Origin of the sequence: Anoxybacillus sp. P3H1B (assembly GCF_001560855.1) — a bacterium.
Lineage (GTDB): Bacteria > Bacillota > Bacilli > Bacillales > Anoxybacillaceae > Anoxybacteroides > Anoxybacteroides rupiense.
This window is the reverse complement of the sequence record NZ_LPUG01000011.1, coordinates 115344-173014: the sequence shown is the minus strand read 5'-3', so window position 1 is coordinate 173014 and position 57671 is coordinate 115344. Positions and strand designations below refer to the sequence as shown.

At 41.8% G+C, this 57671-nt stretch carries 61 protein-coding genes (2 of these 61 cut by a window edge); 16 read left to right on the top strand and 45 right to left on the bottom strand.

Annotated elements, in window-relative coordinates; all coding sequences use genetic code 11:
- Positions 1–756, bottom strand: partial view of a heme o synthase gene (cyoE, locus tag AT864_RS04985; RefSeq protein ID WP_066147080.1) — the 5' portion only. The gene continues 162 nt to the left of window position 1, outside the view; only the first 756 of its 918 coding nucleotides appear in the window; its start codon is at positions 754–756; the stop codon falls past the left edge of the window.
- Positions 757–1192: 436 nt separating this feature from the next.
- Here cyoE and AT864_RS04980 point away from each other — a divergent pair, with 436 nt between their 5' ends.
- On the top strand, positions 1193–2158 hold the full coding sequence (locus tag AT864_RS04980; RefSeq protein ID WP_156450496.1) for a heme A synthase: 966 nt from the start codon (positions 1193–1195) through the stop codon (positions 2156–2158).
- An 11-nt stretch (positions 2159–2169) separates the two neighbouring features.
- On the opposite strand, the gene pyc is transcribed toward AT864_RS04980, so the two are convergent.
- The 3 genes from pyc to AT864_RS04965 all read right to left on the bottom strand — a co-directional run bounded on the left by pyc (position 2170) and on the right by AT864_RS04965 (position 7319).
- On the bottom strand, positions 2170–5613 hold the full coding sequence (gene pyc, locus AT864_RS04975; RefSeq protein ID WP_066147078.1) for a pyruvate carboxylase: 3444 nt from the start codon (positions 5611–5613) through the stop codon (positions 2170–2172).
- 65 nt (positions 5614–5678) lie between these two features.
- Positions 5679–6899, bottom strand: a complete 1221-nt coding sequence (locus tag AT864_RS04970) for an FtsW/RodA/SpoVE family cell cycle protein (RefSeq protein ID WP_066147076.1) — start codon at positions 6897–6899, stop codon at positions 5679–5681.
- Between the two features lie 132 nt (positions 6900–7031).
- Positions 7032–7319 carry a YlaN family protein gene (locus AT864_RS04965; protein ID WP_044746631.1) on the bottom strand — a complete coding sequence of 96 codons (288 nt, stop codon included), beginning with the start codon at positions 7317–7319 and terminating at the stop codon, positions 7032–7034.
- Between the two features lie 157 nt (positions 7320–7476).
- Here AT864_RS04965 and AT864_RS04960 point away from each other — a divergent pair, with 157 nt between their 5' ends.
- Positions 7477–7971 (top strand): hypothetical protein, encoded by a 495-nt coding sequence (locus tag AT864_RS04960; protein WP_066147074.1) that lies wholly within the window; start codon positions 7477–7479, stop codon positions 7969–7971.
- Between the two features lie 351 nt (positions 7972–8322).
- Here AT864_RS04960 and AT864_RS04955 read toward each other — a convergent pair whose 3' ends face one another.
- Entirely contained in the window at positions 8323–9654 is a 1332-nt protein-coding gene (locus AT864_RS04955) for a PhoH family protein (RefSeq protein ID WP_139788082.1), read from the bottom strand.
- 133 nt (positions 9655–9787) lie between these two features.
- On the opposite strand from AT864_RS04955, the gene AT864_RS04950 reads away from it, so the two are divergent.
- Positions 9788–10384, top strand: a complete 597-nt coding sequence (locus AT864_RS04950; protein ID WP_066147702.1) for a YhcN/YlaJ family sporulation lipoprotein — start codon at positions 9788–9790, stop codon at positions 10382–10384.
- A gap of 29 nt (positions 10385–10413) precedes the next feature.
- Here AT864_RS04950 and AT864_RS04945 read toward each other — a convergent pair whose 3' ends face one another.
- On the bottom strand, positions 10414–10869 hold the full coding sequence (locus AT864_RS04945) for a pyridoxamine 5'-phosphate oxidase family protein (protein WP_044746633.1): 456 nt from the start codon (positions 10867–10869) through the stop codon (positions 10414–10416).
- A 200-nt stretch (positions 10870–11069) separates the two neighbouring features.
- Between AT864_RS04945 and AT864_RS17480 the strand changes: the two genes are divergently transcribed.
- Positions 11070–11270: a YlaI family protein gene (locus AT864_RS17480; RefSeq protein ID WP_066401576.1), complete on the top strand. Its 201-nt coding sequence runs from the start codon at positions 11070–11072 to the stop codon at positions 11268–11270.
- A gap of 243 nt (positions 11271–11513) precedes the next feature.
- Here the strand turns inward: AT864_RS17480 and AT864_RS04935 are convergent, their stop codons facing one another.
- Genes AT864_RS04935 through typA form a run of 3 tightly spaced genes read right to left on the bottom strand, consistent with a single transcriptional unit; the run spans position 11514 to position 13999 of the window.
- Positions 11514–11807 carry a hypothetical protein gene (locus AT864_RS04935; protein WP_066147070.1) on the bottom strand — a complete coding sequence of 98 codons (294 nt, stop codon included), beginning with the start codon at positions 11805–11807 and terminating at the stop codon, positions 11514–11516.
- A gap of 13 nt (positions 11808–11820) precedes the next feature.
- On the bottom strand, positions 11821–12138 hold the full coding sequence (locus AT864_RS04930) for a YlaH-like family protein (RefSeq protein ID WP_066147068.1): 318 nt from the start codon (positions 12136–12138) through the stop codon (positions 11821–11823).
- Between the two features lie 19 nt (positions 12139–12157).
- Positions 12158–13999 carry a translational GTPase TypA gene (typA, locus tag AT864_RS04925; RefSeq protein ID WP_066147066.1) on the bottom strand — a complete coding sequence of 614 codons (1842 nt, stop codon included), beginning with the start codon at positions 13997–13999 and terminating at the stop codon, positions 12158–12160.
- Between the two features lie 119 nt (positions 14000–14118).
- Between typA and AT864_RS04920 the strand changes: the two genes are divergently transcribed.
- Positions 14119–14304, top strand: coding sequence for a DUF5325 family protein (locus tag AT864_RS04920; protein ID WP_066147064.1), 186 nt, complete (start codon positions 14119–14121; stop codon positions 14302–14304).
- A 29-nt stretch (positions 14305–14333) separates the two neighbouring features.
- Here the strand turns inward: AT864_RS04920 and AT864_RS04915 are convergent, their stop codons facing one another.
- From AT864_RS04915 to AT864_RS04900, 4 genes are all read right to left on the bottom strand, one after another.
- Positions 14334–15128 (bottom strand): inositol monophosphatase family protein, encoded by a 795-nt coding sequence (locus tag AT864_RS04915; protein WP_066147062.1) that lies wholly within the window; start codon positions 15126–15128, stop codon positions 14334–14336.
- A 130-nt stretch (positions 15129–15258) separates the two neighbouring features.
- Positions 15259–15447 carry a hypothetical protein gene (locus tag AT864_RS04910; protein ID WP_044746640.1) on the bottom strand — a complete coding sequence of 63 codons (189 nt, stop codon included), beginning with the start codon at positions 15445–15447 and terminating at the stop codon, positions 15259–15261.
- A gap of 124 nt (positions 15448–15571) precedes the next feature.
- Positions 15572–15850: a UPF0223 family protein gene (locus AT864_RS04905; RefSeq protein WP_044746768.1), complete on the bottom strand. Its 279-nt coding sequence runs from the start codon at positions 15848–15850 to the stop codon at positions 15572–15574.
- A 20-nt stretch (positions 15851–15870) separates the two neighbouring features.
- On the bottom strand, positions 15871–16830 hold the full coding sequence (locus tag AT864_RS04900) for a nitronate monooxygenase family protein (RefSeq protein ID WP_066147061.1): 960 nt from the start codon (positions 16828–16830) through the stop codon (positions 15871–15873).
- A gap of 475 nt (positions 16831–17305) precedes the next feature.
- Between AT864_RS04900 and AT864_RS04895 the strand changes: the two genes are divergently transcribed.
- A complete protein-coding gene (locus AT864_RS04895; protein ID WP_066147699.1) occupies positions 17306–18775 on the top strand; it encodes an aminotransferase class I/II-fold pyridoxal phosphate-dependent enzyme in 1470 nt (489 codons plus the stop codon).
- Between the two features lie 259 nt (positions 18776–19034).
- Here the strand turns inward: AT864_RS04895 and AT864_RS04890 are convergent, their stop codons facing one another.
- Together AT864_RS04890 and AT864_RS04885 are read right to left on the bottom strand one after the other, a co-directional pair.
- Complete coding sequence (locus AT864_RS04890) at positions 19035–19157, bottom strand: GapA-binding peptide SR1P (protein WP_044746642.1); 123 nt, start codon at positions 19155–19157, stop codon at positions 19035–19037.
- 150 nt (positions 19158–19307) lie between these two features.
- Positions 19308–19610 carry a DUF3055 domain-containing protein gene (locus tag AT864_RS04885; protein WP_044746643.1) on the bottom strand — a complete coding sequence of 101 codons (303 nt, stop codon included), beginning with the start codon at positions 19608–19610 and terminating at the stop codon, positions 19308–19310.
- Positions 19611–19722: 112 nt separating this feature from the next.
- Between AT864_RS04885 and AT864_RS04880 the strand changes: the two genes are divergently transcribed.
- On the top strand, positions 19723–20142 hold the full coding sequence (locus AT864_RS04880) for a DUF1885 family protein (protein ID WP_066147059.1): 420 nt from the start codon (positions 19723–19725) through the stop codon (positions 20140–20142).
- A 594-nt stretch (positions 20143–20736) separates the two neighbouring features.
- Here AT864_RS04880 and AT864_RS04875 read toward each other — a convergent pair.
- The 6 genes from AT864_RS04875 to AT864_RS04850 all read right to left on the bottom strand — a co-directional run bounded on the left by AT864_RS04875 (position 20737) and on the right by AT864_RS04850 (position 26900).
- Positions 20737–20973 carry a hypothetical protein gene (locus AT864_RS04875; RefSeq protein ID WP_066147058.1) on the bottom strand — a complete coding sequence of 79 codons (237 nt, stop codon included), beginning with the start codon at positions 20971–20973 and terminating at the stop codon, positions 20737–20739.
- Between the two features lie 114 nt (positions 20974–21087).
- Positions 21088–22497, bottom strand: a complete 1410-nt coding sequence (gene lpdA / locus AT864_RS04870; RefSeq protein ID WP_066147056.1) for a dihydrolipoyl dehydrogenase — start codon at positions 22495–22497, stop codon at positions 21088–21090.
- 4 nt (positions 22498–22501) lie between these two features.
- Positions 22502–23800, bottom strand: coding sequence for a dihydrolipoamide acetyltransferase family protein (locus AT864_RS04865; RefSeq protein WP_066147054.1), 1299 nt, complete (start codon positions 23798–23800; stop codon positions 22502–22504).
- A gap of 61 nt (positions 23801–23861) precedes the next feature.
- Entirely contained in the window at positions 23862–24839 is a 978-nt protein-coding gene (locus AT864_RS04860; protein ID WP_066147049.1) for an alpha-ketoacid dehydrogenase subunit beta, read from the bottom strand.
- Positions 24840–24842: 3 nt separating this feature from the next.
- Positions 24843–25952 (bottom strand): pyruvate dehydrogenase (acetyl-transferring) E1 component subunit alpha, encoded by a 1110-nt coding sequence (gene pdhA, locus AT864_RS04855; RefSeq protein WP_044746649.1) that lies wholly within the window; start codon positions 25950–25952, stop codon positions 24843–24845.
- A gap of 375 nt (positions 25953–26327) precedes the next feature.
- Positions 26328–26900, bottom strand: coding sequence for a YkyA family protein (locus AT864_RS04850; RefSeq protein ID WP_197430997.1), 573 nt, complete (start codon positions 26898–26900; stop codon positions 26328–26330).
- Positions 26901–27410: 510 nt separating this feature from the next.
- On the opposite strand from AT864_RS04850, the gene def reads away from it, so the two are divergent.
- Complete coding sequence (gene def, locus AT864_RS04840) at positions 27411–27965, top strand: peptide deformylase (RefSeq protein ID WP_044746651.1); 555 nt, start codon at positions 27411–27413, stop codon at positions 27963–27965.
- Positions 27966–27997: 32 nt separating this feature from the next.
- On the opposite strand, the gene AT864_RS04835 is transcribed toward def, so the two are convergent.
- Positions 27998–28771 (bottom strand): Cof-type HAD-IIB family hydrolase, encoded by a 774-nt coding sequence (locus tag AT864_RS04835; protein WP_044746770.1) that lies wholly within the window; start codon positions 28769–28771, stop codon positions 27998–28000.
- A gap of 478 nt (positions 28772–29249) precedes the next feature.
- On the opposite strand from AT864_RS04835, the gene AT864_RS18105 reads away from it, so the two are divergent.
- Both AT864_RS18105 and rnjA read left to right on the top strand, forming a co-directional pair.
- The gene (locus AT864_RS18105; protein ID WP_044746652.1) at positions 29250–29459 is read left to right on the top strand and encodes a DNA-dependent RNA polymerase subunit epsilon; all 210 of its coding nucleotides are present in this window, start codon (positions 29250–29252) and stop codon (positions 29457–29459) included.
- 3 nt (positions 29460–29462) lie between these two features.
- The gene (rnjA, locus tag AT864_RS04825; protein ID WP_044746771.1) at positions 29463–31130 is read left to right on the top strand and encodes a ribonuclease J1; all 1668 of its coding nucleotides are present in this window, start codon (positions 29463–29465) and stop codon (positions 31128–31130) included.
- 242 nt (positions 31131–31372) lie between these two features.
- On the opposite strand, the gene AT864_RS04820 is transcribed toward rnjA, so the two are convergent.
- From AT864_RS04820 to AT864_RS04790, 7 genes are all read right to left on the bottom strand, one after another.
- A complete protein-coding gene (locus AT864_RS04820) occupies positions 31373–32038 on the bottom strand; it encodes a TrkA family potassium uptake protein (RefSeq protein ID WP_236631808.1) in 666 nt (221 codons plus the stop codon).
- 111 nt (positions 32039–32149) lie between these two features.
- Positions 32150–32605: a TlpA disulfide reductase family protein gene (locus tag AT864_RS04815; protein ID WP_066147044.1), complete on the bottom strand. Its 456-nt coding sequence runs from the start codon at positions 32603–32605 to the stop codon at positions 32150–32152.
- Between the two features lie 54 nt (positions 32606–32659).
- Positions 32660–33202: a peroxiredoxin gene (locus AT864_RS04810; RefSeq protein WP_044746654.1), complete on the bottom strand. Its 543-nt coding sequence runs from the start codon at positions 33200–33202 to the stop codon at positions 32660–32662.
- Positions 33203–33800: 598 nt separating this feature from the next.
- Positions 33801–34043 (bottom strand): YkuS family protein, encoded by a 243-nt coding sequence (locus AT864_RS04805; RefSeq protein ID WP_044746772.1) that lies wholly within the window; start codon positions 34041–34043, stop codon positions 33801–33803.
- Positions 34044–34101: 58 nt separating this feature from the next.
- Positions 34102–35226, bottom strand: a complete 1125-nt coding sequence (locus AT864_RS04800; RefSeq protein ID WP_066147041.1) for an N-acetyldiaminopimelate deacetylase — start codon at positions 35224–35226, stop codon at positions 34102–34104.
- Between the two features lie 110 nt (positions 35227–35336).
- Complete coding sequence (dapD, locus tag AT864_RS04795) at positions 35337–36047, bottom strand: 2,3,4,5-tetrahydropyridine-2,6-dicarboxylate N-acetyltransferase (protein ID WP_044746656.1); 711 nt, start codon at positions 36045–36047, stop codon at positions 35337–35339.
- Between the two features lie 71 nt (positions 36048–36118).
- Entirely contained in the window at positions 36119–36982 is an 864-nt protein-coding gene (locus AT864_RS04790) for a LysR family transcriptional regulator (RefSeq protein WP_066147037.1), read from the bottom strand.
- A gap of 127 nt (positions 36983–37109) precedes the next feature.
- On the opposite strand from AT864_RS04790, the gene AT864_RS04785 reads away from it, so the two are divergent.
- Positions 37110–37841, top strand: a complete 732-nt coding sequence (locus AT864_RS04785; protein WP_066147035.1) for a sulfite exporter TauE/SafE family protein — start codon at positions 37110–37112, stop codon at positions 37839–37841.
- A 14-nt stretch (positions 37842–37855) separates the two neighbouring features.
- Here the strand turns inward: AT864_RS04785 and cbpB are convergent, their stop codons facing one another.
- The 6 genes from cbpB to AT864_RS04760 form a co-directional block, all read right to left on the bottom strand.
- Entirely contained in the window at positions 37856–38308 is a 453-nt protein-coding gene (cbpB, locus tag AT864_RS04780) for a cyclic-di-AMP-binding protein CbpB (protein ID WP_066147697.1), read from the bottom strand.
- Between the two features lie 84 nt (positions 38309–38392).
- A complete protein-coding gene (abbA, locus tag AT864_RS04775) occupies positions 38393–38593 on the bottom strand; it encodes an antirepressor AbbA (protein ID WP_044746659.1) in 201 nt (66 codons plus the stop codon).
- A 96-nt stretch (positions 38594–38689) separates the two neighbouring features.
- Positions 38690–38839: a hypothetical protein gene (locus AT864_RS18100; protein ID WP_183186303.1), complete on the bottom strand. Its 150-nt coding sequence runs from the start codon at positions 38837–38839 to the stop codon at positions 38690–38692.
- Positions 38840–38848: 9 nt separating this feature from the next.
- Complete coding sequence (locus AT864_RS04770; protein ID WP_044746660.1) at positions 38849–39097, bottom strand: YkuJ family protein; 249 nt, start codon at positions 39095–39097, stop codon at positions 38849–38851.
- Positions 39098–39281: 184 nt separating this feature from the next.
- A complete protein-coding gene (locus AT864_RS04765) occupies positions 39282–39515 on the bottom strand; it encodes a hypothetical protein (protein WP_066147033.1) in 234 nt (77 codons plus the stop codon).
- A 54-nt stretch (positions 39516–39569) separates the two neighbouring features.
- Entirely contained in the window at positions 39570–40787 is a 1218-nt protein-coding gene (locus AT864_RS04760) for an EAL-associated domain-containing protein (protein WP_066147030.1), read from the bottom strand.
- A 500-nt stretch (positions 40788–41287) separates the two neighbouring features.
- Between AT864_RS04760 and AT864_RS04755 the strand changes: the two genes are divergently transcribed.
- Positions 41288–42028 (top strand): C39 family peptidase, encoded by a 741-nt coding sequence (locus tag AT864_RS04755; protein WP_066147028.1) that lies wholly within the window; start codon positions 41288–41290, stop codon positions 42026–42028.
- A 19-nt stretch (positions 42029–42047) separates the two neighbouring features.
- On the opposite strand, the gene fadH is transcribed toward AT864_RS04755, so the two are convergent.
- On the bottom strand, positions 42048–42812 hold the full coding sequence (fadH, locus tag AT864_RS04750; RefSeq protein ID WP_066147026.1) for a 2,4-dienoyl-CoA reductase: 765 nt from the start codon (positions 42810–42812) through the stop codon (positions 42048–42050).
- 262 nt (positions 42813–43074) lie between these two features.
- Between fadH and AT864_RS04745 the strand changes: the two genes are divergently transcribed.
- Positions 43075–43962: a metallophosphoesterase gene (locus AT864_RS04745; RefSeq protein ID WP_066147025.1), complete on the top strand. Its 888-nt coding sequence runs from the start codon at positions 43075–43077 to the stop codon at positions 43960–43962.
- A gap of 93 nt (positions 43963–44055) precedes the next feature.
- Here the strand turns inward: AT864_RS04745 and AT864_RS04740 are convergent, their stop codons facing one another.
- On the bottom strand, positions 44056–46137 hold the full coding sequence (locus AT864_RS04740) for an RNA degradosome polyphosphate kinase (RefSeq protein WP_066147023.1): 2082 nt from the start codon (positions 46135–46137) through the stop codon (positions 44056–44058).
- 14 nt (positions 46138–46151) lie between these two features.
- Positions 46152–47681: a Ppx/GppA family phosphatase gene (locus tag AT864_RS04735; RefSeq protein ID WP_066147021.1), complete on the bottom strand. Its 1530-nt coding sequence runs from the start codon at positions 47679–47681 to the stop codon at positions 46152–46154.
- Between the two features lie 110 nt (positions 47682–47791).
- Between AT864_RS04735 and AT864_RS04730 the strand changes: the two genes are divergently transcribed.
- Positions 47792–48229 carry a YkyB family protein gene (locus AT864_RS04730; protein ID WP_066147019.1) on the top strand — a complete coding sequence of 146 codons (438 nt, stop codon included), beginning with the start codon at positions 47792–47794 and terminating at the stop codon, positions 48227–48229.
- A gap of 541 nt (positions 48230–48770) precedes the next feature.
- Here the strand turns inward: AT864_RS04730 and AT864_RS04725 are convergent.
- The 6 genes from AT864_RS04725 to corA form a co-directional block, all read right to left on the bottom strand.
- Positions 48771–49676: a chemotaxis protein gene (locus AT864_RS04725; RefSeq protein WP_044746669.1), complete on the bottom strand. Its 906-nt coding sequence runs from the start codon at positions 49674–49676 to the stop codon at positions 48771–48773.
- Between the two features lie 126 nt (positions 49677–49802).
- Positions 49803–50453 carry a glycoside hydrolase domain-containing protein gene (locus AT864_RS04720; protein ID WP_044746670.1) on the bottom strand — a complete coding sequence of 217 codons (651 nt, stop codon included), beginning with the start codon at positions 50451–50453 and terminating at the stop codon, positions 49803–49805.
- Between the two features lie 264 nt (positions 50454–50717).
- Entirely contained in the window at positions 50718–51968 is a 1251-nt protein-coding gene (locus tag AT864_RS04715; protein ID WP_066147017.1) for an ATP-binding protein, read from the bottom strand.
- Positions 51969–52093: 125 nt separating this feature from the next.
- Positions 52094–53320, bottom strand: coding sequence for a DUF346 domain-containing protein (locus tag AT864_RS04710; protein ID WP_066147014.1), 1227 nt, complete (start codon positions 53318–53320; stop codon positions 52094–52096).
- A gap of 240 nt (positions 53321–53560) precedes the next feature.
- Positions 53561–54115, bottom strand: coding sequence for a TIGR00725 family protein (locus AT864_RS04705; RefSeq protein WP_066147012.1), 555 nt, complete (start codon positions 54113–54115; stop codon positions 53561–53563).
- Positions 54116–54132: 17 nt separating this feature from the next.
- Positions 54133–55098, bottom strand: coding sequence for a magnesium/cobalt transporter CorA (gene corA / locus AT864_RS04700; protein WP_044746674.1), 966 nt, complete (start codon positions 55096–55098; stop codon positions 54133–54135).
- A gap of 687 nt (positions 55099–55785) precedes the next feature.
- Between corA and AT864_RS04695 the strand changes: the two genes are divergently transcribed.
- Positions 55786–56013: an IDEAL domain-containing protein gene (locus tag AT864_RS04695; protein ID WP_044746675.1), complete on the top strand. Its 228-nt coding sequence runs from the start codon at positions 55786–55788 to the stop codon at positions 56011–56013.
- A 168-nt stretch (positions 56014–56181) separates the two neighbouring features.
- Complete coding sequence (locus AT864_RS04690; protein ID WP_066147010.1) at positions 56182–57333, top strand: aminotransferase A; 1152 nt, start codon at positions 56182–56184, stop codon at positions 57331–57333.
- A gap of 153 nt (positions 57334–57486) precedes the next feature.
- Here the strand turns inward: AT864_RS04690 and AT864_RS04685 are convergent, their stop codons facing one another.
- Positions 57487–57671: the final stretch of an NAD(P)-dependent oxidoreductase gene (locus AT864_RS04685; RefSeq protein ID WP_066147007.1), read on the bottom strand. It continues 682 nt past the right edge of the window; the window shows 185 of its 867 coding nt (coding positions 683–867); the start codon falls outside the window, past its right edge; the stop codon is at positions 57487–57489.

The following is a 57671-nucleotide window of genomic DNA, read 5'->3' as shown; positions in this document are numbered from 1 at the left end:
TGGAATTCCTAATGAAAACAAATAAAATGGAAGCGGCAGCAAGCAAGCAACCCAAATCACAATTTGGCGCTTGGTCATCGCAAAGCCATGAACAACAGGTAGCATGGGAATGCCTGCTGCGCGATATTCCTCGCAGCGCTTCATCGCTAAAGCTAAAAAATGTGGCGGTTGCCATAAAAACATCAATAAGAACAGCACAAATGGAACAACATGAAAGTGCGGATCGACAGCTGTCCAGCCAATTAAAGGCGGCACAGCGCCAGAAAAGCTTCCAATCACTGTATTTAAGGTGTTGTTCCTTTTTGACCACATTGTATATAGAAATACATAAGTAGCTACACCAATTAAACCAATTACGGCCGCTGCCAATGTCGTCATTAGCAAACTAAGCATTCCCACAGATGTCAACAAAACGCCTAGCCATAAAACCCGTTTGGGCTCCATTGTGCCTTTGACAGTCGGTCTTGTCTTTGTCCGCTCCATCAAATGATCGATATCGCGATCAATAAAGTTATTTAAACTGCAAGCTCCTGCAATGACAAGAGCTGAACCAAATAAAGTAAAAAAGACCGTTTGAAGATTTTCTAAAAAACCTTCTCCTGTAAAATAAAACGCTAACCACAGTCCAGTAAATGCTGTAATTAAATTGGAATTCACGATGCCAATTTTGATAACCGAAAGGAAATCCTTCCAAACAGTAGTGACCTTTATCTCCTCTACCTCTTCACGAACTTGAGTGGCCGCTTCATTTGCCATTATTAATTCCTCCTTACGTTCCCCGTTCCAACTTTAGAAGCGCAGGCAACATGAATACGTTTTCAAGCATTATGCAATATCTTAAATATCTTAACGTATTTTAACACATTTTTCACTGTTAATCATTTCTTTATATATTAAATCACATTTTTTTAGCGAATTGTGAATTTTTTTTGAATAATTTGTGTCAAATTTTTGAATGTCATGTCACTTTTTACATCCATCCATTATTATTTCTAACAGACTCACGATGAACATTCAATATTTTTTGCATTCGCTGTTCAATAAGCATTCATTTGTGTTTCGATGCGGCTATGGTGTACAATAGTGTTGCCTGTCGAGATTGCTCTTACTTATCTGCTTTGTGTAGATAAGCATATGCTTTACTAGATTATTGACAAAATCAATATTTTCTAATACAAGTGGGTGAAGAATTTTGCAACGCACTTTAAAATGGTTTGCTACAACAACAACGATTGCCATGCTATTTGTATTAATCGGGGGGGCATTAGTTACAAAAACAGAATCCGGAATGGGCTGCGGGCGTTCCTGGCCCCTTTGCAACGGCCAACTCATTCCATCGACGATTACCCCAGAACTGGTAATTGAGCTCAGTCACCGACTAGTATCTGGCCTTGCCGGGGTGATGGTGCTCGTTCTCTCGGTTTGGACTTGGCGAACAATCGGCCACATTCGTGAAACAAAATTTTTGGCGAGCGTTTCTTTTATCTTTCTTGTTCTTCAAGGACTCATCGGCGCAGCGGCGGTCGTATGGGGACAATCCGCTGCTGTCCTTGCCCTTCATTTCGGCATCTCGCTTATTTCGTTCGCCTCTGTTTTTCTACTTACGCTGCTTATTTTTGAGGTCGATAAGAAGTTTGACGCCGATTCCTTGATCATTGATCGCAAAATGAAGGTTCATATTTATGGCATTATCGCTTACTGCTATATTGTGGTTTATACAGGAGCGCTTGTACGTCATAAACAAGCAAGTTTAGCTTGTCCCAGCTGGCCGCTTTGCGCCAAAACGCGTCCGTTTCCTGTCCAGCTTCACGAATGGATTCAAATGGGACACCGTCTTGCCGCTGGCTTGATTATTATTTGGATTTTGTTCGCTACGATTCGTGCGATTAGATACCACAAACATCAACGTGTGATTTACTGGGGATGGATCGCATCTCTCGTTCTTGTCCTGTTGCAAATGATCACCGGTGCACTGATTATTTTTACACAATTAAATTTATACATTGCGCTCGCTCACGGATTTTTCATTTCCTGCTTATTCGGTGTCCTTAGCTATTTATTGCTTCTGGCAACAAGAAGCAAACGAAACGAACAACAGCTATCCTTGCATAAGCAATCTGTCATTGGCATAAAAAAAACAGGCGCTAGAACCTCCTAGCGCCTGTTTTTTTATTTAGTTAATTCAATTAATAAATCTCCTGCCTGAATCGCATCTCCATTTTTTACATAAATATCTTTCACTGTTCCTGAGAATGGTGCTTGTACAGTTGTTTCCATTTTCATTGCCTCTGTTATCATTAAATGATCGCCTTTATTCACCTTTTCTCCTTGCTCCACAAGCACTTTTACAACCGTACCAGGCATTGTCGCTGCAATATGGTTTGGATTGCTTTTATCTGCTTTAATCCGTTCCGCAACGGCAGCTTTAATACTCTCATCGCGTATGACAACCTCGCGCGGCTGACCGTTTAATTCGAAATAAACGATGCGTGTTCCATCCGCCTGCGGCTGTCCGATCGATACAAGCTTCACAATGAGCGTTTTCCCTTTCTCAATTTCTACTTCAATTTCTTCGCCAAGTCTCATCCCGTAAAGGAAGGTTGGCGTATCAAGAACGGAAATATCGCCAAATTTATCAACCGTCTGTGTATACTCTACGAACACTTTTGGATAAAGTGCATAAGCAATCGCATCAAAATCAGTCACTTGTCTTCCTAACATATGGAATAGCTCTTGCTTCATTTTTTCAAAATCCACTGGTTCAAGCAATTCGCCCGGTCTGACAGTAATCGGTTCGTGCCCTTTTAAAATAATGCGTTGTAGCTCCTTTGGAAAGCCGCCTGGCATTTGTCCCAAATATCCTTCAAATAGTTCAACGACAGAATCAGGAAAATCGAGCACTTCTCCGCGCTCGTAAATATCTTTTTCCGTCAAATGGTTTTGCACCATATAAAGCGCCATATCTCCTACCACTTTAGAAGAAGGAGTCACTTTCACGATATCGCCAAACAGGTCGTTTACACGACGGTACATCTCTTTTACTTCATCCCAACGATCACCAAGTCCCACCGCTTTCGCTTGCTGCTGCAGATTGCTATATTGACCGCCAGGCATTTCATGTCTGTATACTTCTGTATGTGGAGCGTTCATGCCGCTTTCAAACTCTTGATAAAAGCTGCGCACATCCTCCCAGTAGCGGGATAAGTGCTCCAAGCCTTCAATGTTAACCTCTGGAGCGCGCTCTGTTCCTTCTAGCGCATAATATAGCGTATTCGCGCTCGGCTGCGATGTTAATCCTGCCATTGAGCTAACGGCTACATCGACGATATCAACTCCTGCCTCGATGGCTCTCGCATACATATAAATGCCATTGCCGCTCGTATCATGTGTATGAAGATGGATCGGAATATGAACCGTTTCTTTTAAAGCGGAAATGAGGGCATAAGCAGCTTGCGGTTTTAAAAGCCCCGCCATATCTTTAATCGCCAAAATATGAGCTCCTGCCTGTTCAAGTTCTTTTGCTAGCTCTTTATAATACCCAAGACTATATTTTGGTCGATTCGGATCAAAAATATCTCCGGTATAACAAATGGCAGCCTCAGCGATTTTCCCTGTTTGTCTAACGGCATCAATCGCCACAGTCATTCCTTTGACCCAGTTTAAGCTGTCGAAAATGCGAAAAACATCAATTCCTGCTTGTGCTGATTTTTCAACAAACTCGCGAATGACATTATCCGGATAGTTTTTATAGCCAACTGCATTCGCTGAGCGCAACAGCATTTGAAACAATATGTTCGGAATTCGCTCGCGCAGCTTTAATAGGCGATCCCAAGGATCCTCTTTTAAGAAGCGGTAGGCAACATCAAACGTTGCTCCTCCCCACATTTCAAGCGAAAATAAATTAGGCAATAGATGCGCAGTCGGTTCAGCAATATGGAGTAAATCCGTAGTCCGCACGCGCGTAGCAAGCAACGATTGATGAGCATCACGGAATGTCGTATCTGTGAGCAGCACTTGATTTTGCTCTTTAATCCAACTGACAAGTCCCTCTGCGCCTCTCTCATCTAAAATTTGCTTTGTGCCATGAGCAAGCGGCTGTAACGGATCAATTTTTGGAATTCGTGGCTTTTCAAAAACCGGTTTCTTTTTCTTTCCAATTCCAGGAAAACCATTCACCGTTACATTTCCGATATAGGTGAGCATTTTGGTTCCCCTGTCTTTTCTTTTCGGGAAGACAAAAAGCTCTGGCGTCGTATCAATAAACGATGTATCGTACTCTCCAGATAAAAACTTTGGATGTTGTACAACGTTTTCCAAGAAAGGGATATTGGTTTTTATTCCGCGAATGCGGAATTCGCGCAAGTTGCGCAACATCTTTCTGGCTGCTTGCTCGAAAGTCAGCGCCCATGTTGATAATTTCACAAGCAAAGAGTCATAATACGGCGTAATGACTGCGCCTTGGAATCCGTTTCCGGCATCCAACCGCACGCCAAAGCCACCGCCTGAACGGTAGGCCATAATTTTTCCCGTATCAGGCATGAAGTTGTTTAGTGGATCCTCCGTCGTCACCCGTGATTGAATCGCATAGCCGTTAATTTGAATATCCTCTTGCTGAGGGATACCGATTTGTTCACTGTGCAATGAATGGCCTTCCGCAATTAAAATTTGCGACTGGACAATATCGACTCCCGTAATCATCTCCGTAATCGTGTGCTCTACCTGAACACGCGGATTTACTTCGATAAAATAAAATTGGTCTCCTGCAACAAGAAATTCGACTGTTCCCGCATTGACATACGCAACATTTTTCATTAGTTTGACCGCCGCTTCACAAATACGTTGGCGAAGCTCGGCCGATAACGAGACGCTCGGAGCGATTTCAACAACCTTTTGATGACGGCGCTGTACCGAACAATCCCTGTCATACAGATGCACAATATTTCCATCGTAGTCCCCTAAAATTTGGACTTCGATATGCTTCGGATTTTCAATTAGCTTCTCAACATATACCTCATCGCTACCAAATGCTGCTTTTGCTTCTGATTTTGCACGTTCATAAGCTTCTTTCACCTCTGCTTTTGAACGCACAATCCGCATGCCGCGGCCGCCTCCGCCCAAAGCAGCTTTAATAATGATTGGGTAGCCATGCTGCTCGCCAAAGCGAACCACTTCTTCCAAGCTATGTACGGGACCATCGCTTCCAGGAATGACCGGAATACCGGCTAATTCTGCTTGACGGCGGGCTTTTACTTTATCACCGAACATATCTAAATGTTCTTCATTCGGTCCAATAAAAACGATTCCTTCCTCTTTGCATCGTTTGGCAAACTGAATGTTTTCCGAAAGGAATCCGTATCCCGGATGAATCGCATCGACATTATGTGCCTTCGCAATTTCAATAATTCCTTCGATATCCAAATAGGCTTCGATCGGCTTTTTGCCTTCTCCAACTAAATAGGCCTCATCTGCTTTATAGCGGTGATAAGAGCCGGCATCCTCTTTTGAGTAAATCGCAACGGTTCGAATGCCTAGCTCATTGCAGGCGCGAAAAACACGAATCGCGATTTCGCCGCGGTTTGCTACTAATACTTTCTGAATTCGACGTGTACTCATTTTTTTGTTCCTCTCCTCCTTTCTAATAAAACTATAACGGTTTTGCAAATTTGTAAATATGCTTTCTAAAAAGTCAGACCTCTTTTTAACGGTTTTTTTGCATGATCAACGTGTTGTTCTTTATGTTTATACTTCGCTTCATATTTAACAAACATCGAAATATTGACCATAATCCCAAGCGATGTCATAAAAAGAATGAGCGCAGACCCTCCGTAGCTTACTAAAGGCAAAGGGACACCTGTGATCGGAATCAAACCTGTTACACCTCCAACATTGATGAACGTTTGAATTCCAATCATCGAAGAAATACCAATAGCAAGCAAGCTGCCAAACGCATCATTGCATTTTCTGGCAATCATGAATCCCTTTAGAACAATAAAAGCTAGCAGCAGCAAAACAAAAGCCACCCCAAATAAACCTAATTCCTCCGCGATCACTGCGATAATAAAATCGGTATGCGACTCAGGCAAATACCCATACTTCTGAATACTTTGCCCTAATCCCAGCCCTTTTAATCCGCCAAGGCCAATCGCCAAATATGAATTCACCAATTGAAATCCCTCATCGTCTGCATACTTAAATGGATTAACAAAGCTATAAAACCGCGACAACCGTTCTGGAGAAAAAATTTCATCCCAAATAAACGGAAGCGAAACAGGAGCGACCACCGCTGCCACCATCATAAAAAACAGCAGCTGCTTCCACAGCAAACGAAAGCTTAAACCCGACGATAAAATCACACAAGAAGCAATCAGCAACACAATCATGGCTGTTCCAAAATCGGGCTGAATGGCAATAAGAAAGCAGATCCATAGTGTATAATAAATTGGAAATAACTGTCCTTTAACCGGTTCCGCCAGCTTTTTTTGCTTATTGGCAAATACTGCTGCCAAATAAATAAGCAAGCTTAACTTGACAAGCTCAGCAGGCTGAATGCTAAAGAATCCGAGTTTAAACCAGCTTGTGGCATTATTGGCAGTATGGCCGAGAAATGCCACAGCAATTAAAAGGATCGGAGAAGCAAAAAAGATCCCTTGAATGACTTTTTTCCCCATCCATACCTTATAAGGAACAAGCATCGTGATTAAAAAACAAATTCCTGAGGCAGCCAACCACATTTTTTGTTTTTGAAAAAAGTAATCGCTTGCCACTCCATAACGTGTAACCGCTGCGACCATACTTGAGCTGTATACCATAACCAATCCAAATATCGCCAGCATCCAAACGGCAATGATCAGCGGATAATCATATGATTTAACAATATTCTTAAAGAGTTGTTTATTCATCTTTCCTCTTCCCTACCAAATGTTATACTATAGTTACTAAGAAACATTCGTAATAAGATTGCGTTTTCCTTCCAAAAACGCAAAAACTCAAACGATTGCCGCAAATTCAACCGTTTGAGTTCATGTTTATCATTATCGTACGCGTTTTTTTGTAGAAGCTTCATGAAGCATTGAAAGCTCCCGTTCCAATGTATCAAGAATCGCTTTTCCATCCTTTGCATCGACCAGCCCCAACCGAATCGCAAAATCAATTTCACGCGATAAACCAAACATTTGCGTGTCAAGTACTTCTTCGTAAAGAGGGCACTGGGGCATTGTCAAGTTATCCATTTGCACTTGAATGAGCTTAACAATCTTATCCGCGTCTGTTTTAAGAAGCGCGTACGCTTTTTCACGATAATTAATCGTATCGTCCGTCACATCGATCCCTCCGTTCTCCCCTAATCCTTCTATAAATCTTAACGTGAATCGAAAAATTTTGCAAGATGAAAGACTTGTCACAAATGATCGGACATGACAAAATATTCATTTATCATTATACTAAAAACAGTACAAGATGAAAGAGGAGAGAGCAGCTATGGATCGTATTATTCCAATTAAAGGTAAGGTTAAGTTTTCCATAACCTTGGATCCCGGTGTATGGATTTTTGATGACCGCAAAGTTGACTTGCATACTTACTTTTCAGGACAGACAGAAAAAGCCGAAAAAGAGGATGAAATTCAAAAAATATCGGCATACTGGGACCGAGAAATTCAAGAAGGCGCATATTTTCCGCCAACCCTAAAAACAGAAAAGAAATTTGTCAAAGAAAAGATCATTACTGGAACATTCGGAATGCCGCTCGCTCCATTTTTAAACAATGCCGAAGTGCTAGATGATGCAACAGAGCTAATGATTGTCACCGACAACGGTAAATTCACAATTCCGCTTCAACAAGCCTACCAACTTGTTCTCGGCTTTTCGAAAGATGGAAAGCCTTTAAAAGAAGATGGGCCTGTCCACGTATATTTCGGAGACGGCTCAAACCAGAACACCCCCATCACTCATGTACGTGAGTTGATCATTCAGTGATACCGGCCATCGCAGCTGTCCGTCAGCAACGGACAGCTGCGATGGTAGACAAAGTCCATTTTGAATTTGTCTACCATCCTTTATCCAGCATAAGGACATAAGTGAATGGATTTTAGATTTGTGTTGATGCCCCAGTAAAAACGAAGGGATATCACTCGCTGCTTCCTAGCTTTTCTGCCGAAGCCGGCAAGCCCTTTATGAACAACGAACGCTTTGCGGGCCATTCCGTTGCCTGCTGGCGTTCCTGTTCGGGAGAAGAGGCAGAAAAAGCTGGGGATTGAACTAGGACAATCAGTAGTTTTTAGTAAAACAATGAATAAGCAGCACTTGTGATTTTATGAAGTATTTATATCATAGTAAATCAGCGGCCAGCTGCGCTAATCCAGAACGTTCCCCTTTGATTAAGCGAACATGACCAGCAATCTTTTGCTCTTTAAATTTTTCCACGACATATGTTAACCCATTGTTGTATTCATCTAAATATGGATGATCAATTTGCTCTGGATCGCCCATTAAAATAATTTTGCTTTTCTCACCAACGCGCGTAAGGATTGTTTTCACCTCATGCTTTGTTAGATTTTGCGCTTCATCAATAATAATAAACTGCTCAGGCAAGCTGCGGCCGCGTATATACGTGAGTGCTTCCACTTCAATGGAGCTCATGCCGGCTAAAATCGCATCAAGCTCTCCAGGCTTTTTTGTGTTAAATAAATATTCAAGGTTATCAAAAATCGGCTGCATCCACGGCCTCAATTTTTCTTGCTTTTCTCCCGGCAAAAATCCGATATCCTTGCCAACCGGAACAATTGGTCTTGCTACAAGCAGTTTCTTATATGTTCCCAAATCTTCTGTCTGCATCAATCCGGCTGCTAATGCAAGGAGCGTTTTTCCTGTTCCAGCCTTGCCAATAAGAGTGACAAGCGAAACATCCTTGCGCATGAGCAGTTCAAATGCCATCGTTTGCTGAACATTGCGCGGACGAATCCCCCACACATGATCATAATGGAAAAGCAGCTTCTTCACTTTTTTTCCGGAGTGATCAACAATGCCAATAGCCGATGCTGAGCTGCCAAGCGCATCTTTGATAATAATAAACTGGTTTGGATAAAATGGATGGTTGGCGATTTCCGAAAGAACAATTTCGCCCTTTTCATAAAATCGTTTTAAATGGTCCATGCTGATATACAGTTCAAGAAAGCCTGTATAAATGTGATCGATATCAACCACACGATCGCTCAAAAAATCCTCTGCCTGCAATCCAATGGCATCCGCTTTCACGCGAACAAGCGCATCTTTACTTACTAAAATCACTAAACGCCCATTTTCTTTTGTTTGCTCTTCAAGAGATAAATTTTTCGCAACCGCTAAAATACGATTATCATTCGTTTTTTCAACGAAGATTTCTTGCAATTGATGAAAGGAGCGATGATTCAATTCAATACGCAGCACTCCTCCATTATCAAGTAAAATTTTTTCATGCAGCTTTCCATTTTCTCGCAAGCGGTCAATCAGTTTCGATACTTGCCGCGCATTTCTCCCAACCTCATCCATATATCGCTTTTTTGAATCCACTTCTTCTAACACAACAGCAGGAATGACCACTTCATTGTCTTCAAATGAAAAAATGGAGTAAGGATCTTGCAAAAGTACGTTAGTATCAAGTACATATATTTTATTCCCCAAATTTCCACGCCCCCATTTCATTATATTGGTTAAATTTTTTTGGACGGGATTGATGTTATATACTATGAGCCAATGTATAAAGATAGAAGGTGATTCACAAAATAAAGTTAAAAACATTAGAGGTGCTTAAATGATGAATGCTCGCTCTTTTTTCAGCTTTATCCTTCCTTTTTTTGTTCTGATGGGATGCAGCATGAGTAATGACAAACAAGAAATACCAAATCGCTCCTTTGTTCATGTGAAAAATACAACGAATGAAAAGATTGAAAATAAATCCGGTCAGCAAATTGCCCATCATTTAGCCGATTTAGCAGACCGCGTTCCAAATGTGAATGATGCAACAGCTCTCATCGTCGGAAAATATGCGATTGTAGGGATCGATATTAATGATAATATGGATACTTCACGCGTCGGTACAATTAAGTATTCGGTGGCTGAAGCTTTGCAAAAAGATCCTTACGGGGCCAATTCGATTATTATTGCTGATCCCGATTTATATGCACGATTAAAAAATATCGTCCGCCAAGTCGACAATGGACGGCCTGTACAAGCTTTTATGAACGAAATTGCTGCTATTGTAGGTCGGGTAATGCCAGAAATTCCAAGCGATTTATTGCAAACGAAAAATCCTTCACCGACTAATACAAATGACTCCGAGTTAAACAAGCAGGAGGAAAAACAGCTCAATCAGCGTCAGGATAAGCAATCGAACCATTACTTAAACAAATAGAGCCTAGCCGAAATTGGCTAAGCTCTTTTTTATGCATTCCGTAGCGCTGTCATCACTTGATTATCCAACTTGGCAGCAGCCTGCGCATCATAGGTTTTTTCATACTTCGGCTCCACCGAGATTTTTGAGCCATAAAACATAACATCGCGCACTTCCACAATATCCAACTCCACTAACGCAAGCTTCAGAGGCACTCCTTCCATTTTCTCGGCTTTAATGCTCGCTCGGCCGCTGATGGCATAAGTCGATTCATTCGCGATAACATTTACAACAACAAGAGGATTTTTCTGGATATTTTTCACAATCCGTGAACGATTATCAACAGCAAAATAAAGACGCTCTTCGTCCGGCGCGAAAATCCAAGAAATTGAACTCACATTCGGGCCTCCTGTTTCGTGATCGATTGTCGCAAGCGTGACAAATCGTTCCTTTTGCAGTGCTTGAAACAGCGGTTCAATTAGCTTTTTCTCTACTGCATTTGCCATGAAAAATTCCTCCCAAATGTTCATTATGTTTTAATCATACCCATTTTCTCCAAAAAGGAAAAGAGAAATGATATAATGAAAATAAAAGCGCGAAGATAAGCATCGGAATATGGCTTGGATTAAAGCCTCTCTGTTGCGCAACTGCGTTCCCTACCGATGATATGCAAATAAAAGACTGACTTGAACTAACGAGGTGGATGATGAGAGTTAAATGTGTTCTCTGTGAGCAAATGGATACCATTGATGATGAATCCCTGCTTGCCAAACGGCTGCGCAACCGTCCAATTCATACATATATGTGCGAACAATGCCACGAACGGATTGCGGAAAAAACAAAAGCGCGGCTTGCGACAGGAAAATTCCGCATCTATCGTTCATCAGAATCACATGATGAATGGTAAAAAGCACCGGATGCCGGTGCTTTTTTGTTATTTCGCTAAAACAAAAGTTCATTATCGTCTCTTCCTCGACCGTCAAGAAATGCGAATTCTACTTTATAACTGGGCTATAAATCCAATGCATGCGTTGAAGCAGACTAAAAACACAAGAAGCATGGCTTACGGCGGAAACCGATCTGTATTTCTATAGCAAACAAATGACGGACGATCCGTTTTCTCTGCTCGGATCATATAAAGCGTCAGTTCTCATATATCCTTAGGATAGTTCGTATATTTTTCGGGCTCGCTTTGAATTTGCTCAAGCATCCCTTCAATGAATTCGACCGGAAACCGTGTGGCTTGCTCTTTTCCGCCTTTTTGGTAACTCACAATGTACATTTCTTCTTCTTTTACAAAAGCTACCTTTTCGATTTGAAAGTCAATCTTTAATATATTTTTAAAAAGTTGTGCCGTGTCTTGTGCAGCATGGTCTTCAGGCCGGGCATCCGCCACCACTTGAATCGTCAACCAATTGTACAGGGCATCTTGTAATGATTTCATGATTTTACCGCTCCTACTCACCGGCATTCATTTTTTGCTGCTGCGACTGACGCAAGCGAATCTTATAAATAATCAATACAATGGCCGCTATCACCAGTCCTTCAGCAATCGGCAAAAAGACAGCGAAAAATGTTAAAATTGTACAGCCGAGCGCAAGCAGAACATAAATAATGACGTTTTTTAACAAAGGAAGCTGTTTAGCAAAACCAAGACGATAAACAATAGCCGATAAAATAAAAACCGTGATATAAAGAAGCCACATTCCCCGTTCGGGATTGTCATGCACCTGATATAACGAAGCAAAAAAGGAAAGCCGCTCCATCACATTCATCCTTCTCCCCCCCCTTTTTTTATCTTGCTTGCTCGGCTGCTTTCTTTTTCTTGGCCAGCTTCTCCCGTTCGTTTTTATCTAAAATTTTCTTCCGTAAACGAATGGATTTTGGCGTTATTTCACAATATTCATCATCATTTAAGTACTCGAGTGCTTCTTCAAGCGTCATCAGCCGCGGTTTTTTCATGGTCACCGTCTGCTCTTTCGTAGATGAACGAATGTTGGTTGCGTGCTTTACTTTGCAGATATTGACGACTAAATCATTCTCGCGCGTATGCTCGCCAACAATCATGCCTTCATACACTTCTGTTCCCGGCTCGACAAAGATCGTTCCCCGATCCTCGACCTGCATAATGCCGTACGATGTCGCTTTACCTGTCTCCATTGAAATCAGGACACCTTGTCTCCGTCCGCCGACCAATCCTTTTTGTACAGGAGCATAATGATCAAATGAGTGATTTAAAATTCCGTATCCTCGAGTTAAGGACATAAATTCTGTTCGATAGCCGATTAAACCGCGAGCCGGAACCATAAAAATCAAACGGACCTGCCCATTTTCGTTATGAATCATATCCGCCATCTCCCCTTTACGCATGCCAAGCGATTCTATAATCGCTCCTGTATATTCCTCAGGGATATCAATTTGTACCCGCTCTATTGGCTCAGACAGCGTTCCATCCATTTCCTTCATAATAACCTCTGGCTTCGATACTTGCAATTCAAAGCCTTCCCGCCTCATATTTTCAATTAAAATGGATAGGTGGAGCTCTCCTCTTCCTGAGACAATCCAAGCGTCAGGAGAATCTGTATTTTCTACTCTCAGACTAACGTCGGTTTCCAATTGCATTCGAAGGCGCTCTTCAATTTTTCGGGCCGTGACGTGCTTTCCTTCTCTTCCGGCAAATGGGCTATTATTGACTAAAAAAGTCATTTGTAATGTCGGCTCATCAATATGCAGTGCCGGCAACGCCTCCTGATGCTCGACAGGGCAGACCGTCTCTCCCACATTAATATCCTCCATCCCTGATACAGCAATAATATCTCCTGCTTCTGCTTCGGTGATTTCTATTCGTTTTAATCCAATAAAACCGAATAGCTTCGTCACCCGAAACGTCTTCACCGTACCATCGAGCTTCATTAAGGCCACTTGCTGCCCCATTTTAATTGAACCGCGAAACACTCGGCCAATTCCGATTCTTCCTACATAATCATTGTAATCAAGCAACGCTACTTGAAACTGCAAAGGCTCGTTCCGATTATTGATAGGAGCTGGTATGTGTTCAATAATGGTTTCAAACAATACCGACATATCCGCTTCCTGCTTGTCCGGATCAAGGCTGGCAGTTCCATTTAAAGCAGAGGCGTACACAACCGGAAAGTCCAGCTGTTCCTCCGATGCGCCAAGTTCAATGAATAAATCAATGACTTCATCAACCACTTCTTCCGGCCGAGCAAATTCACGGTCGATTTTATTGACAACAACAATCGGTGTCAGCTGCTGTTCGAGCGCCTTTTTCAACACAAAGCGAGTCTGTGGCATGCAGCCTTCATATGCATCGACAACAAGCAGAACACCGTCAACCATGCGCATAATCCGTTCGACTTCTCCGCCAAAATCCGCATGTCCCGGGGTGTCCAAAATATTAATACGTGTATCTTTATAATGAATCGCTGTATTTTTAGCCAAAATAGTAATCCCGCGTTCTCTTTCTAAATCATTACGATCCAATGCCCGTTCCTGCACCTGTTCATTTGCGCGGAAGGTTCCTGACTGGCGCAATAACTGATCCACCAACGTCGTTTTGCCGTGGTCAACATGGGCAATAATAGCAATATTTCGCAAATCTTCTCGCCGTTTCACCTTTTTCACTCCTATGTGTAAATTGCTCGTTTATTATATCATAAAGATCATAGAAAAGCGGAATATTTTCGTGTAGACTGAATAAAGAAGAGAAAAGATAATGAAGAAGGGAGATTTTCATGAAATCGTTTCAGCCGATCTTTTTGCTGTTTGCAATCTTAGCAGCTTCCTCCATTATGGCTATTGGCATTTTTATCGCTGAACAAAGCGTGATCGGTATCATTATTTCATTCCTTATCTTTATCATCATCATGGGGACTGGATTTGCTGTGAAAAAACGAAAGCGGCAAAAGGGAACATTATAAACCGGGACAAACAACAGCTTGTCCCGGTTTCATTTCCGGATGTATTGCTGCAAAATCTCACGATGGAGCCCTGGCTTCGATACAAATACAGAACTCGGACCGAGAAGATCCAGCGGTTCACCATCTATATTCGTCACAAGCCCGCCCACCTCTTTAATAATGACAAGACCGCCGGCAAAATCCCATGGCGATAGCCTCATTGTCAAATAGGCATCAAGACGCCCCGCAGCAATATATGCCATTTCTAACGCAGCGGAACCATATGAGCGCGTTCCTCTGACTTCTTGTACAAGCCGGGCCAATTGTTTCGGATCGACTTGTTTATTTTCAATAATCCAAGATGCATTTAAGCAAATAATCGCTTCTGGAATGGATACAGGTTGCAACACTGGCAGCGGCTGATCGTTTAAAAAAGCGCCCTTGCCTTTTTGAGCATAATATAGCTCATCATGCACAACATCATACACATATCCAAGCATCCCTATACCATCTGCAAAAATGCCAATGGAAATCGCAAAATTGCGGCGTTGATGAATAAAGTTCATCGTTCCATCGATCGGGTCAATAATCCAAACTATGCCATCAAGCGCGGATATACAATCGCCAAATCCCTCTTCTCCCAAGACGCGATGGGAAGGAAAGGTTTGTCTGATTCGTTCAATAAAAAATTGCTCAACTTCTTTGTCCACATTCGTAACTAAGTCGCTGCGGCTTGATTTCGTTTCAATCGTTAGCGTTTTCCGAAAGGCTTGATGAATGCGTTCACCTGCTTCTTTTATCCATTCCTTGGCGCACTTGTCGATATGCTCCCAATTTGTGCTCATTTTACTCCTCCTAAACAAAAAAATAGTCATAAGCTTGTATGTACGAATATAAATTAGAATAGTGCAATTTGGTATATTCAGCAAGAAAAAACGAACCGCATCGTGCGTGGTTCGCCATATGATTGTCTTTTTATAATTGAAGACGCATAAACTCTTGGCGCAGCCTCTCTAATTTTCTTTTGCATTCCTGTTTTTTTTCTTCATCATTTTCCACCATCGCCTCATAAAGAGTCGCTAATTCATAATCAAGTTCAAGGCGCAATACCGCCATTCGTCTTTCGCCATCCGACCGTTTTAATGAATTGACTGTTTTTTTCATTCACACCATTCCCCCTTTCTTTTGTCCATTCTCGACCCAAATAACGAAATTTTCTGATAGTTGTTGTTTATATATATTTATGTCAAGAAAGGGGGCTATGCAACAAATTTGTGTATTCGTCTAATTATTTTTCATTTCCTTGAATCCAGTCGCCATTTTTGGCTTCCTTTGCTTTTTTAACCACTTGATAAGACGAATACCCGCTCGCCTTTTCAAACTCATCACAAAGCTTTTTTTCCTCGCTTTTGCTCGGGACAATTTCTTTAAATCGACGGTACAGGCTCATGAATTGTTCCCGCTCTATTCCCCGTTCGTATGCGGTTTCAATCGCTTCAAAAAATTTAATCACATCAATAACCTCTTGCGTTGTCCAATCATAAGAAAATGGGTATGAGTAATCCACGATCTTTTTCACCTCCGCTGTTAGTTTGTCCATTTGTTGCGAATTTGTTCCGCTTCCCGAATCATCCGCTCCAACAGCTCTGCCACAGTCGGAACATCATGAATCAGCCCCATTACTTGTCCTGCCCACGCAAACCCCTCACTCGTTTTTCCGTCATAAATAAATCGGCGATTGGCTTCTCCGCTTATGTATGTTTTCAATTGCTCATATGTTCCGCCTTGCTGCTCAATCTGTAAAATTTTTTCCGTCCACTCATTGGCAATGGCCCGTCCAGGAGCGCCTAAGCTGCGTTTAATAACAACTGTATCACTTTCTGATCCCTTAACAAGCATTTCTTTATACAACGGATGGGCGTGGATACATTCTTGTGTCGCAATGAAGCGCGTGCCCATCTCAATCCCTTCTGCACCAAGAGCTAACGCAGCCATGAGCCCTCGGCCATCTCCAATTCCTCCCGAAGCAATCACTGGAATCGATACAGAATCGACGACTTTTGGAATCAATACAAAGGTTCCTATATCATATTTTCCTAAATGGCCGCCTCCTTCCTGCCCAACCACCATCACTGCATCAGCGCCCAATTCCTCCGCTTTGACCGCCTGCCGCACAGCCGCAACAAGCACTAGCTTTTTCACATTCACTCCCTTTAGCTGTTCGAAAAATGGAGCGGGGTTTCCGCCTGTAACCGATATAACCGGTACCTGCTCTTCAATGGCCGCCTCCAGCATGTGTGAAAATGGCCGCCCATGCTGCCCAATCGCGAAATTCACTCCAAACGGCCGATCGGTTTTTTCTTTGACTTTTTTGATCTCAGCGCGCAAAGCATCAGGAGACGGAAGAGACATCGCCGTAATCTGTCCTAAGCCTCCAGCATTAGAAACGGCAGCCGCTAAATCAGCATAAGCCAAATACGCCAATCCTCCTTGTATAATTGGATACTGAATCCCTAGCAGTTCTGTCACTCTTGTTTTCCAACTCATCTTGTTCCCTCCTCATTTGATAAGGCTGTTCATTCATTGCAGCCAGTTTTTCTCCTTTTTCATCATAGTCCTAGCGACAAAAAGGCATTTGCGGCCCTCCTTTTAGCATGAACGCAAGCCATCACCAGCCTGTCCTGATCGCTAAAGCCTATAAATGCAAAAAGCATTTTTATATTAAGTATACTATCTTTCTTGATAAGCTGGCGATTTTCCTGTTTATCTGTTTGTTATTTATCAATCACATGCTGAATCGATCATGCCAAGGCGTGACTGACCGTTGACTCTCTAGAGATTTTTAGACTGCACGCATATCACCCTTTACTTATATACATGAGAAAAAACGCCATGATGCAAGCGACAAAAATCCTATAGAAAAAAGGTGGCTGATTTGTCAAAAATGATTCTTTGCAAACAAATAAATAAGTGCTATAATGCATTTGTTTTATTTTTATGCAAAAAGAGGTGTGAGGAAGAATTGTCACAGTATGAAACGCCGTTATTTACCGGACTGCTAGAACATATGAAAAAAAATCCGATCCAATTTCACATTCCGGGCCATAAAAAAGGAGCAGGAATGGATCCTCAATTTCGCCATTTTATCGGCGAAAACGCATTAGCAATTGACTTAATTAATATTGGACCGTTAGACGATTTGCACCAGCCAAAAGGCATCATTAAACACGCCCAAGAATTAGCAGCTGAGGCCTTTGGTGCTGATTATACGTTTTTTTCTGTACAAGGAACAAGCGGGGCAATTATGACAATGGTGATGTCCGTAGCAGGTCCTGGTGATAAAATCATTGTTCCTCGCAATGTGCATAAATCGGTGATGTCCGCGATCGTTTTTTCTGGAGCGACTCCGATTTTCATTCATCCTGAGGTTGATAAAGATCTTGGCATTTCGCATGGAGTTACACCAGAATCGGTAGAAAATGCCTTAAGGCAGCATCCTGATGCAAAAGGAGTACTCGTGATAAACCCTACTTATTTTGGCATTGCTGGCGATCTGAAAAAAATTGTGGACATCGCCCACGCTTATCATGTTCCCGTTCTTGTTGACGAGGCGCATGGCGTGCATATTCATTTTCATGAAAGATTGCCGATGTCGGCCATGCAAGCGGGAGCGGATATGGCAGCAACAAGTGTCCATAAGCTCGGCGGCTCGATGACGCAAAGCTCTATTTTAAATGTCCGCGAAGGGCTTGTATCCGCTAAACGTGTTCAAGCGATTTTAAGTATGCTCACGACGACCTCTACGTCCTATTTGCTGCTCGCTTCTTTAGATGTCGCACGCAAACGCTTAGCCACAGAGGGACGAGAGCTTGCTGAAAAAGCCATTCAGCTAGCTGAAATGATCCGGGAGCAAATTAATCAAATTCCTCATTTGTACTGTGTAGGAAAAGAAATTTTAGGCACAACCGCAACATACGATTATGATCCAACCAAATTAATTATTTCTGTTAAAGAGCTTGGACTAACCGGTTATGACGTCGAAAACTGGCTGCGCCAAATGTATAATATCGAAGTAGAGTTATCTGATTTATACAATATTCTATGTATTATCACACCTGGAGACACGGAGAAGGAAGCAGATATTTTGATAACGGCTCTTCGTCATTTATCAGAGGAGTTTCGCCATCAAGCAGATAAAGGAATCAAACCGAAAGTATTGCTGCCGGATATTCCTTCTCTCGCTTTTACGCCGCGCGACGCGTTTTATTCAGACACAGAAGTCGTACCGTTCGAAAAATCAGCTGGAAGAATTATCGCTGAATTTGTGATGGTTTATCCTCCAGGCATTCCCATTTTTATTCCTGGAGAAATTATTACAGAAGAAAATTTAGCCTACATTAAAAAGAATTTAGAAGTAGGATTACCGGTGCAAGGGCCTGAAGATGATACACTGCAGACATTGCGCGTGATTAAAGAGGTTCAATCCCTATAAAAAGTACCATGTGGTAGACAAAGTAGAGATTTACTTTGTCTACTATTTTTTTAGATCCAGCCGTTTCAATATTTTTCGATATCAAACGGTCTGAAACAACTGACAGGCAATCGATGCAGAATGAAAGCACTTGCCAACAACCTGAGAACACAAGTCGATGGATCAGCCTGTGTTTTTTATAACAAAAAAAACGCATGCTTCTCCCGTTCGCATGCGTTTTCTTTATTTTGAAACCCTTCCCCCATCTTTTGACCGTGACTTATTGGTTGTCATCTATTTTGTCATGTGTGCATTCTGCACATTTTCCATAAAGTGTTGTTACTTTTTCATCTTCAAAATGTCCAATTGTCGAATTGCACGTTTGACAAACGATTGTACCCATCCATACAACTCCTTTATGATGACTTAATGACTGACTGATTTAATAATAATATATCACATTAAGGGTGTCAATGGTTATTTTGTATGTCACATTTTTAAAAAAAGATACAAAAAAAGCAGGCATTGATGCCTGCTTTTTTTCTCTCCTGTTTTAGTAATCATACTCGGGATGCAGCGGTGCTGGTGGAATAAGATCAGAAAAGAAATCAGCCAAATCGGCAGTCTGACTTGCTGTATCAATACGAAAAATATTCTGTAAGTATTCATGGTTTTCTACATCTCTTGGATCGAGGAGAGCGGAACGTCCAGTTTGCATACAAATGACAAGCGGTTTACCAAAAAACAAGTTTGTATACACGATTCCGAAATCATAGCGTGTGTCCTTCGTGGCAAATCCCACAAATTGGACCTTCACTTGTTCGTGTTCGTCATACAACTTATCTACTAAATCCATAAACTCCCCTCCTTTTAAATATACTGAATTTTATTATAATTCAGTATATTTAAAAAATCAATAGAAAATTTTTTCTACTAATGCTAAAATGCGATTAGAGAGGTGATCATTTATGTCAACCCATGCATACATAAAGCTCGTTCCTGCTTCACGGCAAAAGACGGTAACGCTCGAAGAAGTAAAAAAGCTGCTCGATTCATATCAAGAGATGACAAAAAAGACAGGAGAACAATTAGGTTGGGAATATAAAGAAGCTGCTTTTCCGTATGAAATCATGGAAGTGAACACTGAAAACGGCTCTTGGCTTTATTTAAAAGGAAAAAATGGACGCTACCAAGCCATTTTCATTGGTGTCGGCCAAACGCAGCAAAATGAAACAGAAGCAAGTTCCTTTATTCAAATTACCCTCCCTAACGGAGCCACTCACGGAGATAAAGGAAAGGCCAATGAATTTTGCAAATTTTTAGCCAAAAAGCTTGAAGGAGAACTCCATTTATTTAATGGACGCATCATGTATTTTTATAAACGATAAAATGATAGAGAAAATCCCATTTTAATTTTATGTACAAGGGATGTTGATTGTCTAATTGACATCCCTTGATTCTTAGTGCCGTAGTGGGCAAGCGATGTGCTTGCCCACTACGCATGTTTATAACCTAACCATACTTTCTCAAATCAGAACACCAACTGGCTCGTTCACTTGCGTTCGCTGTTTGAGGACAAAGGCAGAAAAGCCTGCGTTTAGCTAGATGATTTAGTATTTTCAGCCACACTTTTATGTTTGTCCCCTATCATTTTGATCCCCCATTCATTCCACTTCAGACTGGCTTGTCATTGCTTGATCAACAAGTTGTTCACGGGCGGACAAGCGCAGCCAGTGACGCAGAATATAAAAGCGCTTATCAATGAAACGATAGCCAAATAGCGATCGTTTTCTTTATTGATGAAACAGAGCTTCAGCCTCTCCTTTCCTCCAACCGTCCAAAAGGGGAATTCTGCTTTCGAATCAGCTGTATGTCCATCTTCTGTCGTATCTATGATCTGATTAAGAAAGCCTGTAAGTCGGCTAAAAGAACGAGGAAAACAATGGGCTTCTGTCAGAACAACCATTTATATTTACAAACGATCATGCTTCCCAGACAAGCCGCTGACAACTAAAATAAATAATCGCCGTCAGCAAGGTAATCCATATGGCTTTCTTTGTGCGCAATCCCATTTTTCTCGCCAGCAAAAAAGCAAAATACAAAAATATGCAAAGCAACAAACCCCGGAACAGCGGGCGATCGCGGCCAGACAACCATTCAATGAGTGAAAAGCTGCTCCAAATCATCATCTGCGACAAAAAAACAACATATTCTTTCATTGGACGATCCCCTTTTTTCTTTATACCATAACGATATGAAGCAAAAAGAAAAATTAGTCGCAGTCAATAGATAAAAAAAGGACATCCCTTCTGCTGGGATATCCTTTGATGCTTTTACTTAATAATATGAATCGGACTGCCAAGAACAGCTTCAGCTGTTTCCATCGCAATCTCGCCTAATGTTGGATGGGCATGAATCGTCATGGCCACATCTTCCGCCGTCATTCCCGCTTCAATAGCAAGACCAAGCTCAGCAATCATATCAGAGGCATTTGGTCCAACAATTTGCGCACCGATTACAACACCGTCTTCTTTACGCACGACAAGCTTCATAAAGCCATCCGTATCGTTTAATGCGAGCGCTCGTCCGTTTGCTGCAAATGGGAATTTAGCGGTTAGAACTTCAATTCCTTCATTCTTCGCTTGCTGTTCAAAATATCCGACAGAAGCACACTCAGGATCTGAGAAGACAACAGCAGGAATCGCTAAATAATCGATTTCAGATGGATGTCCCGCAATCGCCTCTGCCGCAATTTTCCCTTCATAGGACGCTTTATGAGCAAGCGGCGGGCCTTGAACGATATCGCCAATCGCATAAATATTTGGAACGCTTGTGCGGCATTGTTTGTCAACCTCAATGAGCCCGCGCTCTGTCATTTTGATGCCTACTTGTTCTAGGCCAAGTTCATCCGTATTCGGACGTCTTCCAACGGTTACAAGCACATAGTCCGCATCGATTGTTTTCGTTTCACCTTTGCTTTCAAATGTAACCGTTACACCGTCTTCCCGTTCCTCAACACCTTTTGCCAACGCATTCGCAAAGATTTCTACACCTTTTTTCTTCAAGCGGCGTTTAACAATGGCGCTCATTGATTTTTCAAAACCGGATAAAATTTCATCTGCACCTTCAAGAATCGTCACTTGTGTGCCAAAGTTCGCATACGCTGTGCCTAATTCTGTTCCGATATATCCACCGCCGATGACAACCATGGATTTTGGAATTTCAGGGAGATTTAATGCCCCTGTTGAATCAAGGACGCGCTTCGAAAATTTGAATGCTGGAAGCTCAATGGGACGAGAGCCTGTCGCAATAATCGCGTTTTTGAATTTATATGTTTGTGCGCTGTTTTCTGTCATCACACGCACCGTGTTAGCATCAACAAAATAAGCCTCGCCGCGGACAATCTCAACCTTATTTCCTTTTAGAAGCCCTTCAACGCCGCCAGTTAATTTTTTTACAACGCTAGCTTTCCATTCTTGCACTTTTGTGAAGTCAACTGTGACATTCTCCGCTTTAATTCCCATGTCCTCTGAATGCTTCGCCGCTTCGTAGCGATGAGCAGCTGAAATTAAAGCCTTGGATGGGATGCATCCTACATTTAAGCAAACACCGCCTAGGTTCGCCTTTTCAACAATTGTTACCTTTTGGCCCAATTGAGCTGCGCGAATGGCAGCAACATATCCACCAGGCCCTGCGCCAACGACAAGAGTTTCTGTTTCGATTGCAAAATCACCGACTACCATTGTTTTACGCCTCCATTAATAATAATTCTGGATCATTTAACAGACGTTTAATATGGTTCAATGCATTTTGTGCTGTTGCTCCGTCAATCATGCGATGGTCAAAGCTTAATGACAAGGCTAATACCGGAGCAATGACAATTTCTCCATCGCGAACGATAGGTTTTTCAGAAATACGGCCAATACCCAAAATCGCTACTTCCGGATGGTTAATAACCGGTGTGAACCATTGTCCCCCAGCAGAACCAATATTCGTAATCGTGCAGGACGCGCCTTTCATTTCAGCTGGAAGAAGCTTACCTTCGCGCGCTTTTGTTGCAAGCTCGTTAATTTCTTTGGCAATTGCAAACATTGATTTACGATCCGCATGCTTCACAACAGGAACAAGAAGGCCTTTATCTGTGTCAGCCGCTATGCCAATATTGTAATAATGCTTGTGGACAATTTCTTCTGTAGCATCATCAATCGACGTATTCAGCGTTGGAAATTCACGCAATGCCGATGTTAATGCTTTTACAACATAAGGAAGGAATGTGAGTTTGATTCCTTTCTGTGCTGCAAGATCTTTGAATTTCTTGCGGTGTGCCACCAATTTTGTCACATCTACTTCGTCCATCAATGTGACATGTGGAGCCGTATGCTTAGAGTTAACCATCGCTTTAGCAATTGCGCGACGGATACCGCTCATTTTCTCGCGTGTTTCAGGGAACTCTCCCTCAAGCACAGCTGGTTGTGGTGCTGCTTTTGACGCCGCTTTTTCTTCTGATTGCTCTGCTGGAGCTGTTGAAGAAGCTTCTGCTTTCGGCGTTGCGGCACCTCCCGCTAAAAATGCATCAATATCGCTTTTAAAAATACGACCATTTTTTCCTGTCCCTTGCACAAGACGGATGTCAATTCCTTTTTCCCGAGCGTATTTCCGTACAGATGGCATCGCAATGACGCGGCGATTCGGGTCCGCTTCAGCCGCCGCTGAAGAGGCTTCCTGCGCTGGAGCAGCTTCCTGCTTTGGCTCTTCTGCTGCTTTTGGTTCGTCATGATCCTGTCCCTTAAATTTTAAGTTTTCGTACCCCGGTGCGTCAAATTTAATTAATGTTTGACCAACCGTTGCAACCGTTCCTTCGTCTACTAAAATTTCGAGCACTTTTCCTTTGACAGGAGAAGGGATTTCTACAACCGCTTTATCGTTTTGCACTTCACAAAGCACATCGTCTTCGTTGACTTCATCCCCAGGCTTCACAAACCATTTGACAATCTCGCCTTCATGAATGCCCTCGCCGATATCTGGTAATTTAAATTCAAACGCCACTGTTTGTCGACCTCCTAATTGTTTCCAATGTGCTAGAGGAGGAATTTTCCTCCTCTTTCGCTTAGAAATTCATGACTTTTTTCACCGTTTCGATCACATCTTTGAAGCTTGGCAACCAAACAGGCTCTGCTTGAGAGAATGGATAAACCGTATCTGGAGCTGCTACGCGCAATACCGGAGCCTCTAGGCTTAAAATCGCGCGTTCATTAATTTCCGCTACCACATTCGCAGCAATTCCCGCTTGTTTTTGTGCTTCTTGAACAACAACAGCTCTGCCTGTTTTTTCTACAGATCCGATAATCGTTTCAATATCTAATGGCTGAACGGTGCGCAAATCGATCACTTCTGCAGAAATCCCTTCTTTTTCAAGTTCTGTTGCTGCTTTTAATGATTCATGAACCATCGCGCCGTAAGCAATAATGGATACATCTTTTCCTTCCCGCTTAATATCCGCTTTGCCAATCGGGATGGTGTATTCTCCTTCTGGAACTTCTTGGCGGAATGAGCGATATAATTTCATGTGCTCCAAGAAAATAACTGGATCGTTATCACGAATGGCAGAAATCAACAATCCTTTTGCATCATATGGAGTAGAAGGAATAACCACTTTTAATCCAGGCTGCTGTGCTACTAATCCTTCTAAGCTGTCCGCATGCAATTCAGGTGTATGAACGCCGCCGCCGAATGGAGAACGAATCGTAATTGGAGCATGGTAGCGTCCACCTGAACGATAGCGCATACGAGCCATTTGTCCGGAAATGGAATCCATGACCTCATATACGAAGCCAAAAAACTGAATTTCAGGAACCGGACGAAATCCTTCGAGCGCAAGACCGATCGCAAGACCGCCAATTCCAGATTCAGCAAGCGGTGTATCAAATACACGTTCTTCCCCAAATTCCGCTTGCAAGCCTTCTGTCGCGCGGAATACGCCGCCGTTTACTCCAACGTCTTCCCCAAACACCAACACGTTCGGATCGTTTTTTAATTCGATGCGCAATGCATCCGTGATTGCTTGAATCATTGTCATTTGCGCCATGGCCTATTTCGACTCCTTCTCTTTATAAATTTCATATTGTTCTTTTAAATGAAACGGCATCTCTTCATACATGATGCTCATTAAATCCGTTACTTTTTGTTTCGCTGTTTCGTCTGCTTTTTTGATCGCTTCTTTAATATCTTCTTTCGCTTGCTCAATTACGCTGTTTTCTTCAGCTTCGCTCCAAAGACCTTTTTTCTCCAAAAACTTGCGGAAGCGAACGATCGGATCTTTTTTCTCCCACTCGTTTTCAAGTTCTTTTGTGCGGTAACGAGTTGGATCGTCCCCAGCCATTGTATGTGGACCGTAACGGAAGCACAATGTTTCGATCAGCGTTGGACCTTCCCCATTAACCGCGCGCTCACGAGCTTCACGCACAGCTACGTAAACAGCTAATGGATCCATGCCATCCACTTGAATGCCAGGAATACCCGCTGCTGCGGCTTTTTGAGCGATCGTTTTTGCTGCTGATTGCTTTTCTACTGGGGTCGAAATCGCAAAACGGTTGTTTTGCACAACAAAAATAGCAGGGGCTTTAAACGCTCCGGCAAAGTTCATTCCTTCATAAAAATCGCCTTGGGAAGCTCCGCCATCGCCTGTGTATGTAATGGCTACCGCTTTTTTGCCGCGCTTTTTCATTCCTAAAGCAACGCCGGCTGTTTGAATGATTTGCGCTCCGATAATAATTTGTGGCGGCAATACGTTAACGCCTTCAGGAATCTGATTGCCATGAAAATGGCCACGCGAGAATAAAAAGGCTTGATAAAGCGGAAGTCCATGCCAAATCATTTGCGGTACATCACGATAACCAGGCAAAATGAAATCTTCTTTTTCAAGCGCAAATTGGCTTGCAAGCTGGCTTGCTTCTTGACCAGCCGTTGGCGCATAAAATCCTAAGCGTCCTTGGCGGTTTAACGAGATCGAACGTTGATCAAGCACGCGTGTATAAACCATTCGACGCATTAATTCTTTTAGTTGCTCATCGCTTAAATTCGGCATCGCTGCTTCGTTTACAACTTCGCCTTCTTCGTTTAAGATTTGGAAAGTCGGAAATTGCTCAGCCACTTTTTCGAGCTGCTTCTTCAAATTGAATACGGATGTTTTCGCACCCATTCCATTCACCTCTACCTTTCTTGTATATAAAGTAAAATCAACCATACCAAGCATCTGCAAGCACTTTCATACAGCATTAATTTACCCAAATTCCGCTATAAACAGACAATATTTGCCGGCCGTCTGCACATGATGTGGCAGGATTACGAGAATCAAAAAAACTGTATCAATGTTTTTACAAATAAAATTAGTACAATGATTATTTGCAACTTCAAGTTTACACCTTCTTAACCCATCCGTCAATTACTTTGATTTCTCGAATCGTCCCCATACATATATTGTAAACGAAAACAATCTGTTATAATATATAAATGATGTTGTGTTATATTCTGTTATAGTATATTAAGGCATTAAAAAAAGCTGCCTTTTCGACAGCTATTTCCATTCACGATATAATCGCTTCTTTTCTTGATTATACTGTTCCGTATAATGATTAAATTGGTCATTGGCTGAGAGCAGTTCTTTATATGCACGATTAATTTGGTCCGTTTGGTGTTGCAGCTTTTCTAACGTTACATGCTCATCTTCAAGAAGACGATAAAATTCCTTTTCTAGCGCTAACGCTTTATGATAGTGATCATATACTGACTTGTACGCATCGTACCGCTTACCGATAATTTCTATCAAGGGACTCGCCTGTTTTTTCATTGTTTCATCTTGTACGTGTGAAAGTCTTTCCTTCACGATGGTTAATTGTTCCTCAGCCTTTTCAATGTTTTTATATTCTTCCTCTATTTGTTTGTTTCTTTTTTCAATAAGCACTTGAGCCTTTCGTGATAATTTGGACACTTCAGAAAATCGTTTCATTCCAAGATCCATGATCTCGTTGTACAGCTTTGTCTGCTCCTGTTCGAGACGGACAAGCTGTTCATGCTCTTCGTTCATTTTGTCCTCGTATTTAGCCATTTTTTCCAGCGCATCCATCACTTCTTTTTCAGGTGCTAACATCTTGCACCCTTGCACGAAAACCATCAGACAAAGAATCAGAAAAAATAGTTTAGCTTGCTTCATCTTTCATTCCCTTCTTTCCTGACCCATTTTATCGTATGTTTATTTACGATACACAAATTTGTTTGATAGACTATTATAGATGAAAAACATTTAATTCTTCTATATAATATGGTATTGTTTTCGACGGTGGGGGGTCGCTTCATACCCCCGTGAATGGGTCTGAAAGCGGCGTGTTCCGCGTCTTTGTCACGCGAATATGTGGCGAAAACAGGTCCGAAGCTTGCCTCCAATCGTCGATTGTTCACAGATCATTTTTTGATCTTTCAGTTGCACAGATATTATTTCACTAGTGTTGATGGTCCATTATTTTACTTTAAAACAGATGATATGGCTCACCATCCGCTTTTCTACTGAAGCAGAAAAGCGAGGAATTCAGTACTGTTCATTTGTTTTTATTCAATCATCAACACGCTTGATATGATTTCATTATACAAGGAGTGATAAGCGATGATTACCATGAAAGATATTGTTCGCGAAGGCCATCCGGCTTTACGGGCCGTTGCTGAACCAGTTGCTTTGCCTGCTTCTAAGGAAGAGCAGGACCTTTTGCGAAGCATGCTGGAATACTTAAAAATGAGCCAAGATCCAGAGACGGCGGCAAAATATGGACTGCGTCCCGGCGTTGGATTAGCAGCCCCACAAATTAACGTCTTAAAACGAATGATTGCTGTTCATGCCCATGATGAAAAAGGAACGCTATATAGCTATGGTCTGTTTAATCCAAAAATCATAAGCCATTCCGTTCAGCTCTGCTATTTAACAAGCGGAGAAGGATGCTTGTCTGTTGACCGCAACGTTCCCGGATATGTACCGCGTTATGCCCGAATTACGGTTACCGGTACAACCCTTGAAGGCGAAAATATCACTTTGCGCTTAAAAGGATATCCGGCCATTGTCTTCCAGCACGAAATTGACCACTTAAACGGTATCATGTTTTATGATCACATCGATCAAGAAAACCCTTTCAAAGCACCAGAAAATGCGATTCCGATTGAACGATAAAGCGTAAAAAGAAGGGCGGACCGCCCTTCTTTTTACTTAATCAGCTCGAGCTGCTTCAGTCCGTATAAAATCCCTTCTTCATCCACTCGCTTTGTTACAAAATTAGCCACTTCTTTCACTTTCTCATTGGCATTTCCCATAGCCACACCTGTACCGACAAACTGAAGCATTTCGATATCATTTAGCCCATCGCCAAATGCATAAACATCCTCTTTGTCAATGCCGACTCGTTCGATCAGCCTGCGAATTCCTTCCGCTTTCGAACCACCAAACGGCAATACATCTGTAGATACGTTATGCCAACGCACAAAATGAAACTCAGGATACGATGTGATATAGACATGCTCTTCCTCTGGTTTGCAAAACAAAAGCGCTTGATAAATATCGCGCTGCTCATAGTAAAGCGGATCAAATGGAGGATGAGAAAATTTTAGGCTTTCCATACTTACATGAATATATGGATGTTCTTCAACGCTCGCCCTCATCCTTTCGGCATCCATAAACACAAGCGGATGCCCATTCTCATGAGCACGCTCTTTCAATTCATGCAACTTAGAACGATGCAAAGGATTTTTATAAATGACCTCGTCTTCAAAAACGACATATTGACCATTAAAGCTGACAAAGGAATCGATTCCTAATTTCTTCCGCAAATTTTCAAACATAAAAGGAGCTCTTCCTGTCGCAATCGCTACATACACTCCCGATGTTTTAAGCTTCTGAATAGCTTGCACAGTAGAAGCCGGCAATTCTTTGTTTTCATCAAGCAGTGTGCCATCAATATCAAAAAATACAATTTTCTTCATCGTTTTCTCACCTTTATAAAAAATCATTGCATTTCTTCATCATTACGTTAATGAAAAAAAGCAGGAATGTCAAACAAAAAATCTTCCAGCTTTCACCATGAAAAACCCTTCTTAATCTTCATATACTAAATAAAAAAAGTGGACATTTACTTTCGACAAGAAATGAGTACAATAAAAAGTAGGGAGTGATGAGAGATGTTGAAGAAGCTCAAGAAAAAATTGCTCCAACAATGGAAAGATTTGCTCCGTAAAAAATCAATCGCTTAACCGGACAGCCCTTCTTAAGAACAAAGAAGGGCTTCTTTTAAAATGAAAGACATGAATGAAAGCTCGGAGTTTCGTCAAAGATGATAGAAGTAAAAGGCAGCGCTGCTTGGAACATGTGCCGTGTCCAAAATAAAAAGCATGAAAATCAACTATATTTTATATATAATAAAAAAGTTAGGGAAATTATCGGTTAGTAAGGAGAGGTTTTACAATGATTTTTAAAGTGTTTTATCAAGAAAATCTTGACGAAGTGCCTGTAAGAGAAAAAACAAACACGCTGTATATCGAAGCGGAATCAGAACGGGAAGTACGCCAAAAACTTAAAAATCGCGCAATCAACATTGAATATATTCAGCCTCTTGAGGGCGCTCATTTAGAATATGAAAAACAAAGCCCAAATTTTAATGTACTGGAGATTTAGATGATGAAGTTTTTAAAAGAAAACCAAGTTGGTGTATTTGCGCTCGGCGGATTAGGCGAGATCGGAAAAAATACATATGGCGTACAATTCCAAGACGAAATTATTATCATTGACGCGGGAATTAAATTCCCGGAAGATGAACTGCTCGGTATTGATTATGTTATTCCTGATTACAGTTATTTAGTCAAAAATGCAGAAAAGATTAAAGGATTATTTATCACTCATGGTCATGAAGACCATATTGGCGGTATCCCCTATTTGCTTCGTCAAGTGAACGTTCCAATATACGGTGGAAAGCTTGCTTTAGGACTCATTCGCAATAAACTAGAAGAGCACGGATTATTAAGCCAAACAAAGCTCATTGAAATTAAAGAGGATGATGTGATCCGTTTCCAAAAGACAGCCGTTACGTTTTTCCGGACCACTCACAGCATTCCGGATAGCTATGGGATTGTCGTAAAAACTCCAGCGGGGCAAATCGTGCATACAGGTGATTTCAAGTTCGATTTCACTCCAGTAGGTGAACCAGCCAATTTAACAAAAATGGCTGAAATCGGAAAAGAAGGTGTTCTATGCTTGCTATCCGACAGCACCAATAGCGAAATTCCACATTTTACAATGTCAGAACGCCGCGTCGGTGAAAGCATCCATGATATTTTCCGCAAAGTTCAAGGCCGGATTATTTTTGCCACATTCGCTTCTAACATCCATCGTTTGCAGCAAGTAACTGAAGCTGCAGTACTTAATAATCGAAAAATCGCTGTATTCGGCCGCAGCATGGAGGCAGCCATTGAGATTGGACAAGGACTTGGCTACATCAAATGTCCAAAGGATACATTTATTGATGCCGGACAAATCAATCGCCTCCCAGCCCATCGCGTCACGATTTTATGTACAGGAAGCCAAGGAGAACCAATGGCAGCATTATCTCGCATCGCCAACGGCACGCATCGGCAAATTCAAATTATTCCTGGGGATACAGTTGTCTTTTCATCCTCCCCAATCCCTGGAAACACGGTCAGCGTGAACCGTACGATTAACATGCTGTATCGAGCCGGTGCCGAAGTGATTCATGGACCGTTAAATGATATCCATACATCCGGTCACGGTGGGCAGGAAGAGCAAAAGTTAATGATTCGTTTAATGAAGCCAAAATATTTTATGCCGATTCACGGAGAATACCGAATGCAAAAAATGCATGCGAAGCTTGCTGTTGACTGCGGGGTTCCTGAAGAGAACTGCTTTATTATGGACAACGGCGAAGTGCTTGGTCTAAGTGCAGAGGAAGCAGGAATCGTCGGTAAAGTTCCGTCCGGATCTGTTTATATTGATGGCAGCGGCATTGGAGACATCGGCAATATCGTGCTTCGCGACCGTCGTATTCTTTCTGAGGAAGGCCTTGTGATTGTCGTTGTCAGCATCAATATGAAAGAATTCAAAATCGCGGCTGGTCCCGATATCATTTCACGCGGTTTTGTTTATATGCGGGAATCTGGCGATTTAATTAGCGATGCTCAAGCATTAATTACAAAACATCTTGAAAAAGTGCTTGAACGGAAAACCAATCAATGGTCAGAAATCAAAAATGAAATCACAGATACTCTTGCGCCGTTTTTGTATGAAAAAACAAAGCGCAAGCCGATGATTTTGCCAATTATTATGGAGATCTAATCAGAAACAGCAAAAAGCAGGGAGAGTCTCCCTGCTTTTTGCTTTCCATATTCCCGGTTTGAAACAACCACTCGGCGAAAAGACAACCTTCTGCTTTTGGATGGATTATACGTTTCAGCCTCTCTTAACATCTAAAAAAGCGCCATAAGCAAGACATGAAGGGCGGCTGAAAAACGAGGAAAATCATTGTCTTATGCCACGTATTGATACAAAACAGCAGCGGTTCGTTTCCTCCTATGCTTTTAGCCGCTCACCACTTTTGCTTCAAAGCGGTCAATATCTTCGTCGGCGCCGATGACAACCAATATGTCCCCTTTTCGAATCATTTCAGAGGCCAACGGAGAAACAATAACTTCATTGCCTCGCTTAATCGCAACAATATTGATCCCATAACGCGCCCGAATATCCAACTCCAGTAATGAATGGCCCTCAAGGCGATGGCTTGCTGCAATTTCAACAATGCTATGAACATCAGAAAGCTCTAAATAATCAAGAACATTATTCGAAATAATGCTGTGTGCAATTCTTTCTCCCATATCGCGCTCTGGATGAACAATTTGGTCGGCTCCGATTTTTTTCAATACTTTTTCATGATAGTCGTTGGTAGCTTTTACGGTAATATTTTGCACCCCAAGCTCTTTTAAAATTAACGTCGTTAAAATGCTTGCCTGGATATTGTCGCCGATCGCAACAATCACATGGTCAAAATTGCGAATGCCTAAGCTTTTCAGCACGGCCTCATCAGTTGAATCTCCTACCACAGCATGTGAAGCAATGGAGGCATATTCATTGACGCGATCCTCATCAATATCAATCGCAAGCACTTCCATCCCTTGTTCACTTAATGTACGGCAAATACTGCCGCCAAATCGACCTAATCCAATTACAGCAAACTGCTTTTTTTTCACATGTATTCCTCCAATTTCACATCGCAACATGATCTTCTCTTGTTAATGTAATACGTTATGACAAAAAATGCAAATCAAAAAGGAACGAGCGGTATCGTTCCTTTTGGAGCTTTATTCTGCTTTTTGCTTTTCCTCCAGCACTCGATTGACGCGTTTTTCCAGCATCTTCATTCCGCTTCCACCCGCTTGAAAATGGCGCAGTTTTCCTTCTGCATCGAATACATAGTAAGCAGGAACGTATTGGTTTTCAAATGCATCCGTAATATGGTGTTCATTGTCTACTAAAATCGGCTGTGTCATGCCATGTTCTTCTGCCGTTCTTCTGACTAGATCAATATCTAAATCTCTTTCCGAGCGTGGCATATGTACAGCCACCACATTTAATACATCCTTATAGCGATTGCGAAATTCATTGACTTGCGGCATCGCTTCCTTGCAAACATGGCAGCTTACGGACCAGAAATGAATAAGCGTCGGTTTTTTTCCGATCAAATCCTCGTTTGTAACAGTGCCATTTACATAAGCTGTTGCTCCGTTCAATGTAGGCATTGTCTCACGTAATTTCATCATATCCCTCCTCGTAAACGAAGGTCTAACATGATGTTGTTAGACCTTCTTCGATTATACCTCCAGCGTTTTTTGCCTCGGGTTTGCCGGGCAAAGCTGGCCTGTTTGCAGCGCTTGCAGAACGCGCAATACTTCATCCACATTACGACCGATATCGTTATGATGTGCGACTGCGTATTTTAGCTCTCCCTCTGGATCAATAACGAATAAACCGCAAAGCGCGACTCCTTCCTCCTCAATAAGTACGCCATAGTCACGGGATACTTGATGATTTGTATCCGCTGCTAATGAATACTTAATCTTTCCAAGGCCATTTTCTGTGCGCGACATATTTATCCATGCTTTATGAGAATATACAGAGTCTGTAGAAGCACCAATGACAACCGCATCTAAATCTTCAAATTCTTCATAGCGTTCAGAAATAGCGGTGATTTCTGTTGAACACACGAACGTGAAATCTAATGGATAGAAGAAAAGAACCGTCCATTTATTATTTTTGATATTTTCTTCTAAGCTGACCATGCCAAAATCTCCGTTAGGTAAAACAGCTTTCATTTCAAAACGAGGAGCCTGCTTACCTACCATACGCTCTGCCATATGTATCCCTCCATCATTTTAGATTGAGAAAATATTATATATTTCCTCAATGGTATACCATATATGCGGAAAAATTATACAAAAAGCTATATGGTTATGAAAGATTATATAATAATCGATTCTGAAAAGCTGTTGAGCGACTTCTTAACATCCCTATTCATTCACAACAGACCAAACACTCACGATTCCATGAAAATGTTATGAGCCAAAACACAGATAGCGCGCTGATCAAACTGATCGCCATTATTCTAGTGATTATAATTCGCTCACTATTTTTTCTATATCCATATCATCGTTTTCTAATCGATTGACATGCTTGCATCGTGGACTTTATACATAGATCCCATTAGAAGATTAGGCTTATAGCCCATTCCAAAGCCCCGCTTTTCGTCGTTTGGAGAACAAGTCAACGATTTGTCCCGACCACGCCAAAACATGGCCAAGCGCCAGAATCAATGATCACTAGGTCACTCGGAAACAAATGCTGACACATCAAGTGGTATCTATATGTCACTTGCATGCAAACGATTGAGAGCAAAAAAAGACTAGGAAGGCGCCTAGTCTTTTTTCAAAAGCTGTTGATTTACGAGACGCTTGATTAGCGTAACTTCTCCTCGACTTTTTGGCAAACCTCGTCTGCGGTCAAACCGCTCGCTTCAATAACAGAAGCTGAGGATACAGCATTTTGGATGCCCATCACATTTGAATCCTGGCCAGTCACAACGCAGCAATCGCATCCTTTTGCATCACTTTCCTGTTGAAGTGCAATCACTTCATGACCTCTTTCTTTTAATGCTTGTTGAACATTTGTTAACGATGGTTCTACCCCAATCTTTGCCATCATTCATCCACCTCCTCATTCACATAATGTGCCTTATCGGAGAGGAAAATATGCCATTCTAATTATTTCCTTTCCATCCAATATAAGATGCCAGCAAGGAAATGGCTTGATCAATCGCAAGTTCGTTCGGATTTAACCTTGCATGATGCAACCCGTATTCTGATTCTACACCAAGCCAAAACATAAACCCTGGAATTTCGGCAAGCATATAGCCAAAGTCTTCTCCTGTCATGGCCTCTCGACATTCTATCATGTGAATATCAGAATGCTGCTGCACAAATGTCATGAACTCTTTCGTCAGTTTTTCGTTATTATATACTTGGTAGTACATGGAGCCATAATCAATCGATGCTTCACATTGATAGGCGATTTCCATTCCTTTAACAAGAGATTCAATTCTCTCTTTCACTTTTTTCATAGATTCTGCTGATAGTGTGCGAATCGTTCCTTCTAAACGCGCATTCTCAGCAATTACGTTTTGCACCGTTCCTCCCGAAATTTTCCCGATGGTGATAACAGCGCTGTCAAGTGGGTCAACGTTGCGCGCTACAATTGATTGAAGTTGTGTAACAAGAGCGCAGGCGGCGACGACCATATCATTTGCTAGATGAGGAAATGCCGCATGTCCACCTTTTCCTTTTAAATCAATGAACAGTTCTGATGTATTGGCAAATAGCAATCCTGCTTTTATAGCAATCGTACCAACAGGATATTCCGGTGCTATATGCAGTGCGATAATCATATCTGGCCGCCACTGCTGCATGGGCTCGCTTTGAAGCATCGGCAACGCACCGCCTGGACCTTCTTCGGCTGGCTGAAAAATAAATAATAAATCATCACGAATGGGATGATGCACAAAATGGGTTAATACACCCAAAGCAATACTCATATGAAAATCATGTCCGCAAGCGTGCATTTTTCCTTCATGTTGAGAACGATAGGGAAGTTCTGTTTCTTCATGAATGGGAAGTCCGTCAATATCCGCGCGGTAGGCAATCGTTTTTGTCGGCTGAAGGCCATTGATTTTTACAAAAATACCTGTTTTCCATGTTTGAATTTCCAACCTTTCCTGCGGCAATGACGCAATATAATTTAATAAATATTGCTGAGTTTTAAACTCTTGAAACCCCAATTCAGGAATTTTATGCAAATCACGGCGAATCGATACAAATGGGCTTACCATGCTTTTCTCCTCCTCGTAAAAAAGCGTGGAGCATCTCCACGCTTCGCTTGGCTGTTTCGCCTTAACGGGTATATTGATAGATAGCCTTTGAAAACGGAACAACACCACTTTTATAGTTGGCGCAATTCTTGCTTAATTTCTGTTTTGGCTTTTGTTTTTTCATCAATTTGTTTAATCACACGAGCTGGTACCCCTGCCACAACAGAATAAGGAGGCACATCATCGATTACCACCGCGCCGGCTGCAACAACTGCGCCTTTTCCAACCGTTACCCCTTCTAAAATAACGGCATTCGCGCCAATCACTACGTCATCCTCTACAATGACCGGCTTCGCTGAAGGCGGTTCAATCACTCCTGCCAATACCGCTCCAGCACCAACATGGCAATTCTTACCTACCGTTGCCCGACCACCAAGCACTGCATTCATATCAATCATCGTTCCTTCGCCAACAACTGCGCCAATGTTAATAACAGCCCCCATCATAATGACCGCATTATCGCCGATCTCAACCTGATCGCGAATAATCGCACCCGGTTCAATGCGAGCTTTAATTCCTTTTAAATCAAGCAATGGAATAGCAGAGTTGCGGCGGTCATTTTCCACAACATAATCTTCAATGCGGTCTTTATTCGCTTCCATCACCGCTTGAATTTCCTGCCATTCACCAAACACGACTCCAGCATTTCCCGTTATAAACGCTTTTGAGCCGGTTCCAAAATCTAATCCTTCAAGATTTCCTTTTATGTATACTTTGACTGGCGTCGCTTTTTTACTATTTTGAATAAACGCAATAATTTCATTTGCATCCATCATTTTCATGTCAGCATCCTCCTTTTATTCTCTTATTCCTTTACTTTAGCAAAACAAAGCCTGCGCTGACAAGCACCAATTCAGTCCATCAGCTCTCGGACCACTTGATAAAACGCTTGTACTTGCGGAAGCTGCCACGCGGTATCTGCACCGATAAGCCACGTACCTCTCTCCATCAATCGCCCCGTTCGATCCTTTAGCGGAATTTTGTTCATAGAATCGTCTAAATCATGAAGCGCTATTTCCGGCAAAATCGCATAACCGATCCCATGATAAGCCAACTGTTTGCACGTCTCAATTTGATCAACAACCATTGTCCGTTCAGGCGGTGTTTCAAATTGTTCATGCCACCATTGTTGAATATGGAGAAAATAGGTGGAATCGCTTTTAAACTGAATAAACGGTCGATCGGTTTTGGGCAGCTGCTCAAGACCGTTAATTTTTTGATCGATTAAATACAGCCGATCAGCAAACAAAAAATGCTTGATGCCGTTCCAATGGGGAACACCGCGCACGATCCCGATATGAAAATCGTTTTGATACATCCATTCCATAATATTGCTTGTCCATCCTGTAACTAACGCAATTTTGACGTTCGGATATCGCTCGGTAAACCGTTTTAAGATGGATGGAAGCCAGTGCTGGGCAGCAATAGAAACGACTGCTAACCTTAACGTCCCGCTCGCCCGTCCATCCATTTGCTCGACTTCCTCTTTTACTTGCTCAGTCGCTTGCACGATTTCTTTGGCCAGCTGGACAATTCTCTCTCCAGCCGGTGTCAAAATCAGCCCGCGAGGTGTTCGAACGAAAATTTTTGTATTCCAGTCATTTTCAAGCGTCTGCAAACGTTGAGAAAGAGCTGATGGGCTTACATATAATCTTGCCGCTGCTTTGCGCATGTTCAGCTCCTCAGCTAAAATCACAAGCCATTCATATTCAGTCATGCACCCATTGCCTCTTTCTGATAAGTTTTGCTTATCATTCTTGTTTATTTTTATGAAATTTCCTTATACCATTAAATTGTATATGATGATAGTAGAAAATACTAAACCAAGGAGAGGACGGTTGCATATGGACTATGCCTTATTTATCGTCATCGGGGCATTAACATCGTTTGTCGGAACTCTGGCCGGCGGTGGTGGCTTAATTGGCATGCCTGTCCTGCTTTTAACAGGCGTACCTGTCCATCAAGCGATCGCCGCCGCTAAATTTTCCAATATGATCAGTTCATTTTCAAGCTTTTTTGTACTTCTTGGCGAAGGAAAAATCGGCTGGAAGCAAACCGCTTTTATCGTTCCGATCAGCTTAGGAGGGGGGATTACAGGCGGATTGCTTGCTTCATCCCTGCCTGAAAAAACCATGACGGCTATCGCCATTGCGTTGTTGACATTTGCTCTCAGCCTGCAGTTTTTTCGAAAAAAGATGACGCAGCAGCGGTCAGCCGTTTTTTCGAAAAAATTATATGCGCCGCTTTATGGAATTAGCGTCTACGACGGAATGTTCGGTCCAGGTCAAGCCACGTTATTAATGTATACTTATTTGTCAACAGGACTTGACTATTTATCGGCGATCGCCTTTACGCGATTCCAAACGTTTATCAGCTGCTTTGGCGCCTTTGCCACGTATTTGTACGCCGGCCATGTGAACTGGCATATCGCCCCTTTTTTAGGGCTAGGGTCCGTCATTGGTGCACAAGTGTCTGTCAGACTTGCCCAAAAGCTAAAACAAGAACACTTGTCACTCATTTTAAATATCGTCACATTCCTGCTGATTATTCAGCTTGTTTTTAAAATGATCGGGTAAAGCACGCTGAAGCCTCATCCATTATAATGATTGAAGCGCCTCAGCTGCTTGTTCAACCGTTTTAATACTTCGCGTCTTGTAAAAATCCCTTCAAAATAGCCTTGCTCGTTTTCAACACAAACGAAAGGATGATTGACAATCAGTCCGATTCCCTTAATCACATTGTCGTTTAAAGATAAACGTGGAATATCTTTATTCATCACTTCCTCAACTTTCATTCGCTCCAATCGTTCAAGCTCAATTCGCTCTAGTCCTAAAATAGCATCCATAATCATCGTTGTACTGATAAGTCCATGCAGCTTATAAGATATATCAAGTACAGGAATTGCGGAGTATCTAGTTTTTGTTAAAACTAACAAAGCGTGATCCAAGTAATTTCCAACTTGAACATGAGCCACTTTTTCTGAAGGAATTAAAAATTGTGCAATCGTTTTGCCGGTAAATTCTTTGCTATCAAAACTGATCATGCCTATTTCCGCCTTTCGCATATACTTCTTCCCTTTTCAGTTTAACATACTCAGCGGTGTTGGATAAAAAAATAACTATCGCTTTTAAAGCGATAGTTCTTCATGAATTCGATGATACAGCTGTACTAATTTTTGATGACGCGCTTCATCTACATATTTGTAGCCCCTTTCGATATCAGAGAGCTCGCAGCTAATAATTTCAAGTGCATACTGCTGAGTAAAAAGCACATCCAGCAGCAACATCTGCTCATCTAAAGATAATCTTTCCAGCCATTCGTTTCTCATGATTCATCCTCCTTGCCAACATCCATTAGTATATATTCACAAATACGATGAAAAAGTCCAAAAAAAAATAAAAAGCCTTCGCTATTCGAAGACCTTTTATCCTTTACTTGTATAAATGTTGCGCAGCATAAACTGACAAGAAGGACATGCATAAATCACATTTTGATTGGATTGTGCCGTTAATACCTCTTCTAAATAAGCTTGGCTTCGGCATACAGGGCAAATAACAACCGGCTTTTTTTTCATGATTTCGCCTCACTTTTTTTCATCTAATAACTCAAAAATTTCGATCGCAATCATATCAATATTGTCAAATTGGTAAGTATTTGGCTTCTTCCCTTTCTCATATACCTCTAGCATAAATGTATCGTTTTTCGCTAGGTAGGTGACACTGCATTTTTTTTCTCCATTCACTTCAAAATTTCGCTGCGGCGCCTCGTTGCCACTCGGCTCTTGGTCACGAAGCTGCATAAGCCGTTGAATAATCCCTAGCAGTTGAGACATAAGCTCTTCCTCCTTTATACGAAAAGGGCACTTTATGTATAGTATAGGCCTGATGCTCTCAAAAAAATAAACATATGCCCATGTTTCCCCCATTGATTATATCAGAAAAAACGTGTAAAGTATCCTCTTTCGTCAATCTCCCTCGTCAAAAAGGGCAACCCTTCTAATGGATCGCCCCGCTTGTTTATCCTCTGTTTAAAGCAAGATAAATAATCATGCCTAAAGCCAACAAGCCAGCAAGCACATATGCCAGCAGGACAGGATTGCGAATATACGGATGCTCTTGTATTTTTTCATTCACCGGCGCATCGTATTGTTCCTGCAATTTTTGGCGCCGTCCAAGTGAATACGTATAGAGAAATCCAATAATCGCGATAAGTAATACGATTATTGATAATATAAATGAAGTTTGCGCCATCGTATTTTCACCTCGTGCTTACTTTCCCCCATTTCCCCTATATTTTATTCAATACTAATAATGAGCATCGTGCTCAAATAAATAGCTATAAGATAAATCAATGAACAAGTAGTGGCACTCATCAATCGGATAGGAGTACGTACGAATTGTCTCTCCTGTTTCGATATCTCCGTACAAGTCTGATAAAATGCCCCTTTTACGCGAACGCATACGCACAATATTTTCTAAAAAATATGGACGCCAACTCCAATTCTTCATATAGTACTCCGGCTGCAGTTCCCAAACATGACTCTTTTTGAAAATATTTGCTGATTTTTGAAATCCATCCTCGTCACACACATAGATGCGAAAGCATACATCGCTCAGCTCAGCAGCTAGAGACGAAATGAGTTCGTTAAAACTTGCTGTTTTTTTATACTTGGAAAGCAGCGCTGTGACTCTCTGTTGAAACTGTTCGGAAATATTGTATAGTATTTGCAGTTTTTTCTTTTCCAGCTGAATAAATCCGTGGCACTCTTGACGCAAACGGTCTTTTAGAAAATCAGCCGGTAGCAACGCAGACTGCGGTTCAGCCAAATAATACCCTTGATAATAACGGCCGCCATTTTGCCAAGCATATTGCAGCTGAAAAGAGGTTTCAATATCCTCATACAAAAGAGTAGCCCCCATTTTGCGAGCAAGCAAAGAAATCGAATAAAGCACATCCTGATAGGAGTAGCTGCTCGAGATTTTTCGCAGTTCATGCAAATCCATTTTTAATATATCTGGCGCCAACAGGCTAATGCGCTCAAGATTGCTGCTGTGTTCCCCAATATGATCGAGAGCCACGCGAATCCCGTATGTACGAATATAGGTTAATAAATGACTAAGCTGATTAAAGTCTCCTTTAAAAAACGGCTCGTTAATTTCCAGCACAATACGATCTAAGGACAAGCCCTTCTCTTTATATTGAAACAATAAAGATAAAAATGACTCTGCCCGATCCATCATCAATAAATTAGCATCTTGATTAAGAAAAATAAGCAGCGAATGGTCATCATTCAATAAAAAATGGTCAAGCGCCTTTCTTGTTACGACTTCATCGACTTCTAAGCGAAATTCCTCCGGAATGGCTTCGTCATGAAAAAAAGGGCCTAAGCTTACAATTCCATCCTCAGAGCGATATCTGCCTAGTACTTCATAGCCGATGACGCGATGCTCATCAGCGCTAAAGATCGCTTGGTAATACGGGATGACGCGTTGCAAATTAGTTACAATATCTAACGCATCCATGCTGCTCACCTCTTTTTGCACTCGTCATTTTGCATATTATACCACACGATTCCCCTACCTCATAAAGAAAAAAATCGTTGCCATACTATAAGTCCGAACATGCTTTAAGGCATGCGCTCGTCGAACAGTGAACGCTTTTACGGGCCAATCCCTTTGCTCGCTGGCGTTCCTGTTTAAGGGAAGAGGCAGAAAAGTTTGTTTGTAACTATATAAATACAACTTGATGTCTCAACATGTGCCTCCCATGCCAAAAAGGAATGAGCCGATTTCGACGGCACGGTTTAGCTTGATCGAAGGAGGTCGATGACTTACCTTCCAACCATAAGTTTTCACACATATCGTTCATTCATATTACACAGCATAAAGACAACAAACGAATGGATGTGTTCAATACCAATATATAGGCTCTCATGATAAGGTCTGTCATTCGTTTCAGCTTCATATCTGTTTCAGATCATATACTGCTTCAAAGTGAATTTCGATTGGATTAGGTGATGAACATGAACTATCTTTATATGGGAATAGCGTTTTTTATGCTGCTTGGCTGCTCAAATGAAGAGAAAAAAGCAGCACCTCCGTCCCATTTGGCAAAAGAGGCAGAAAACCCTCATTTCCGTTATGAGCCGAAAGCGGTACAAAATCCCGAAAAAGTGATTCTGCATGTACCATTAATTAAGCAAGTTCCTGAGTTGAAATATGGATGTGAAGTAACAAGCTTAGCCATGGTGCTGCAATATGCAGGAGTCCAAGTAAATAAACTGACCTTAGCCAAACAAATAAAAAAGGATTTAGATCCAAAAATAAGAGATCGACATGGAAACATCATTTCATGGGGAAATCCGGCAGACGGATTTGTTGGAGATATGACTGGAAAATCGAGCGGTTATGCCGTGTTTGATGAACCGATTGTAGAGCTGATGGAAAAATATCTTCCAGAACGTTCCATTAATTTAACTGGACAACCTTTCACTGAGCTGCTTAGGTACGTTTCCAATGGCCATCCCGTTGTTGTTTGGACAACAGGAGATTATCGCCTTCCAGATCGTTGGGAAAGCTGGAAACACGGTGGGCAAACGATTCGTACACCGCTCGATTTGCATGCGGTTGTTCTTGTCGGTTTTGATTCAGATTTTGTTTATATCAACGATCCTCTCTGGGGAAAAAAAGCACATCAAGTAAACAAGCAGCAGTTTATTCGTTCATGGATAGCCTTAAAAAAAAGAGCGGTTTCCTATAATTGAAACCGCCTTCTTTTATCAATTAAAACGGATATTGGTTTAGCCATTGCCCCCCATCTATTGTAATGCATTCCCCATTGATGTAAGCGGCTTCATCTGAAAGCAAAAAAGCAGCAAGTCCAGCAATTTCTTCAGGTGTTCCAAGCCGGCCAAGCGGCACACTTGCCAATGTTCGCTTCGCTGCTTCCTCGGATTCCCAAAGCTTTTCCGCTCCTCCTGTTCGTTCAATCGGACCAGGAGCGATCGCATTCACACGAATCCCATATTTTCTGCCCCATTCTACAGCAAGTGTGCGCGTCATCGCTAACACGCCAGCTTTCGCGCACGCCGAATGGATAACGCCAGCACCGGCATTCCACGCATATGTAGCAACCATGTTAATAATGGTGCCTTTTGCTTTTTTATTAATCCAATAATTCCCTATTTCTCGACTGCAATAAAATGTTCCGTTCAGCACAATGTTGATCACGCTATTCCATCCATTAATTGATAGCTTTTCAGCTGGACAAATAAAATTTCCTGCTGCATTATTAATTAATGCGTCAATTTGCCCAAATTCCGCATCCGTGCGCTGAACCATTTCGGCGACGAGTTCAGGTTCACGCACATCCATTTGAATCGGCAGCACCATTCCTTCCGCTGTCTCAATTTCCTTTTTCACCTCTTCTAACGCCTCTAATCTCCTTCCTGTGATCACAACACGAGCTCCCTCTGCCACAAACCGCTTGGCCATATATTTTCCCATTCCGCTGGATGCACCTGTTACAATAATCACTTTTCCCTGCACATTTTCTCCCCCTTAAATTACTGACTGATTATTCATTCATTTTTATTTTACTATAAATATACATAATTTTCTAACATTTTTATCGGTCTATATCCATACTTCTTGAAAATAAAACAAACGGAAAGACAAATCGGCTGTTTCCACGACGAAAAACCGATATTTTTACCTGCAAGAGGCAATCAATGAAAAGCTGAGCTTGATCTATTACTTTTCTGTTTTTGATTCTCCATTTATAATAATGGGGAAAGGACGTAGATAATTCATGAAAACCACGCCACAAATGAACAGAAGAACATTTCTCAAAAAAAGTATTGGCTCCCTGCTCGGAGGCATGTTTATCGCTTCCTTCGGGTATTACTACGCTCGTTTTATCGAGCCAAGCCGGCTGACCATCAGTAAACATTCAATTACTCATCCATTAATCCCCAAGAGCTTCGATGGTATGACGATTGTACAATTTAGCGACACACATCTCGGAGATTATTATTCACTCGAGCGGCTGAACCAGCTTGTTAGCCAAATCAACGATATCAAGCCAGATCTGGTTGTTTTTACTGGGGATTTGATCGATGCTCCTCATCAATATCCTCATGCTCATCAAATTATTCCTATCCTTTCCAGAATTCGTGCTCCGTTTGGGAAGTTCTCCATTTACGGAAATCACGATCATGGAGGTTATGGAACGAATCTATACCGAAATATCATGAATCAGGCCGGATTTCATATGCTTGTGAACGAACATGCGATCATCCAGCTCGTCGATAAAAGCAAAATCGCGATTGCGGGCATGGACGATTTAATGCTTGGCCGCCCGCATTTTGAACAAACCTTTCAACAAATTCCTCCATCTACCTATACCATTTTATTATTGCATGAACCAGATGGAGCCATTCAAGCGGCGCATTACCCTGTCCATCTGCAGTTATCAGGGCATAGTCACGGCGGCCAGATCCAGCTTCCTTTCATCGGTCCTCTGATCACACCTCCACTGGCCATTCAGTATTATGAAGGATTTTATGAGGTGGGGAAAATGAGGCTTTATGTCAATCGAGGCCTAGGCACAACTCGAATGCCATTGCGCTTTTTAACTCCTCCTGAATTAACAATCTTTACATTAAAGCATCAACCATCGTCGGCGTCGGATGGTTGATGCACTGATTTAAGGTTGAGAATTCAAGCAGTATGGACCATCGTTGCCTCATCATCCTCAACTAGTATCACGGGTTTATCCACCTTCCTCTTTCTATTCTTCATCTTCTTTGACGCGATAGGCTAAATTAAATAGCCACAATTGACTGTCAATTTCCCGTTCCCCCTTCGCTTTTTTCACATAATGATACTCACCATACCTATCCTGTTCCCTAGCTTTCACATTATCCGCAAGCAAGATAGACAAAATGTCCACAATTCTTGATTTTAAATGATCGGCTAAAATCGGAAATAAAATTTCCACTCGTTTATCCATGTTACGCGTCATCATATCAGCTGATGATAGAAACACTTTCTCCGCTCCATTATGCTGGAAATAGTAAATTCGGCTATGTTCAAGAAACCGACCAACAATACTGCGGACGCGAACGCGATCACTAACTCCCGGGATGCCCGGGCGAAGGCAGCAAATTCCGCGAACAATTAAATCAATATTCACCCCTGCTTGCGAAGCTTCATACAGTTTCGTAATCAGCTCTTTATCTGTCAGCGCATTCATCTTTGCAATAATACGTCCATTTCCGTGTTGACGATGCAGGCGAATCTCCTCATCAATGAGGTGAATAAATTGGCGGCGAATATCGAATGGAGCAACGGATAGATAGTGAAAATGAGGTTTTTCCATATATCCGCTTAAATAGTTGAAAAAATTCGTAGCATCCTCGCCAAATTCACGGTTGGATGTTATGAGACCTAAATCGGTATACAGTTTAGCTGTCGCATCATTATAATTTCCTGTACCTAAATGAATAAAGCGCTCGATTTTCCCATTTCGCTGCCTGACAATTAGGGTGATCTTACTATGTGTTTTTAAATGCGTAATGCCATAAATGACATGACATCCTGATTTCTCCAGTTCTTTGGCCCATTGCACATTATTCTCTTCATCAAAACGAGCTTTCAACTCAACAAGAACCGTTACTTGCTTGCCATTTTCCGCTGCCCGCTTCAAAGCTTCGATAATGGGAGAATCACCGCTGACGCGATACAATGTTTGCTTGATGGCGAGCACCTGCGGATCATCTGCCGCCTCCGATACAAAATCGATGACGGGTTCAAATGATTCATAAGGATGATGAAGCAAAATATCCTGTTCTGCCGCTTTTTCAAAAATGTCCTCCCCAGAATCCAAATCTCTTGGGGGCTGCGGAATAAGCGCCTCATATACCAAATGCTCTTTATATAAAGATAGTTCTTGATAAAAGCGGTAAAAGAAGGTCAAATCAAGCGGTCCGTCGATTTCATATAGGTCATCATGACCAATTTCTAATTCCTCTAATAAATAATTTAAAATAAATGGATCAAACCCGTCCTTTCTTATTTCCAGACGAACAGCAGCTCCCCATTTTCGTTTTTTTAGCTCTTTTTCAATTTCTTTTAATAAATCGCGCGCACCTTCTTCATGGATCGTCAAATCGGCATTGCGCGTAATGCGAAATGGAGTCACTGAAATCACATCATATCCAGTAAATAACGTTTGAATATGAGCCGTAATGACATCCTCGAGCAACACATATACAAAGCGGTCAGATTCCGATGGGAGACGGATGAAGCGATTTAACACAGAGGGGACCTGAACAATCGTTAATTTTCGTCTTTCCTCCTCTTCTTCAGCATCAAGCACAACTGCTAAATTTAAGCTTTTGTTCAGCAGCATCGGAAACGGACGGTACGCGTCCACGGCCATTGGAGTTAAAACAGGGAAAATCCGTTCAGTAAAATACGCCTGCAAAAACTCCCTCTGCTTTTCCGTCCATTCATCTATAGCTGCCAAGTAAATCTTCTCTGCTTTTAACATGGGCAAAAGCTGTTCATTATAAAACCGATATTGAGCAGCTACTAGCTCATATACTTTTTCGGAAATTTTGTTTAGTTGCTGCTTCGGCGTCAGCCCCGCTTTATTTTCAGGTTTATTAAATCCTGCCTTTACTTGATCTTTTAAGCCGGCTACACGCACCATAAAAAATTCATCTAAATTCGAACTGAAAATCGCTAAAAATTTTAATCGTTCAAGCAATGGATTTCTCTCATCAAATGCTTCTTGCAACACACGTTTATTGAAAGCAAGCCAGCTTAATTCGCGATTATTATAATAATTTGGATTATTTAGCTCCATCGTGCTTCCCTTCCTTATTCATTTTGCTGAAAATGCAATTCAATCGGGCGTTTGAGTATTTTCTCGATATGTTTTTTATTTTTTTCCGCCTGGTACTCCTCTGCTCGAAAATCTCCGCTACAAATGATGTTCATGATAATGGTGTCGCTCTGCTCAGACCATCTAATTTGCTGAACAATCTTTCGCTTCGTATCGTTTAGGCTATAAGCAAATTTTAAAAGAGCACCAAGAAAGCGAATGCGCTTTTGTTCTTCTTTCGTAAACCAACTGCTAAACGGAGCGATATACTGTTTAAATAACGGTTTATTTTTGTAAGAAGCCATAAGGGCAAGCTTTACGCGGTCCTTATGCATCAATCCATCAATGGTTCGATTGGCCAATAAATAAAATGTATGCTGACTGCTTGATTCTTCATCAATATACTGCCCTAAATAAAACACCCGTGCAGCCCATTTCATATCCCGCACATCTTCATCTGTCAACGGGTATAATTGAAGCAAACGAATTTGCTCCACCATTTGCGAAAGAAGATGGGACACATATTCCACATCGTCTAAGCGAATATCATAATCCTGTGCCAATTCGAAAAAGCTTTCTTGGAGAACGTTGGGAAATACTCTAGTCCCAAACGGTTGAGTGAATTCTTCATAAAAAATGCCATCGCGCAAGCCTTTTCTGCTCAACACAAACGAAGAAGCTTCTACGACATCATACAGTACACGAAAAACCTCCAATGCAGGAATCATTAAATCCGCACGATCCTTGGATAAACCTTCTAATTTTTGAATGTCTTCAAATGGAAGTGAGGTTAGTAGCTTTCGAACGTCTAGCAGGTGCTTTCGTTTCATTTCGTATTGATGAACACCAGCAAGCGGATATCGGCACATAAGTTGATGAACTTGTACCACATTTCGAGCACTTCCCCCCATAGCAACAATAGGAACATTTCTTTGCAGCAGCCATGGCAAAGAGTGAAATTGCTCTTCTACATATTCGGCAAGAAGCTCTAACTCCTCATCTGTTGGAACGTTGCCCGCCACAAACTTTTGCTTTAATGACAAAACTCCGAACGGAAAGCTGTGTAATTCATATAGTTGCCTGTCTTTATAATAAGTGATTTCTGTGCTACCGCCGCCAATATCTATTGTTATCGCTTCAGAAATGGGCGTAGAATTAACGACGGCAAGAAACCCGTAATAGGCTTCCTCCTCTTCAGTAAGTACCCGAATACAAAAATCTGTATTCGCTTCTATCCATTCAGCGATTTCTTGTTGGTTTTTCGCCTGGCGAATTGTAGCGGTAGCCACACATTTGACGCGTTCTAAACGATGATAGCGGGTAATTTCCTGAAAGCTTTGCAGTGTATTTAATAAAAGCGACACGCCCGATTCCGCCAACATCTGGTCTTCTGTTAAATGGCTGCGAAGTCTTGCCACCACTTTTACATTTTCAACTTCACGCAACCGACCGCTTTTTTGCCGTTCATAAATCACTAAACGAATCGTATTTGATCCGATATCAATGATTCCGTACTTTTCTTTCATGCTTGTTCATCCTTACGTTTATTTTTCATTAATCATATCATATGTTGCAAACAAATGTTCATGCTGTATAATAAAAGTACTAGACAAGCCTATTGAAAAGGAGACGAATCATGGAGAGTTTAGAACCAACGATAGATAACTTAGCGAAAGCGATTTTCACTGTTAATCGCCATGCGAAAACAGCATTAAATCCATCTTTTTTATATCTGTTAAAGAAAAAGACGATTGAGAAGCTGATTAGTGAGGGCAAAGCCAAAAAGGTGGGTCTTCATTTCTCGCCGAATCCGCGCAACAGCCAACAGCAATCTGACGTTCTTGTCGCTGTCGGCAACTATTATTTTCATATTCCTCCGACAAAAGAAGACTTCGCAACTCTTCCGCACTTAGGGGCCTTAAATGGCGTTTATCGCAATCCTGTCGCAAAAATGCCGCTGTCGCAAGCCAAAGCATTGTTACAGTCATATGCCGGCATCAGTGAAACACCAGCTAACAAACCTTCGCCAAGAACATACCAAAAGCCGGTATTTAAACGGCTCGGTGAACGTTAAGGATGGAATGGAGCCGCTCTCTTTGAAATCTGGTCATTTCAGAATAAGCAAAACGAGACGCGCTTTTGCTCGCGCCGGTTGTCGGGTTTACTCGCCTTCGGCAACCGGCGCTCGTTTTTCTATTCTTATTCTTTTCTGTCATTTCGGTTCATGAACAAGCAAATACACTTTATCATTCAACCGTTTCTCTTACAGCCATCTTTTTTGTCCCTTTCTTTTTTATTTTTCATCAATCCCCTGCTTTTATCCCTTATTCTAATGAAGGCCTCAGCACTTTATCGACCTGTCAGTTGTTCCTTGCAAAAGAGGAATCCTCTCTCGTTTGTATCTTTATATGAAATTCATCCTGCTTTTAGACGAGAAGCCCCTTGTTTCCGATCATCGTGAACCATTAAGGCTTTTCATACCTAAAAATAGCATTTACATAAAAAAATGGACAGCCTTTTGCAGAGACTGTCCAACGGTAACAGGAGGCTCTCAAAACCGCCATTCTATCCAGGACAAGGACAGCAAATGAATCGGTTTTATCTGTCACCACGGATTATAAAATATATTTATCGATTACTTTCACAAGCTCGCCCACTTCTGGTTTGCTGACTTGCGCCGTCGCTCCAACTTTTTCGCCCTTATGACGCAAATCATCGGTAATAAGCGACGAGAAAATGATAACAGGAAGCTTGCTTAGTTTTTCATCCTCGCGGATTCTTTTCGTCAAATGATGTCCATCCATTTGCGGCATTTCAATATCAGTAATCACAAGCTGCACTTCCTGCTCAATGTCTTTCCCTTCTTTCACAATTGCTTGTAAATAATGAAGGGCTGCTTCTCCATCCTCGAAAAATTCAACAAGCACATAACCTGCTTCAGCAAGCGTGTCATGCAACAGTTTACGCAAAAGCGGGGAATCCTCGGCAACCACGATTTTTTTATTCGAGCGTTCCCGTTTTCCGAGTTTTTTCACTTGCTGTACGTTAATCCCTGTTTCCGGGTTAATATCCACCACCATTTTTTCAAAATCAAGCAATAAAATCATTTTGCCTTCAAGCTTAACAACCCCGATTACCTGACCATCAAGTCCTTGATACATTTGGGAAGGCTTTTCGATTTGCCTCCAAGAAATTCGATGAATCCGAGTAACATTATGTACATGGAATACCACTTTTTGCTGATTAAACTCAGCAACAATAAATTTATCTTGCTGAGGCGTTTCCGATGGAGGAAAGCCGAGTGCCTTGGCCATATCAATAACGGGAAGCACCTCTCCCCGCAATTCGATAATTCCTTCTATATTAGGATGAGAATGGGGAACTTTTGTAATGGGGACAGGATTTAAAATTTCTCTTACCTTCATCACATTAATAGCAAATTGGTTTGTACCGATTAAAAATTCAACAATCTCCAATTCATTGGTTCCGCTTTCTAACAAAATCTCCCGTTTTTCATTCATCTTCGATAACGTCCTTCCTCGTATAATGTCCTAATTTTATTATATTTTTTCCTAAGCAAATAAGAAACCTTTTTCTTTATAAATTCCTCTCTAAAAAATAAAGCTGCCTTCTTATCGGCAGCTTTTCTAATATAAAAAATCAAGCAATCGGCGGTCAGCTAGGTTGGTGTCGACAGGGCATGCTTCGGCATCACGTCCGTATTGCCAGGCCCATACATTCGCTTTACAATTTGGCGAAGCCGGAGAATATTTCGGAGCTTTTTGCTCGGATGTCGTTCCGGGTCTCGGTGCTGAACTCCAAATAACGGATTGAACAGCCACTTGGTTATTTTTTTGTACTGCTTCGCAATAAGCTGCAGAGAAATCCCCTTTGGATGGATCTGCATAAAATCCAGGACGATAGCCAGTAGGCTGAAGCGTTTCCACCCAAGCGCGAATCCATGCCTCATCAACAGCAAAAAAATCTTCAATATTGGCAAACAACATTTTATTTTTTGGAATCCCAAGCCGACGCGCATGAAATACTGCATTGCGTGCAACGACTTGTCCGTTGGCATATCCTGTTGCTTGGCGAAAAGCGTTGTAGATCGGCAATATTTTTATACCATAGCTATGTAGCCGAGCTATTTCTTGAGCTGTTAATCCATCAGAGACATTCGGCACCTCTACTAAGTAACGCCCCCAAAATTTTGGATAGCCAAGCTCATTTTTCACGCAATAAAACGATTGATCTGTCACTGTTGCCGCGGAATCAACTCCCCAAACCGTTCTCGCCATAATTTCTCTCATTCCTTTCTCTCTGCACTTTTTTCTATACGAAAAATGCAACGATGGAACGAAGATCTGGAAAATCGACGCTCAAAGGTATATTTGCAGACTGGCATTGGTCACGCATTCGTATAGCAAAGGTCCAAATACTCCCGCTGTCAGACCCATTCATGAATCTATGAAGCCATTCATCGTGTAGCTACCTGATCGTCGAAAAACATCATGAGCTCCGTATAGCTGCTTTATATTATCATATGACTGAGACGGTTTGTCTTATTTCATTAAAGGCAATGTAATCTCTACGCGCGTTCCTTTTCCAGGATGGCTCATATAATGAACGGTTCCTCCCATTTCACGGATTAAGCGATTGGAAATCATGCTCCCTAACCCCGTTCCTTTTGACTTCGTTGTGTAATAGGGAAGACCAATCTTTTTTAACTCCTCCTCTGTCATTCCTTTTCCGTTATCTTCAATCACTACTTTGACAGTCTTTTGCTGCATAAGAGATTGTGTCGTAATAAAGACACTTCCGCTGCCATTATCAATTGCTTCAATCGCATTTTTGATAATATTTAAAAATGATTGCTTTAAATATTGCTCGTCTCCCCAGACGTAACATTTTTCAATATTCTCCCATTCGATAGACACATTGGCAAACGCTCCTAACGGGCGAAGCAAGTCCACACAGTCACGCAGCACTTCACTTAAATCAATCGGCTGCAAGCGAAAATCAGCCGGCTTTGCCAATTTTAAATAATCCGTAATGATTTTATTTGCCCGATCTAGCTCCTCTAGAATAAGGGGAGCAAATTGCTCTAATTGTGAATTTCCAGCATCCTTTTGCAGCAATTGCACAAACCCGCGGACCGTCGTAATCGGATTGCGAATTTCATGAGCAAAGGATGCCGCCATTTCACTGACCATCGTCAGCTTATCCATATATACCATCTCATCAAATTGGCGATTATACACAATTAAGCGTTCAATTAAAACAATAATCAACAGGTAAGTCGCCAAAAACATGGCAAAATACGTACTATAAAATTCCCAATTCAAAAATGAAACCGTTTGAACAATGATCGTAAAATAAAAAAGAAAATACAGCATCACAATCATTAATGCATGCCATAATTTATTTTTTGCTTTCCAATAAAAAGGCCGAAATAACCAAGCAGTGATAAACGAAAGAACGGAAACAAGCACTCCGATTCCGGCAAAAGAGCCGCCAATAATCAGACGCGTAATCACCACAATCAATGTGCATATGCCTCCGGCCGGCCAGCCAATATATAGCGTCACAATTAAAATGACGATCATCCGAAAATCAAAATGTGTCTCCCCTAGGGTCTCAATTGGATAAAACATACACAGCATGGCAGCAAACGCAGCAAATAGCCCATAAATAGCTTGCTGCCGCATCGTTAAAGTCAGACGGTCCCGAAAAGGGAAAAATAAATTCGCATTAAATGTTAATGAGAGCAAAATCGTAATATTGACAATGAGAGGCTTAATCATGAAAATCATTCTTGATTTCCCCCGTTCATCGATACATCGCCCATCATTGTATCATACTCTTTTCATTTCTTGAATGAGTTTTACAAAAATAAAAACACGCTTGGCTAGGTAATCATAGCCAGCGTGTTTTTTCGTCATCTTTTCCAACGGTGAAGCAATTCGTTACGCTCTCCACGCGCAAAAACATCGAGACGATTTCCTCCCCATGAAATAGCAGCGGGTTCAGATGTAATACGCCTTCCATCAAGATGAAGAAACTCGCTCCAATGCGCGCCATCCCAATATTTATAAAGAAGTTCATGATTCCCACCGCGCGCAAAGATATCTAAGCGGTTTTTTCCTCTAGATGCCGCTGCTGGGCTCGAAGTAAGAATACCTTTCAGATCTTCCCAATGACTCCAGCGCACGCCGTCCCACCATTTATGCAAAAGTTGCCGCTCTGCTCCTCTCGCAAATACATCAATTCTTTGCTTTCCCCATGAAACAGCTCCGGGAGCGGATGTAATAATGCCGCCCAAGTTTTCCCATTCACTCCAACGCACACCGTCCCACCATTTATGATACAGATGACGATCCTCGCCGCGCACAAACACATCCAGCCGATTGGCTTCCCATGATGCCACCGCAGGAGTTGAGCTTAACACTCCTCCTAAGTCTTCCCATTCACTCCAGCGTACACCGTCCCACCATTTATGCAAAAGCTGCCGTTCTGGCCCGCGACCAAATACATCAATGCGATTTTCCCCCCATGAGACAGCAGCTGGAGAGGAAGTTAATGTACCGGAGAGATTTTCCCAATCGCTCCAACGCACACCGTCCCACCATTTATGGAGCAATTGATGCCTTTCACCTCTTGCGAATACATCCAGCCGATCTCGTCCCCAAGACGCCACAGCCGGTCCTGATGTTAATGTTCCTCCTAAACTTTCCCACGCGCTCCAATCCTGTTCCGGCCTATATCCGATATTCTCTAGCACCAAACGAATGACGGATCTTACAATTTGCTCGATTTCATTTTCCGGAACGCGATACGCCTGCAACACAGTAAACAACCAAGGGGAGTTTCTTCTAGTTAGCTGAAACAGCTGCTCAATCTTTTGATCCATTGTTCCTTCCACATGTTCCTTATGATCTAACGCTGTTTGGACAATGACACGAAACATATAGCGTGATATATTGCGCGGAACATAATATTGTTGCAGCTTCGCATATAGTGGCTGCAGCTTCGGACGAATCATGCGCCATATATTCTCCATTTCTTGGTTTCTTTCACTATTTTCCCTGTCATGATAATCGATTAACATTTCAGTAAATCCCGGTACATAGGCAGAAAACATGCCATACGGATCAAGACGGTCCATCCTATCCCCTCCTCTTTGTCAAAGATCCCATCACTTTATCGTATGATGCTGTCCGATTATATAGTCCTTTTTTTGTTGCAAGTACAAAGACTTCGATTAATGTATATAGAATATGGTGGGTGGATAAACAAACATGATGCCACGTGCTATCATTTTGTTTTCATTAGTCATAGGAGCTACTCCTCTTCCAACGGAAATAAAAAGAGGGTGCCCAAACTATTCGTTGGACACCCTCTCTTTTTAATCGCCAATTCTCCCTGTATTTCTTTCCCTATCAAGCGGCTCGGAAATGCGGTTAAAAGCCAGATCCACTGCAGCTTCTGCTGAACTGCAAAACGCAATCTCCACCGTGCGCCGCTCATCCAAATACCCTCCTTCATAGGCCACCTCTTTTATTTTTGTCGCCCATCCGCCTGTCGTTTCAATAATAACCACCGGTTTTTGATTCATATATGCCGCTGACAGCTCCCCAAGCGTCCCATTGCCGCCGCGGATCATAATAAGGGCATCCGATGAATGAACGAGCACCATGCTGCGAAAATCAAAATGAAGCCCTGTTGTAATCGGTACATCTAAATAATCATTAGCGACATCTGTGCGATCTCCGGCTAAAATGCCAATCACTAATCCCCCTGCCTGCTTTGCTCCTTTAGAAGCTGCTTCCATGACTCCGCTTCCTCCGCCGGTTAATAGGACCGCCTTTCTTTTCGCAATTTCTTCGCCTACCTGCTCCGCAATTTTTCGTACGCTGTCAGGAATATCCCCTGATTGTCCAATGACTGCAATTCGCTTCATTCGTTGTCTCTCCCGTTTTACCGATTTCCTTTATGAAAACGAAACCATCCTTTTTTCTTAAACAAGAAAAACATGGCTACCGCAATGAGTGCCATTATTCCTAGCACAGCAAAATACCCGTATTTCCAATGCAATTCAGGCATATTGTCAAAATTCATCCCATACACACCGGCAATGAACGTCAACGGCATAAAAATCGTCGTAATCACCGTTAATGTCATCATAATTGTATTCATCCGATTGGAGTTCAATGACAAATAACTATCGCGAATATCAGAAGTAATATCGCGATTCGCCTCAATCATTTCCACCAATTTTAATAAATGATCATAAATATCATGAAAATAAATATGCTGTTCCTTCATTCGCTGTAGCCGATCAGAGTTAATAATCCGATAAAGCAAATCACGCATCGGGACAATGGTTCTTCTTAGTTTGGATAAATCACCGCGAATATCAAATACTTTTTCGAGGATTTCCTGAATGGTATGATCGTTTGTATTTTCATCAAGATCATTTAACATATCTTCCATTCGATACATCGGCGGAAAATAATCGTCTACAAGCTTATCTAAAACATGATACATCACGTGAAATGGTCCTGCTTGAAAATGCTCTTCTGTTTGCAGCCTTTCCCATACTTGATTTATTCCCCATACGGATTGTTTATGAAACGAAACGAGAAAGTTTTGTCCGATAAATAAATCCACTTCTTCCGCTTCCAATGTTTCTTGATTAATAGAGTGCACAACCATAAACAAATACTGATCATAAAAATCCAGCTTCGGTCGTTGAATAAATTCCAAACAGTCCTCAATCGCTAATGGATGAAAATGAAAAAAATCGGCCAACAATTTTGCCTCTTCATCTGTCGGTTCGTGGAAATCGACCCAATACCATGAAACGGAAGGTTTTTTTAAAAATGGCAGTGGTACATCATAGACTACTTCAAAGTCTTTAGTAATCGCACAAGTTCGGATCATCACTCTCCCCCTTCCTTCGACGTCAATGTATCAAAACATAGGCATGTAGATGAACGAACGAAAAACCTTCACCTCTAGCTTCATTTTTTCACAGGCAGCAAACGCATCGTTCGCTAAAGACATATCTTAATTCTTGGCTTTTCTGCCATAGCCGGCAATCCTCTTGCTAACGACTAGCATGCTATATAGGCGATCAATGATTTTGGCACTGGATCTATCTGTGAAGGATCAAGATCCAACGAGAAGATCGAGCAGATGGCTCATGCAAAAGCCAAATGGCATGTTTTCGACGGTCGGAGACAAGCCGCGGACTTGTCTCCGTCACGCCCCAGCTGCCAAGAACCGAACAACCGTCATACCTGCTCATCGGAATGGGAAATATTGGCACATCAAGCTGTATCCATATCATACCACGAATTTATAGATGGAGCATTGATATCAGACGATTGTGGTTGTTCAATTGGTTCACTCCGCTCGAAAAAGTTTATCTCTCCCCAGCCATCAGCTTTTCAAAAATAATTTTATTCCATTCTCAAGCTGTATTTATCTATATAATACCCGAAAAATAGTCGCTTGTTTGTAAAAATTACTACCTTCGAATTTATCAAAATTTTCTTTACTTTTTTATAAAAAAAGACGATAATATAAAAAAGGGAACATCTTGTTCCCGAATAAGGGGGAGTTTCCATGTACGAAAAACAATTTCCTCACGAAGGGATTATGATGTTTGGGCAACCGGAAGAAAAAAACAGCTACGGACCGCTTGCTGAAATGATTCTGGAACAAGCTATTTTCCTTTATCAAAAAAATAAATTAATGGAAAAGATTGATGAAGCGCTAGCTACCAAAGATCAAGCGCTGTTTTTAGAATTATCCACCCAATATAACGAATTGCTAAAAAAACACAGAGAATAGGCAGGGAGATTTTTCGAAATGATGGAATGCGAAGCCTCACAGCACTATAATCATGAATCGTTTGATTAGGTGAGCCACTTCTTCGTCTTTATACGCAGAAGAAGGCTCACCTTTTATTGTACTTCCGTGATAAAATAAAACAAATGGAGTATGGAAGGAAGGAATACTATGGAGCATCTCATTCATCCGCGTATTAAAAATATTGAAATCTCAGGAATCCGCAAATTTTTTAATATGGTTGCCGATCGTCCAAACCTCATTTCATTAACAATTGGCCAGCCGGATTTTCCGACTCCTGAACATGTGAAAGAAGCTGGGAAACAAGCCATTTCTGATAACTTCACAGTCTATACCCACAATGCAGGCTTGCTTGAAGTGCGTCAAGCGGCTTGCCGTTTTGTCAACGAAAAATATGGCTTGCACTATAATGAAAACGAAGTGATTGTGACGATTGGTGCAAGTCAGGCCATTGACATCGCTTTTCGCACCATTTTGGAGGAAGGAGTCGAGGTGATTTTACCAGGCCCTGTGTATCCCGGTTATGAGCCGATTATTCGCATGTGCGGAGCCAAACCTGTATATGTCGACACCCGCCATAACCAATTTAGGCTTTCCGCCGACTTGATTAAACCGTACATAAATGAACGAACGCGCTGTATCGTTTTGCCGTATCCCTCCAACCCAACTGGTGTAACGTTAGCGCAGCAGGATTTGCTAGAACTGGCTGAGCTGTTGAAGGATCGCCCAATTTGGATCTTATCGGATGAAATTTATAGCGAGCTTGTTTATAGCGGCAAACATGCTTCAATTGCCAAATGGCTGCGCAATCAAACCATTGTGATTAACGGATTAAGCAAGTCACATTCAATGACGGGATGGCGAGTGGGGTTTGTCTTCGCCCCAGAGTTTTTAACAAAACATCTGATTAAAGTGCACCAATATAGCGTCTCATGCGCTTCTTCCATTTCGCAAAAAGCCGCTTTAGCCGCCTTGACAGCGGGAAAAGAAGACGCCAACGACATGCGGAAGCTATACGAACAGCGAATGGAATATGCCTACAGCCGGCTTGTTGACATGGGCTTTCAAGTGGAAAAGCCAACAGGGGCTTTTTACTTATTTCCATCTATTGAACCATTTCATACTTCCTCTTTTGAATTCGCACTTGATTTAGTGGATAAAGCTGGCGTAGCCGTCGTTCCTGGAAGCGCCTTTTCAGCATATGGAGAAGGATATGTTCGGCTTTCGTATGCCTATTCATTAGAAACGCTAGCAGAGGGGCTGAATCGCATCGAACAGTACGTTCAAAAACATAAAAGGTGAGAGCTTGGGTAGCTTCTCACCTTTTTATCAAGGAGGCAGCTGGTCATGCCATCGACTGGCCTCTGACAGTCGAAAATTTGAAAACGTCTATAAGTTCCCTCTTCTTAGTTGGCGCAATAGAGAAGGTGCCATTTTCTTAGTGCTAGAGGGCGTTTATGAATGATCATAGTGCTTGTATAACGCATGTGTTCCGCTGTTCTCCTCACCGCTTGCCGTCAGTTCTTCATACATTTTTTTAGCTAAGCTCAGTCCGGGCAGCTGCAAATTCATTTTTTCTGCCTCTTCCAGCGCAATTTTCATATCTTTAATAAAATGCTTTACATAAAATCCTGGCGCAA

Bases quoted from the DNA above. Each gene is read 5' to 3' on its own strand.
- pyc (WP_066147078.1), bottom strand. From the start codon at position 5,613: ATGAGTACACGTCGAATTCAGAAAGTATTAGTAGCAAACCGCGGCGAA.
- AT864_RS04970 (WP_066147076.1), bottom strand. From the start codon at position 6,899: ATGAATAAACAACTCTTTAAGAATATTGTTAAATCATATGATTATCCG.
- AT864_RS04960 (WP_066147074.1), top strand. From the start codon at position 7,477: ATGGATCGTATTATTCCAATTAAAGGTAAGGTTAAGTTTTCCATAACC.
- AT864_RS04950 (WP_066147702.1), top strand. From the start codon at position 9,788: ATGAATGCTCGCTCTTTTTTCAGCTTTATCCTTCCTTTTTTTGTTCTG.
- AT864_RS04945 (WP_044746633.1), bottom strand. From the start codon at position 10,869: ATGGCAAATGCAGTAGAGAAAAAGCTAATTGAACCGCTGTTTCAAGCA.
- AT864_RS17480 (WP_066401576.1), top strand. From the start codon at position 11,070: ATGAGAGTTAAATGTGTTCTCTGTGAGCAAATGGATACCATTGATGAT.
- AT864_RS04935 (WP_066147070.1), bottom strand. From the start codon at position 11,807: ATGAAATCATTACAAGATGCCCTGTACAATTGGTTGACGATTCAAGTG.
- AT864_RS04930 (WP_066147068.1), bottom strand. From the start codon at position 12,138: ATGAATGTGATGGAGCGGCTTTCCTTTTTTGCTTCGTTATATCAGGTG.
- AT864_RS04920 (WP_066147064.1), top strand. From the start codon at position 14,119: ATGAAATCGTTTCAGCCGATCTTTTTGCTGTTTGCAATCTTAGCAGCT.
- AT864_RS04915 (WP_066147062.1), bottom strand. From the start codon at position 15,128: ATGAGCACAAATTGGGAGCATATCGACAAGTGCGCCAAGGAATGGATA.
- AT864_RS04910 (WP_044746640.1), bottom strand. From the start codon at position 15,447: ATGAAAAAAACAGTCAATTCATTAAAACGGTCGGATGGCGAAAGACGA.
- AT864_RS04900 (WP_066147061.1), bottom strand. From the start codon at position 16,830: ATGAGTTGGAAAACAAGAGTGACAGAACTGCTAGGGATTCAGTATCCA.
- AT864_RS04890 (WP_044746642.1), bottom strand. From the start codon at position 19,157: ATGGGTACAATCGTTTGTCAAACGTGCAATTCGACAATTGGACATTTT.
- AT864_RS04885 (WP_044746643.1), bottom strand. From the start codon at position 19,610: ATGGATTTAGTAGATAAGTTGTATGACGAACACGAACAAGTGAAGGTC.
- AT864_RS04880 (WP_066147059.1), top strand. From the start codon at position 19,723: ATGTCAACCCATGCATACATAAAGCTCGTTCCTGCTTCACGGCAAAAG.
- AT864_RS04875 (WP_066147058.1), bottom strand. From the start codon at position 20,973: ATGAAAGAATATGTTGTTTTTTTGTCGCAGATGATGATTTGGAGCAGC.
- lpdA (WP_066147056.1), bottom strand. From the start codon at position 22,497: ATGGTAGTCGGTGATTTTGCAATCGAAACAGAAACTCTTGTCGTTGGC.
- AT864_RS04860 (WP_066147049.1), bottom strand. From the start codon at position 24,839: ATGGCGCAAATGACAATGATTCAAGCAATCACGGATGCATTGCGCATC.
- pdhA (WP_044746649.1), bottom strand. From the start codon at position 25,952: ATGGGTGCGAAAACATCCGTATTCAATTTGAAGAAGCAGCTCGAAAAA.
- AT864_RS04850 (WP_197430997.1), bottom strand. From the start codon at position 26,900: ATGTTAGCACCTGAAAAAGAAGTGATGGATGCGCTGGAAAAAATGGCT.
- def (WP_044746651.1), top strand. From the start codon at position 27,411: ATGATTACCATGAAAGATATTGTTCGCGAAGGCCATCCGGCTTTACGG.
- AT864_RS04835 (WP_044746770.1), bottom strand. From the start codon at position 28,771: ATGAAGAAAATTGTATTTTTTGATATTGATGGCACACTGCTTGATGAA.
- AT864_RS18105 (WP_044746652.1), top strand. From the start codon at position 29,250: ATGATTTTTAAAGTGTTTTATCAAGAAAATCTTGACGAAGTGCCTGTA.
- rnjA (WP_044746771.1), top strand. From the start codon at position 29,463: ATGAAGTTTTTAAAAGAAAACCAAGTTGGTGTATTTGCGCTCGGCGGA.
- AT864_RS04815 (WP_066147044.1), bottom strand. From the start codon at position 32,605: ATGAAATTACGTGAGACAATGCCTACATTGAACGGAGCAACAGCTTAT.
- AT864_RS04810 (WP_044746654.1), bottom strand. From the start codon at position 33,202: ATGGCAGAGCGTATGGTAGGTAAGCAGGCTCCTCGTTTTGAAATGAAA.
- AT864_RS04805 (WP_044746772.1), bottom strand. From the start codon at position 34,043: ATGGCAAAGATTGGGGTAGAACCATCGTTAACAAATGTTCAACAAGCA.
- AT864_RS04800 (WP_066147041.1), bottom strand. From the start codon at position 35,226: ATGGTAAGCCCATTTGTATCGATTCGCCGTGATTTGCATAAAATTCCT.
- dapD (WP_044746656.1), bottom strand. From the start codon at position 36,047: ATGAAAATGATGGATGCAAATGAAATTATTGCGTTTATTCAAAATAGT.
- AT864_RS04790 (WP_066147037.1), bottom strand. From the start codon at position 36,982: ATGACTGAATATGAATGGCTTGTGATTTTAGCTGAGGAGCTGAACATG.
- AT864_RS04785 (WP_066147035.1), top strand. From the start codon at position 37,110: ATGGACTATGCCTTATTTATCGTCATCGGGGCATTAACATCGTTTGTC.
- cbpB (WP_066147697.1), bottom strand. From the start codon at position 38,308: ATGATCAGTTTTGATAGCAAAGAATTTACCGGCAAAACGATTGCACAA.
- abbA (WP_044746659.1), bottom strand. From the start codon at position 38,593: ATGAGAAACGAATGGCTGGAAAGATTATCTTTAGATGAGCAGATGTTG.
- AT864_RS18100 (WP_183186303.1), bottom strand. From the start codon at position 38,839: ATGAAAAAAAAGCCGGTTGTTATTTGCCCTGTATGCCGAAGCCAAGCT.
- AT864_RS04770 (WP_044746660.1), bottom strand. From the start codon at position 39,097: ATGTCTCAACTGCTAGGGATTATTCAACGGCTTATGCAGCTTCGTGAC.
- AT864_RS04765 (WP_066147033.1), bottom strand. From the start codon at position 39,515: ATGGCGCAAACTTCATTTATATTATCAATAATCGTATTACTTATCGCG.
- AT864_RS04760 (WP_066147030.1), bottom strand. From the start codon at position 40,787: ATGGATGCGTTAGATATTGTAACTAATTTGCAACGCGTCATCCCGTAT.
- AT864_RS04755 (WP_066147028.1), top strand. From the start codon at position 41,288: ATGAACTATCTTTATATGGGAATAGCGTTTTTTATGCTGCTTGGCTGC.
- AT864_RS04745 (WP_066147025.1), top strand. From the start codon at position 43,075: ATGAAAACCACGCCACAAATGAACAGAAGAACATTTCTCAAAAAAAGT.
- AT864_RS04740 (WP_066147023.1), bottom strand. From the start codon at position 46,137: ATGGAGCTAAATAATCCAAATTATTATAATAATCGCGAATTAAGCTGG.
- AT864_RS04735 (WP_066147021.1), bottom strand. From the start codon at position 47,681: ATGAAAGAAAAGTACGGAATCATTGATATCGGATCAAATACGATTCGT.
- AT864_RS04730 (WP_066147019.1), top strand. From the start codon at position 47,792: ATGGAGAGTTTAGAACCAACGATAGATAACTTAGCGAAAGCGATTTTC.
- AT864_RS04725 (WP_044746669.1), bottom strand. From the start codon at position 49,676: ATGAATGAAAAACGGGAGATTTTGTTAGAAAGCGGAACCAATGAATTG.
- AT864_RS04720 (WP_044746670.1), bottom strand. From the start codon at position 50,453: ATGGCGAGAACGGTTTGGGGAGTTGATTCCGCGGCAACAGTGACAGAT.
- AT864_RS04715 (WP_066147017.1), bottom strand. From the start codon at position 51,968: ATGATTTTCATGATTAAGCCTCTCATTGTCAATATTACGATTTTGCTC.
- AT864_RS04710 (WP_066147014.1), bottom strand. From the start codon at position 53,320: ATGGACCGTCTTGATCCGTATGGCATGTTTTCTGCCTATGTACCGGGA.
- AT864_RS04705 (WP_066147012.1), bottom strand. From the start codon at position 54,115: ATGAAGCGAATTGCAGTCATTGGACAATCAGGGGATATTCCTGACAGC.
- corA (WP_044746674.1), bottom strand. From the start codon at position 55,098: ATGATCCGAACTTGTGCGATTACTAAAGACTTTGAAGTAGTCTATGAT.
- AT864_RS04695 (WP_044746675.1), top strand. From the start codon at position 55,786: ATGTACGAAAAACAATTTCCTCACGAAGGGATTATGATGTTTGGGCAA.
- AT864_RS04690 (WP_066147010.1), top strand. From the start codon at position 56,182: ATGGAGCATCTCATTCATCCGCGTATTAAAAATATTGAAATCTCAGGA.